The sequence below is a fragment of the Kordia sp. E genome (genome assembly GCF_056033805.1).
Genome location: NZ_JBRASR010000002.1, coordinates 2,018,056 through 2,075,726 on the forward strand (window position 1 = coordinate 2,018,056; position 57,671 = coordinate 2,075,726).

Consider the following 57,671-nt stretch of genomic DNA (forward strand, 5'->3'; position numbering starts at 1 on the left):
GCTACTAGCATTTGGTACTGCTTGTATTGTAAAGCTATATCCGCTATTGTGTATCAATGAGTATGTATATCCATCTTGTGCTTTTAGTTGTGAAGCTAAAAGGAAGATGAAACTCATTATAAATATTCTTATTGTATTTTTCATAAAATTAATTTTCAGGTAATTGTTCTTGTATTTGATACGTACTAAAGTTTAGGAAATTCCCAGGATGCGCAAGTACATTTTGTAAAATGAATGGTGTGTCAGGAGTTGTTCCTGTGTATTGTGTATTTCCATCCATATTAATATCATGTAAATTATATCCAGGCACAACATATGTTGGGAAATTTAAAAAGTTTCCTGGATCATTCAATACTGTTGATAATATACTTGGTGAGTCAGGAGTTGTTCCTGAATACTGAACTATAGTATCACCATTTACATTTCCTGCCCATAATGCCATATCTCCATTTGATAATTGAACTCTCGCATTAGTTCCAAAAGTAGTAGTACCACTGTCTGTAAAATCAACATCTGTAGCAACTACAGATAATGATCTAGTAGTCTGTGTAATAACTCCTAAGTGATTTCGATGTTTTACAGCTACAAAATATGTACCTGTTAATCCTCGTAATATCACATTAGATGTTCCATCCAAACCAACAACTTCTCCATTACGTTGCACTAAAGCTGAAGTACCATCTACAACTAAAGTATTATCAGAACCACTTCTAATTTCAACCCATACCCAATCAACAATATTCTCTCTTGCTAATCCAGTACCAGAAATACCACCGTTATTAAATACGTTAGCGTTAGGTATTATATCTCCCGAATCATAAGGACTTACCGTTGGAAGTAAACTTCCAGAACGTAAATCATCATTCATAATTGCAGGACTTGCTTCATTAATACGTGGACCTTGCAAGAATACACTTGCGTTAATCCTTAAATCAACAACTTGATTAGGATCTAAGAATAAATTTTCTTGATCAACACTAAACCCGTCACCATTTCCGCCTTCGTATAATACGGTTAGTGAAATATTATCTAAAGTCGTCGCTTGTAAAGTTCTACTTGAGAATCCATCACCATTACTACCTTCATACAAAACGGTTAGCGAAATATTTTCAAGGGTCGTAGATTCTAAAGTTCTACTTGAAAACCCATCACCATTACTACCTTCATATAAAACAGCTAGTGAAATATTTTCAAGGGTAGTCGCTTGTAGTGTTCTACTTGCAAATCCATCCCCATTACTACCTTCATATAAAACGGTTAGTGAAATATTTTCTAGAGTAGTAGCTACTAAAGATCTGCTTGCAAATCCATCTCCATTACTACCTTCATATAACACGGCTAGTGAAATATTTTCTAAGGTAGTTGCTGTTAAGGCCCTTCTTGCAAATCCATCGCCATTACTGCCCTCGTATATGACGGATAATGAAAGATTTGTAAGTGTAGTACTTAGCTCAGTTTCTACATCATTACCATCACCATTGCCTCCTTCGTATTGTGCAAATACGTATGTGACTTGGAATAGTATAAAAGATAAGATTAAAAATCTTTTTTTCATCTTTATATATATTAAGGTGCAGTTCTAGCAGCTCTGAATCCAAGGCGATTGTTTCCACTAGCAATTATTGAAGCTCCATCAAATCTATCAGAGACTCTTATAAAGTCAGCTCCATTTAACCAACTTCCTCCACGGAAACTGTATCCATCACCAGTTGTATTGTTTGGCCAATTTGATACTGTACCATTTCCAGTAGTTGAGCTAATAATTCCATTTCCATGTAATCCTGTAAAGTTTCTTCCTTGTGAAGTTCCTACAGTAACACATCTTTCATATAAGTTACCAGAAAGTTCCATGATTCCGTAATAACTTCCTCCTGTTTCTTCTCTGTTATTATTTACGGCACTTGAAGCAAAGATTCCGTTTCTTAATGGTCCATCAATTGACCCATTTGTTAAAGAGTACATTGCATTTCCAGTATTTGTTTCTGGGTTGGTAACACGTTCACTTGAGAATCCTGAATTTACAATAGTATAGTCATTAGAAGCTATATTAGCACTTCCCCAAGCAAATTCACCAGGTTTTGGTAAAATTGGTCCTCTACATGCTTTTTCATATTCTAATTCAGATAAAGGTCGTAAACCTGTCCAATCCATGTATGAGTTCATATCTGCAATATCAAGATAAGCAATGGCTCTATCTGGGGCATTTGTAGTTGCGCTTGCTGTTCCTCCTGTCCATGAAACTGTATTTCTGCTTATGACTGCATCACTGTTTTTGTGAGTAGCATCTGTAACATCTCTATTTGTTTTTTGATTTTCTGTTAAGCTATTAAAGAAAGCTAACCATTGTCCTTCAGTAACTTCATATTTCATTGCGTAAAAGTCATTGAATCCTTTTGGATATGAAGCAGCTAATACACCAGTTTGATCTCCACCGTTAGAGTTTGTTGCTGTATAGTATAAGTTCCCTGAAGTATTTGCAACTGTTAATGCATTTTCAGAAGTAATTCTATAAGAAGAAGCAGTTGAAAAACCACCTGAATGGAATTTATTAGCTTCATCACCTGTAGTTCCACCTACGTAGAAAGATCCTTCTGGTACATATACCATTTCTATGGCAAATACCTGAATGTCTATAATATCATTTGTGTCAGTAGAACCAAAATTCCAACGAATTTGGTTGTTTTGGAAATTTACATTTCCACTTCCGTCTCCACTTCTATAAATAAATGCCCCGATTCCGTCAGAAGTAACATCTATTGTAGCACCTGGAGCAGCAGTTGAGTTTGCTTGACTGATGATTCCGTGTGTCCATGTACCATTGTTTACCCTGTACTTGATAAATACCCAAGCAGCATCATAGTTAGATGGCCCTGAGCTGATTCTCCATGAATTTTCCCAAAAAAGGTCGAACTCTATGTTTACCCAGTTTGAAACTTCATTTAAATTCTCTAGTGAAATGTTGTTCACTTGAATGTTGTTAGCCTTAGTCGAAAAGCTAAAACAAATTAGCATTAGAATTAGTGTAATTTTTTTCATTACTTTGAATTTGATTGTTTAGTTAATTTGATAAATTATATTACTAGTTAATTATGTATTAGCCACACATAAAGTGTTGATTGTTAATGATCAAAATTTGTGTGTAACTTTTTTGATATTCCAAATATACCCGAAGATGAAGTTGATTAGTGCAGTTTTTGTATAAATGGAATCAAATGTTGTATAGATTGTTTTTGGCTGAAAAGGGTGAAAATCCCCTTGTATGTTAACCATTTACAAAACCGAGCCGCATATACACATTTTTGAACCAACGATACTATGCATGTCAGAATTTGACTCGAAAGAATTACCTTTAGGGTTATAAAAGCCAAAATCTTATGTTAAGAGCCATATTAATTGATGACGAACCTAAAGCGCTAGAGAGCCTATCATGGGAACTTGAAAATTTCAGTGATGAAATAGAAGTTCTTGCAACATTTACCGATCCAGAGGAAGCATTATTATATGTGGAAAAAGCTAGTTTTGATTGCATTTTTCTAGATATTGAAATGCCAACAATGGATGGTTTTCAATTTTTAAATAGATTAAAGTCAAAAGATTTTGCAGTAGTAATTACGACAGCTTATAACGAATATGCTATCAAGGCTTTGAAAGAAGAAGCTATTGATTATTTGTTGAAGCCTATAGATATGGATGACTTAAAAATTTCCATTGCTAAAATTAAAAGGTATATTTCAAGAAATGACGTTTCTACAGAAAAGTTTGAACGAATTTTATCTGATTATAATAGTCGATTCAATAAAAAAAGAATTACTATCAATACCGATGGAAAACTTATATTCCTCGATTTAGACGATTTATTATTTGCTGAATCTGATGGAAATTATAGTACGTTGTATCTTACCAATTCAAAAAAAATAGTACTCACAAAGAAACTGAAAGAAGTAAATGCCATGCTGCCAGATGAGCGTTTTTTCAGAATTCATAATTCATTTATTGTCAATCTTGATAAAATAAAAGAATTTATAAAATCTGACGGATATGTAATTTTAGTTTCCAATCATAAAATCCCTATTTCTAGACAACGTAAAGCAGCTTTTCTAGAAAAATTATAAGAAAATTAAGTATATGTGCAATTTACCTAAGAATGCAACGCTGTTCATTCTTGCTTTATTTTTATCTACCATTAGCTTTTCACAAACTACAGATAGTATTTTTGTGGAAGAAGCCAATGCACTCTTAAAAACTAAAACGACTGAATTTTCTATTCTTGACGAAGCGTTAAAAAAATATAAAGGTGACTCTCTTAAGCTTGATTATATCACAACTTTATACAAGAAAAATAACTATGTACATGGTGAAACTTACATGCTAAATGCTATGGGCGTGTATTGTACAAATACATCTCAGTATGATAAAGCAGTTTTGTATCATAAGAAAGCATTAGCTAAAGCGAAAGAATTAAATCATAAAGAATTACACATAAACGCCTTAAACATGTTAGGTGTTGTCTATAGAAGAACAGAAGAAGTTCGGACAGCATTAGATTATCACCAGGAAGCATTAGCATTGGCAGAAACTATTGATGAACGAACAGTATCTGTAAAAAAGAGTATTGCAATTTCCCTAAATAGTATGGGGAATATATATTTGGCACTAGATCAATATGATTTGGCAGTACAACGCTTTAAAAAATCAATGGAAATTGAGAAAAGCGTAGGAAACAAACTCGGACTTGCCATTAATTATCATAACATCGGATATGCCAAAGAAGCAACGAACGACTTAGAAGGAGCTTTGGCTGACTACAGAGAATCGTTGCGATATAATGACGAAATTAACTCTGATTTAGGACGCGTTATTTGTAATTATACTATAGGTAGAGTTTATATTAAACAAGAAAGATTTCAAGAAGCAGTCGAAATTTTGTCCTCGACTTTGGAAATGGGAAAAGGATTGCGAGACAAATTTCATCTTTCAGGCGTATATCTCAATTTAGGTTGGGTACATCTAGAATTAAAAAACTATAAACTTGCCGATAAATACTTAAAAGAAGGATTGGTGCTTTCAAAACAATTCAGTCTTAGAAGTGCAGTAGTTGAAGCATATGGACATTTGTCAAAATTAGCAAAAAGTCAACGGCAATTTGAAAAAGCATTAGAATATCAAAAACAATCATATGAATTGAATGAAGAAATCAGAAATGATAAAAACTTCAAATATGTAAATGACTTGATTGCGAAATATGATGGTGAAAAATACAATCTGCAAATTGAAAATCTTGAAAAAGAAAACGAAAATGTAAAGCTTACGCTGAAAAGAAATAAAAGTATTTGGATAACGAGTAGTATTGTATTAGCCTTCTTGGCAATTATGATTTATATTTTGTACCGACAGCGTTTGTTGAATAATGAAAAAAAGATATTAACGCTAGAGCAAGACATGCTTAGAAGTCAAATGAATCCACACTTTGTGTTTAATTCGTTAAACTCTATCAAGCAATACATTATCAGTAATGAAAAGAAAAATGCGGTACATTATCTGAATAAATTTGCAAAGTTGATTCGTAAAATATTAGATGCTTCACGTGTGAAAGTTGTGCCTTTAGGAGACGAACTAGAAACAATGGATCTCTATATGAGCATTGAAAATATTCGCTTTTCAAACGAAATACACTTTGATATTTTAGTAGACAATGACATCAATCTCGATCAAATAAAAATACCTTCATTAGTATTGCAACCATTTTTAGAAAATGCATTATGGCATGGATTATCGTCTAAAAAAGGAACGAAAAACATCAAACTTTCAGTAGCAAGTGCCGAAGAAGATTTTATTACAATTACGATTTCAGATAATGGAATTGGAAGAGCCGCTGCTCAAAAAATTGCAAACGATAAAATTGTGAAACGAAAATCAATTGGTATTGCATTAACCAAGAATAGATTGAACAACTTTGTAAAAGACTTCAAAAATAACTTTTCGTTTTACTTTGTTGACTTAAAAGACGAAAACGAAAAACCAAGCGGAACAGAAGCTGTACTTCGTATTCCGCTTCGATAAGTCTATATATATTAATTAACTTTCCAAGTTGATGTAATAGAATCTTTTTGAACATTTAACGTGTCTTTTATAACTTCTTGTTCACGTTTTCTATTTGGATATAAATCGCTTTCTGATAACTTTTCAGAATCTTGCCATGTTTCACCCAATTGTTCCAAAATTTGAGTATTCCATTGTGATGGATGTTTTGCATCAATCCAAACAACATCTTTATAAGAAACATCAACCAATGCTAAATCGGGCGTTGAGCCACCATCAAACTGATCACTATTTTCACGTTTTGCAGCAATAGTTGACAACATAAACAAACGTCTTTTTCCAGCAATATCTCTAATAAAAGGTCTAAACTCTACAGGTTTATTAACTGTCCAATCGTATGATTTTTTAGACTCCATCACTTTTGCGGGCATTGCAGAAACACCTGCAAATCCTTCTTTTCGTTTAGCGTGATTATAATAATAAACTTTTTTAGTTCCGTCAGCGGGAATAAAAACACTGATAGATAAACTTGTGCGTTCTGGCCCAATAGGTTCTAAGCCAAACCAATGATACAAACCATCGTATGCGTTATTGACAACACCGTTAAATTTGAAATCGGTTACAAAAGGTTGCTGATTTTGATCTTCTATCAAATCTGGAATCTTAATGGCTGTCTTCTTATTCCAAGGTAATGGATCTGTAAAACCACCTAAAAACATCATTGATTTTGCTTGTAAACGTGATACTTTTTCAGACAATGTATTCTGACGAGTTAAGTATGGATAATTCTGTACTTCATCAGCAGAAATAAATGTTCCTTTTCCAATCAATAAACGTTCAAAGTAGTCACCCATATCATGTTCTCCAGTTTCTACAACCATGACACCACCAAATGTTGGATAAGGGAAAAAGAAACCTTTCCACTTTATTAAACTCACAACCTGAACCCATTTTCCTGCGTCATTTTTCATGTAGTATGCTTCATGCGGTTCATAATTCAATAATTGCCAAGGATTAAAACGCTGTACAACGGCATTATACGTGTTTCTACTAAACGCTAACGATTCGCCAATGGCAAATGTTGCAGAAATTCTATTCTCATTAGAAAAACGAGGAGAAGGCGATGTGCTCGAAACTGAAAATAACTCTTCAATATTATCGCTGGTACGTTGTACAAAATATTCCTGTGAAGGTTGTACAGCCATTGTCCATTGATTACGATCATCAACACGTACTAATTGTGGAGCTGATACTTCTTGCGTTTCCGAAATAGATTCGTATGCCATCGTTTTGATATTATTATATGGCTGAATACGTTCGTTTTGTGTTAACGGTAATTCTGACATCTCTTGAAGATTCATATCTTTAAACACATTGTATGTTTGCATATAATCATACATCTCTACATTCCAAAGTATAACATATATCAATGCAATAGAAGCAAGTGTGAGAATGGCTTTAAACACTTTTTTAAGTGCATTAGATGCTTTACGAAAAGATCGAATTCCGAGATATAAAATTCCAACGAATAACAGTAACACAAAGAAATACTTTCGAATAAAAAGTAACAATGGTTGATAATCGTCTCTCAAAATAAAAAGCGCACAAAAAATGATAAATCCTATAAGTATGAGGATGAATTTTTGTTTTCCGCCACGGTTCCAATATCTTTTTAGCATAACTTTCTATTTTAAATATCCTTTATCTTTTAATCGTTCTCTACCGCTCTTTTTAGGCGTTTCAGGTTCGTTTGACGTTTCTTTTGCTTCTGTTTTTTCTTCTTTAGAAAAACTTGATGCAGCTTCTTGTCCTTTGGTTTTAATATCGTCAATAATATCTTTTCCAGTATCAACTACTTTATCAATAATTTCTTCAGATTTATCTTTTATGTTGATAATCAAACTTGCAATATAAATTCCTGCCATTGTCCCAATTAATGCGGTTACATAAAACGGAATTGTCGGTGTTGCAATTGGAAACAAAAAGAAAAGAAATAAACAAGCTACAATAAAGATGATATTTACATAAACTAAACGCGGAATAAAAGGTTGTTCCACAAAGAAGCCTTTTCTACTAGTAGCCTTCATTTGTAATTCTTCAGAATGTGTAGCTCTATTAATTGTTTTATACAAACCGTTGCTTTTAGATTCTAGCCAATAGATAGAAATTCCAAAAACGAGACTTGATATAAGTATGATAATTTCAAATGTAATCATGTGTTCCAAGTATTTTGTTTAATTAATTTGATGACCCAATCCTGATACGATTTGTCCCAATTTGTATATTCTGAATAGAATGTTTCCTTATCATACCAATACAAAAATAATGGATCTTTGTATGGCGATGTTTTTACAATCAATTTCCAAACAAGTTCTTGTTCTTTCATTGGTAATTCGGGTGTTGGAATTTGTATACAAGCCAACACTTCTGGCGTTAAGCCACCTTCCACATCTAATGCATTTTCTTTTTTAGAATTTTCTTTCAAACGTTCTAAAATCATAAGTTGTTTGCGGACATCAGCCGTAAAACGATTTAAATAACGTTTGTATACATTGCTATTTTCTAAAATTTCATGAAGCGAATGCGCTGCATCTTCTATTTGTTTTGAAAAAATAATTTTTTGTACACGTTCGTAATATCCTGATAATACACTGTGTTCAGGATCGAGCACAATCATTTTTTCTGCAGCCAATGCACTATAAAAACGCCCATCTTTAATATGAAATGCTTGTGTTTTTGAGGATGTTTCTACTTTTTTAGCAACTTTCTTTGATTCAAAAATCAAGATATTTTTTCCACTTCCTTTTCTTCTGAAAACAAATACACCACCAAAAGCTCTTGTGTAAAAAGAATCTGTGGTAAACGACATGCTTTTCATTTCAAGCGTACGCGAACGTAAATCGCCATGTTTTCTGGCGGAAGCCAAAATTTTTAAATGCAGACTTTCGTCTAAAAAATTCTGATCTTCATGAAACGATTCAACTAATTTTAATTGTTTCTGTTGAATGCTGTATAAATCGTCAACAACAGTAAAATCTACAGATATCTGATTGTATTTTAATAAATCTTCTGGTTCGTAAAAAGCATCTATGTATTGATCTAAATCGACACAAATTGCAGCATCACGTGTAATGTCTTTAATTGCATCTTTATGTTCTTTAAACACTAAATTCATAATTTCTCTATCAAAACTATGAAAAGGAGAATATGCTGGTTTTTCGTTTTGCTTTGGCGAAAGAATAATAGCATTCGGATTGGCTTCACCAGAATTTAAATATAGAAAATCATCTTTTTCATCTGCAATTTCAGGACTCCAACCTATGGCGTCAATATGAAAACTGCGCAATTTTGTTGGCGCTGTTCCAATGAAAGAAAGGCATTTATTGTAGCGTTCTACCAAAGCTCCAGTAATGGGAACTAAGGCAGCGCCAAATAATTCAGATCGTTTTAATTTTTCCATTAGTTGAATTAGAAATTTAGTCTAAAAATAAGCTATTCAAATATAATATACTTTATAAGTAGCTAATTTTTGTTTCTTGTTACAGATAAAGGGAAAAGTGAAGATAAATACAGCTTTTTCGATAAAACTCATAAGTGTTTTTATAGTCTGAAATTCAATAATTAAGAGTCGAGATTGTTGAATGTAGAGTAGGTGTGCTTTTTTGAAGCGATTTAGGAAGATATCTTTGATTCATATTAATTTCTAAAATATTTAAAAATGAAAAAAAAGAATTTTAAATCTATTAAGTTGAATAAGTCAACTATAAGTTCTTTCTCTGTTTTTGGAGGAGAAGGAAAAACGGAAATATGTGGATTAGGATCTTTTGTTGTTCCTGTAAATTGTCCGCTTGGACCTCGTGATGATACTTTAGATGTGGGCTGCTCAGCGTGATTCTAGAAAATTATTAAGTTGCCAATTTAAAGATAAGATGTGATTGAATAAAAAAAGCCTTAAAGTTGGTTTAACTAAACTTTAAGGCTTTTAATTAATTTTTTGGCTAGTATAGAAATCTGGCTTCTTTTAATTCAAAGTTTTATAATCGAAATCCAATAATTTCGAGTGCTTCTTTCTAGTGTTTTACTTTCATTTAGTTTACTTTTTTAATACCATAATATGATACATTATAGAGCGTTTTGTAGTCTTGATTTCAATAATCAAAGGTCGTAATTATTGAATATCGAGTAGGTGCTTTTTTTTGGGTTGTATTGGAATATATCTTTGACTCATATTAATTTTAAAATCATTTAATTATGAAAAAAAGAAATCTTAAATCACTAAACCTTAACAAAACGTCTATTTCTACATTAATGTCTTCTGTTGGAGGTCGTTTTACTGTAACTATTGGAACTGGTTGTGTAACTCAACAGTCTGAATCATGCTCTCCAGGTGATTGTTTGAAAGAACCTACGCATACGCAGTTTCTTTGTTAATAGTTGTTTTAATGAACTTTGGTTCAGTTATGGTCGGAAGAAATTCCGACCTGTTTTTTAGTTTTATTTTTTAAAAAAAAGTATTTGAATTTCTTCCTAATTTAGTTACAAATAAAATATGTTATTCTAGATCAGACATTCTACACCTAATTTAGTTTTTACGCTTCCATTTGGTCTTGTAGTACCTGGGTTAGTTGTAACAATAGGTTCACAGTTTAACTGGCAAGTTGCTGATTTGGGCCCTATATCATTAGTACTATCAGTTCCTCCTTTTAAAAAATTTACATTTCTAATTATTGCAATTTTACTCTTCTTCAAATTTAATTTTTTCATATGCTTGAATATTTTATTTAGAAACGAATATATGAGTGAACTTCTTTTGATAAAAAGATTTATAGTCGAAATTGTTAGATTTCGAGTACTATTTTATTCTTTAAATGGCTGTTTCGTTTAGCTTTTTTATGTAGTACGAAGGATATAGTTTGGTACGTCTTTTAAAGTCTTTGGAGAATGATTCTGCGGAGTTATAGCCTAATTCAGCAGCGATTGATTTGATGTTGTATGCTCTAAATTTTTTATCAATTTGAAGTTTTTCCAAAGCATAGTCAATGCGCAAGTCCGTAATGTATTGAATGAACTTTTTTTGTTTGTGAGTTTGAATCACTTTTGATAAATAGGTGCTATTTGTATTCGTTTTGTTAGCTACAAAATTTAAAGAACAATTCTTTTTGAGAAATAATTCGTTCTTTTCAAAAGTATCTAATCCTTGTAAAATTTTTAAAACATTCTCTTTACTAATATTGATTTCTTTAGAAGAAGATTTTTTCTCTTTTTGGGTTTTCAATTCTTTTACAATTAATTGAAATTGTTTGCTGTTTTGAGATTGTTTTCTTTTGTAATAGCCAATAATAAGTATGATGATTAATACTAAGGAAAAAACTATAATACCATAGTTGTATTTTTTTTCTTTAAGATTATTCTGTAAAGAATCAATTCGATCTTTAAAAACTACAACATCATACTTTTCGTATAATTTTTCTGAACTCTCCTGATTTAAATTGTCATTTTCAGTGTCTTTTTGATGGAATAAATTATAATATTTGACGGTGTTCTCTAAATCCTTTTTTTGCTCATATGATTTCGCTAAAAGAATATACAATTCTTGTAAATCAGGAAAATTTGCCTGTGTTTCTTTGCGTAAAGAATCTGTTTTTTTAAAATATGAAATAGCTTTTTCATAATTGCCTTTTACATAATAGTTTTTTCCTCTATACAGATACAAAATTAAAAGTCGATTAGGAAGATTTAGATTATGTATTAAGTCTTCCGCTTTTATTAAATCGATGGCTGATTGCTCAATGTTTCCTTCTTCATGATAAATAATACCTTTGAGCCTTAACGATATGGCAAAAGCTTTATCATCGTTATAATATAAGCTCTTATTTAGCGCAATTGTATTGTAATGATGTGCAGAGTCTAAATATTTTTTTTCACCTTTTTTTTTGTCTATGAACAAATTAGTATAAATATCACTAATTGTCATGAGTGAGTTAACATATGCGCTACTATGTTTCTCTCCATCTTTCTGATTCACTAAATCTTCATAAAATGGAATGTTTTTTTTAATCAAGTTTAATGCATCTGCATTATCACCTATTTGTGTTTTTATCAAAGCAATATCGCTTGCAATGTTTGCTAGAGTAGAAAGGTCTTGTTCTTTTTTTGCAATATCATACACTTTTGTGTAGTATTCAACGGCTTTAGTATATACTCCAAATTCATAGTAAATAGTACCTTTGGTATATAGATAGTTGTAAAGAATTTTTTCATTATTCTCAACTTCTTTTATGGCAATATTTATACAATACAAAGCACTATCTTTTTTACGTAATGTACGATGTATTTCTGCTAATTCATAGTGAATTACGTGTGCAGGAATTTTGTTTGTACTATTTGAAGATGTCTCTAAAAGTGTTAGCAGATATTCTTTGGCAGTTTTAGGATTTGTTTTTTTATAGGTTAAAAAACCATTAAGCAAACTATCAATTGATAGTTCTTTCAGTGTACTTTGAGTTATTTCTTTTTTAACTTGAGCGTTCGCAAAGCTTATGAAAATAATAGATATAAGTGTGAAGAATAGCTTATTCATAATTTCTCTGTGTTGCATACGTTATTTGAAGCATCAGAATAGTGTTATCCAATGCACTCCAGTAATTGCGGAAGCATCTATGAGGCCAATATAACGGCTATCTCTAGAGTTACTTCTATTATCTCCAAGCACAAATATTTTTCCTTCCGGAATGATTAATGGCCCAAAATGATCTTTGTTCCAGTTTTGTTGATATTGTTTTTTAATAAAATCTTCTCCATAACCTTTGTCTTCCATGAATCGATACGTTTCTAATCCATTTGATTTTGCATCAGTATCTTTCATGAAGACTAAGAATTCATCTTTAGTTAGCCTCATTTTATCTAGCGATTCATCTTCTAGCTTTTTTATTTGTGCTTGACTCAAAAGATAGGAATGTTTTAATTCAAGTTGCGTGTCAAAATTTTCTCCATTTACATACAAAACTCCTTTTTTAATTTCAATAGTATCATTTTCAACACCACATAAACGAAAAATATAAATGAAATCTTGATAAGGAAGATCATCATATAAACGATCTCTAAATTTGAATGTAATTAAATCTCCACGTTTAGGTGTTGTTAGATTTGTTGAAAGAATATAACTTCCTGTTTTGAGAGCTGGCTCACTACTAGATGATGAAATTGTACTTAATACAAGAACTCCTGAAAATTTTAAAATATAATATAGTAATCCTATGCTAATAAGTATAAAGTATATTTTACTCGATTTCTTTTTCAAATTAATTATCCTTTTAAGGAATGTACTTCCGTAATTTTTCCTTCTGATATTTTATACATTATAATAAATTCCTTAACAGATTCTCCTTTTGTAAAGGTTACTTTTTTCATAACAATTATAAATCTTTTTCAAAACGATTGCGCGCTTCACTTCCAATTTTCATTTGCATGATTTGTTGTTCTACTTTACGTGAAAAATCTGTATCAGCAATGGTTGCAACATTGTCTAAGTAACGAATAACTTCTTGCTTGCGAATGTCTGCAAAGTTGAGTCCTTTCATGTTTGCTGTCATCAATTCTTTTAGCATTCCAAGTTTTGTATCGTACTCTTTTTGGAAATACAATTCAGGGTTTTCAAACCAATCTTCTGGTAAGTTAAAATCCGTTAAGCGTAATGAAATTGCACTTTGAATGTTTCTGATATCTCTTGATGAGAAAAACGGAAATTCTTTTTGAACCGAACCATATAAGTTTGAATAGAAGGTATGCGAATCTAACGAATCTTGCGCAAGCACTTTATCATAAATAATGGCAATCTTTTCTTCCGTTGGTTTTTCTAATTGACCTAAAATTTCTCCAGCATTTGCTGCTAATCCTTGATCACTTAAGTATTTATAATCAGGATGATCTTTCATAGAAACAAATCCTGGTAATGTCTTTTCAAGTTTCTTCCACCAAATATAATCTTGATCTAAGAAATCGTGTTCTGTACGTGCACCATCAATTTTAAATCGACCTTGAATTCTAGAAATAACTGCTTTGTCTAATTGTTCAGGTAAGTTGGTAAATAATCCAATAGAGCTATTTCCATGATTTACCGCATATGCACCTTCTGTATAGCGTAAAAATACACCGATCACTTCTTTTACACCAGCCGAAACACCTTGCGCTGTTCGTTCTTGTAAATTGTTTTCTGCATCATCAATTGGTGCAAAAATCAAGCGTGTAGGATCTTGCATAGGTTTCATCCATTGTACCATTTTTTCTGCTGATCCACCTTGAAAAGTAGAAACAACAGTATCTGGCATTGGATGAAATAGAAATGGAATGTCTAAATGGTCACAACGTTCTTTCAACATTGTTGCAATAGCTGCAATTAACATACTTTTTCCAGTTCCAGGGATTCCATACCCCATAAATACAGGCATAAAACCACCAAGTTCTTGAAAAGGATTTTTCTTTGTAGCAATGTCATAACTCATCATACGTTCTACCAAACGCTTCGCAAAGTGTTTTGCGTCTTTGTTTCCGACAATTTGTTCAAAACGAATTGGATTGAATTCTACACTTGCGGCACTTCCTGTAAAAGCAGTTTCCCATCCAGCAATAGAAAATTCAGAATCTTCTAATTGGTAAGTTCTATCTGTAATTACTTCTGTATGATCTAATGCGCCTTTACGTTGAATAATTTCATTCAAATATGCTTCAAAATATAACACCGTAAAATCAATCACATCTTGTTCAGAATTGATCAAGTTTGGATGATTCATGTATTTGTCATAATAGAACAACTGACATGAAACTCCTTTCATTGGCGATAATACTGAAACTTCAGGAATTCCTGCAAATTTGTTTTGCATTACTTTGTTGTCTTCCGAAGCTTTCTCTTTCATTTTAGACAGAATAAAATACGATACGCTAAACACCATAAAAGCGGTTGCTGTTTGTTGTTTTGATTCGTATTCTTTGCGTTGTTCTGCGGAAAGTCCAGCTCTTTTTTCATGCAAGATAGACAAGCCTGAAGCATCGTAATAACTATCTCTTATCCACAATCCAATAGCTAATGCTTCTTGCAAATTGAACAATGTTTCATTCAGCGCAAGCGGTAATGCTACCGAATCCGGAAGTAAGCGTTTTTTTAAACTTAAAATTGTTTTTGAGATGGAAATAGTGTTCGCACCAGCATTTCCTGTTGCTTTAGACAAGTATAATAAAATATCTTCTTGTTCTTTATTTCCGTCTCTGTTTCGTGCTTTGTAGCCTTGTTCCCATTGTACGCCTTTGATGAAAGAAGAAGCTTCTTCACGTAAAATGGTTAATTCAGTTTTTTTGATAGGAAACGTCGGTTGTTTCTCCATATATTTTTTTGTTCTTTATTAATTTGTTTTCAACTTCAACTTCATTTACTCTAAAGGCAATTCTTCAACTTCAAAAGGTTCATGATGTAAATGAATTACTGTATCTTGAATTGCACCATATAGTAATTGAATAACTCTGTGCGGTGCTAATATATAATTGTGTTTTACGACAGGACTCCAAACTTGAATAACTTGTTTTTTAAATGATAACAAATCATTACTCACTTTGGATGAGTTTATTGCGTTAATTGTTTCTACTGCTGTGCTCAATGCAAATGAATTAATTGTAACATCTTTTTGAGCAATTGCTTTTAAAAGTGCGTGTGTAGTTTCATGATCATCTTTTGAAAAAATACTGTGTAAAATACCTAAATCAACACGTTTTATTTTTTTCGGGTGTACATATTTCAAGCGTTTATCAATCATGTACGCCATGTTATCTAAGTCTTGAAAACGATCTGCACAATCTTTTATAGTATCATATATTTCTTGTTCCACTTTCGCGTCATGTTTGTAATCAAAATACATGAAACAGATAAAAGGTCTGTTTAGCGTTACATCATAAAAAGCCCAATCGAGCACATAGGTTGCAAATGAACTTTTTGTTTTTTTAATCTTACCAATAACAAACTTTTGGAAAATTTTATCTTCCTGAATCATATTATAATACAATGAAGAAGAAGCTTCAAACAAATCACGTTTATCTACATGTTGTTTGTCAATCATTAACCGATGAATAAATTTTTCCTTAAATACTTTTGCTTCAGGAAGTTTAGCTTTGAATTCGTCTTTTAAGTCTAAATCATTATGAACATATCGAAGCTCTAAGTAGTTCGGAAAACCAGATTCTGTCAAATCTATTTTCATGTGTTCTTCATCAAAACGATATTTTAATTGCATTGCTTTTAGCGAAAATGCCAATCGTTTACAATACTCTTCTAATGATTTTAATTCTTCTTTTGTGCAAATTCGGTAATGATTCCATTCCACTAAATTGATTTCAAATTCATCCAATACATGCTTTACCATTCTATAATAAAGCTCGTATTGTGCATCCGAATCTAAGGTTGCAGAATCTAATGGAGTTGTGATATCGTTTATGGACATTAAAACGGAATTGTTTTAGTAATTAATATTTTTTGGGCATGTCCACCAATGAAAAATTGGCGGTCAGGCTTTCGGCAGTCGCTTTTTTTATAGCTCAATTTTATCATTCCTGCCTTTTGACTGCGTTCAAGAAAACTAATGACAGGAATCTAAAAAAAGAGCTCCGACAAAGCCTCAATCCTTCATGCGGAGCTATTTTATAAATTTATTTTATCCTAACAAGTCATCTGAACCACCATCGTTTACTGGCGCGCCGTTTCCGCCTCCGGTAGAGTCATTTGCTCCGTCATTTCCAGTAGATGGATTGTCATTATTTTTGTAATATTCTTCGAATAATTCTTTCATGTCAATTCCATAACGGTCTGCGAAGTTCTTGCGAATTTCCACATCTTTTTCCCGAATTTCTTGTAACGATTCTGCATAACTTCCGTAAATACCTTTCATTACTTTTTCGTGAACTGGAATGTTTTCCATCATATCTTGACGTGCTCTTGCACTTGCTGTATGCATCGCTGCTAAGGTTTCACCAATTTTTTCATCGGTTTTTATACCTAAATGCTCTAAAATTGCTGCAAATTCCTGATCAGTTCTTGCTTTTAAAGCTACTACATAACCATCATAGTAACGAACACGTTCTTCTGTATCAGATTTCAATTTCGCTCTATGCGTTTGCAAGTTGCTACGTAATGATGTTAATACTTTAATCGTTAAGTTGTGCTTGTGAACGAAACTGTCTTTACTTGCTGCCAATGTAATGTATGCAGTTCGTAAACCTTCAAGTTCTTCTACAGATTGTTCTAGCTTTGTAACTTTAGACAATGCTTCAGAATATTCAGGTGATTGTTTGTCAACAACTTCTTCCAATCCTTGTCGAGCTTGACTCAATAACGATTTTTCAGTTTCGAGTTTTTCTTCAGTCTCTTTCTTTTTCTCTAAAGCTTTCGTATGATTTTTGCTTGCTTCAACAATCGCAACTTGTAGTTTCTCTTCAACTTCTTTGATTTCAACTTCACGATCTTTTAAACGTTTTACAGCTGCCTGACTTTTAAATGAAAGTTCTTTTAAAAGTGTTTCTGTATCTGAACTTTCAATACGCTTTTGAAACATTTCTTTTGCTTTTGAATCTGCAAACTTTCTTGTTTTCTCAGCTTGATCTAAATCAGATTTTGAGCTTTTTATCTTTGATTTTCTTCCCCAAAGATTATTCCACCAAGTATCTGGTTTTTCTAACGCTTCTCTATATTCAACCTTAGCCTTTTCTAAGTCTTGTTGTGCATTATCAATAACACGTTGTTCTTCGTCATTCAACGTAGAAAAACGTTCAAAAATGATTCCGACTTCGTCTTGGTAATCTGTTAAGTCTTTAATGGCATCTAATAAAGAAGTACGATCTTTTTCAGCCATGTCAACCACATTATCTAAGGTTGCATTTAATATTTTTTGACGTACTTCTGGACTGTCTTCTTGCGCTAATTTCGACTTCATTTGGTCGATCGCTTTTCCCCAATCTACTTTATCGTTCGATTTTTGTTCTTGTTGTGATCCTGAAGTTTCCAGTAAATCAAATTCGTCAGCCATATAGTATTTAGTTTATTGTTAATGAATGTTTTTTTAGTCGATTATAAGTTACTTGAATTTGTTCCATTAGTTGACAATGAAAAAAATGTATTTTCAAGTAATTTCTAAAGATAAAGAATTTAGATTATATGTATGAGATTTTCTAAAAATGTTACAGTATCACAACATTTTCATGAAAAAATAGTTGAAATCAAATGCACAACTTTTATTGTATTAATTGTGGTAGAAGGTCTTTTGGAGCTTTCCAACTCATGGTAGTTCCTATATGATATTGAATTGCTTTTATTTGCGCTTGCGTTGGGTTTTCAGGTGTTGATTTTTCTAAATACTTCCAAATTCCATACGCTTCATGAAAGCTAGGATATGTCTGTTCTACTTCTTTAAAAGCATGTGTAGCTTTGCTCAATTCGCCATTGACTAAAAACGTAAATGCTTCATATTCTTTTGCAATCGCTTTGTCATATTTAGATACCTTTTGTTGAATAACGGTTGATGTTGAAAAACTCTCTTTTAAATTCGTGTCATCCGAACCAAATGTGTTTACGGCATTGTTTATTTTTTTTGCTTCTTCAGGAGTTCCAGTAATGGCTTTATTCTTTAGATATTTATCAATAGACTTTTGAATTTTTTTAGCCAACGCGTCATTATCAAGAATTTCATCCAAAATATTACGATAAATAACTGTTCGTTCTACTATTGTATCATTGAATACTTGATTTACGATACTTTGAGAGACTTTTAATTGTTCCATTCGTTTTTCAGATTGTTTTACAACATGTTGAAAATAATATCCCATTCCAGCAAGAATTAAAGGAAATATAAAAAACTGTAACCATAGATTGGAATTACGTTTTTTTTCAAGTTTTGCAACTTTTTCTTTGAGTTCGTCAAATTCTGTGTCGTTCATGATGTGCTATTTAGAATGTAAAATGTATTAAATCATTTATCTTAAATATAAGATAAATAGTACTATTTGGCAACTTACTAGTTTTTTGTATCCTTTTCCTCATTAATACTAACGATCAAAAAATACGTATAATTAAGTATTGTGTTGGGTATGATTTTGATAGATATTTAACCAACCTAAAACACGACTTAATGAAACCATCTAAAACAACTATCGAAATCGGAAATGAATTTAAAGAAGTAGAGATTTACTATGATAAAGAGAAAGAATCACAATTGACGATTGCAATCAATAAAAATCAAGTAACAGTTTCTCAGGAGTAATTGTATGTCATATCCTTAATATTGAGGAAGTAAGAATAATCAATATTGACTATTGTTTCTGTGAGAATTTTAGTTGAAATTTGTAGTAAACTATTAAAAATCAAAATTTATGGAAAAACTAACTACCCAACCTGAAATTGTAAATGAGTTTGAAGAAGCTCAAATGTTTTGTGCTCCTGGTGAGTCTGAGGATACACCACGACCTGGTAACGGTGATGAGCCAGTTGAACCTATAGTACAAAAACCTAAAGATCCGGATGAGGATGAAGAGGTAATAAAACCTGGGACTTTTTAATTTTATACTAAAAAGTTTACATTAATGAAAGGCTTTACTTATCTTTAAAAGAAGAGTTGAGCCTTTTTATATTTTATGTCTCAAACACAAATATCTACATGAAGCCTATATTTTACTTTAGTTTCTTTTTTATTAGTTGTATTACTTTTGTTTCTCACGGTCAAAATGATTCAAAAATTGATAGTATGCAAAAGCTGTTGAAGACGCAAAATGATGCTTCTAAAATAGACACGTTGCATGAATTGGCTTGGAAACTTCAATACAAAAGTGATTCAATTGGAATAAACTATGCGCAGCAAGAACTTTTATTAAGTAGAAAATTAAAAAATTATGAATCTGAAGTTAATGCATTAAATGTATTAGGCAAGATTGCGAAGCATCAACACCATTTAAAAAAAGCAGAAGCGTATTTTTTAGAAGCTATTACAGTTGCAAAAAAACACAATTATAAACATGGAATTGCTAGAGGTTATAATGAACTCGGATTGTTTTACAGAGATCAAGGTAATGATGTCGCTGCAATTGATGCTTTTTTTAGTAGCATTGAATCTTTTGAAGCACAAAATAAACTAAAAGAGTTAGCGATTATAAATACTACTTTAGGAAATCTACATAGAAAATTAGAAGCCTATCCAGCAGCATTAGCGTATTATCTGGAAGGTTTGGAATTAAGAAAAAAACTCAAAGATTCTAAGGGTTTGGCAAGAATATATTTAAAGTTAGCAGCATTAAGTAAAGATAGAGAGAACTATCCAGAAATGTTAGCACATGCTTTAGAAGCAAAACAACTTTTTGAACAATTAGGGCGCCACAAAGATGTTTATAGAAGCAACATTCAAATGGCACTGGCGTACGATTATTTAAATGAAAACGAAAAATCTAAAACTACTTATTTAGAAACGCTAAAATTAGTTCCTACATATGGAATTGAAAATGCTTCCGATTTGTATCACAATTTGGCAATACTCTACAGGAAAACTAATAAGCAAGATTCTGCATTATATTATTATCAAAAAGCACAAAAAATATTTATAGAAAATAATGACAATACAAGACTTTCTATAAACTATAACAACTTGGGGAATTTGTATGCTGATATGGGAGATTTTGATCAATCACTCAATAATTTCAATCAAAGTTTAGCACTTCAGAAAAAAGTGAATGATTCTTCTTTATTACAAAAAACATATTGGTCGCTCGCTGATTATTACAAAAAAACAGGAGATTTTGAAAAAGCATATAAGTATAAAGATTCTAGTGAGAATGTTTGGGAAGATATATACCGAAAGTTAAGAGAAACGAATCGATTCGAATTAAAATATGTAAATCAGAAGCGTGAAATTGAATCTGATAAGAATAAAATAGAAATCGAAAAGCGCGAAACAGAATATTCTCTTTTAAGTACACGAACAAAAACAAAAATGATTACAATAGTTTTACTAGCGATTGTCGTATTATTTTTTGTAGTGATGCGATCGCGAAAGCTAAAACAAGAAAAAAAAATAGCTGAATTAGCATTTGAACAACAAAAAATTACGGCACAATTAGAAAAAGAACAACAAGAGAAAAAACTTAAACAAATGCTTCAAGATCAGGAGCAAAAGGCTATTACTACAATGATAAGTGGGCAAGAAGAAGAACGAGAGCGCATTGCGAAAGATCTACATGATCGTTTGGGAAGTATGCTGTCTGTAGTGAAAATACACTATAAATCTGTTGAAGATGATTTAGAAAAAATTAAAAATGAAACAAAATCACAATACGAAAAAGCAAATCAATTACTTGATGAGGCTTGTGAAACAGTTCGAAAAATAGCACATAATATGCTGTCTGGAACATTGACAAAATTTGGATTATTGCCAGCGTTAAAAGAATTAAAACAAAAGATAGAAGAAACCAAAATACTTCAAATTGAACTAGTTGTACATGGTTTGGATAATCGATTAGACAACACAACAGAGATACAATTATATCGTGTCATTCAAGAATTATTAAACAATATATTGAAACATGCTAGCGCAACCGAAGTAACCATTCAGTTGCTCAAACGAGAAGATGATTTAAATATCATGGTTACGGATAATGGTGTCGGATTTAATATAAATAATGATACGTATGAAGGAATGGGATTAAAGAGCATCAAAGCGCGTGTTTCAGAAATGAACGGACAAGTATTGATAGATTCTAGCAAAGGTAATGGGACAACGATAACAATAGAAATACCTACCATGAAATAAAAAAGTAATATGACACAAAAACAAGAACTAAACATCATTATTGCTGATGACCATCAAATTGTAATTGATGGATTAAAATCATTGTTGGTACAGCAACCGCATATTAAAGTTGTAGGTGAAGCATCCAATGGAAAAGAAGCATTAGGCTTAATCGAAAACGCTAAAGTGGACATTGCGGTATTGGATATTAGTATGCCCGAAATGAACGGAGTTGAAGTAACTAAAATTATTAAGAAAGAATACCCAGAAGTGAAAATTTTAATTTTAACAATGCATGACGGAAGTGAATTTATACATGAACTTGTTGAAATTGGAGCCAATGGTTATATACTAAAAAATAGAGGGACAGAAGAATTTGTTGAAGCATTGGAAACAATTGCTGGTGGAGAAGAATATATCAAAGGACAAGTGTTAAATACGTTATTGAAAGCAGTTAGGAAACCTAGGCAAAAAGTGCAATTCACTAAAAGAGAAAAAGATGTTTTACGATTAATTATAGACGAACATACAACTTCTGAAATATCGGCCAAACTAAACATAGCTAATAGTACAGTAGAAACACATCGTAGAAATTTAATTGAAAAAACAGGGGTGAAAAGTTCATTAGGATTAGTTCGTTATGCCATGGAAAATGGACATATGTAATTTTGGAATGAATGGTTTGAAAATATCCTCAAATTTAAGGAGTTTTTTTCTTCCTCAAAATTGAGGTTTTTTGACATAGTGAAATCCTTGATCTTTGTAAGTGTATGAAAACCAAAAACAACCAATATATGAGAAGAGCTTTACTCGTAGGAATTAATGATTACAAGAAAAACCCACTAAAAGGTTGCGTTCCCGACGCCAAACGTATGAAAGAAGTGATTTCCAAACATGAAAATGGAGATCCAAATTTTGACTGTCATATGTGGGTTTCAAGTCCAAATGTATACAATATTACCATTGCACATTTAAAAAGTAAACTTTACGATTTATTCAATCATGAAGCAGATGTTGCATTATTTTATTTTTCAGGACATGGATCGGCTACGACATTGGGAAGTTATTTGATGACACAAGATGCAGAAAAATTTAATGAAGGTGTGAGTTTGAGTGAAGTTATTGCGATGGCAAACAACTCAAAAGCTACGGAAGTCATTATAATCCTTGATTGTTGTCATAGTGGCGGAATTGGAAATTCAGTTGAGTTTAGTGATCGCAAAGCATTATTGCGCGAAGGAGTTTCCATATTAACAGCTAGTAGAGATACGCAATACGCGATGGAAAGCAAAGGTTTTGGTGTGTTTACTTCTATTATTTATGATGCACTACAAGGCGGCGCCGCAGATATTTTGGGAAAAGTAAATGTGGCAAGAATCTATAATTATACAGAGATCATGTTGAATTCTTGGAAACAGCGTCCAATTTTTAAATCGCATGTGTCTAAAATGATTCCACTTCGAAATTGCGAACCAAAAATTCCTTTTGAAATATTACGGAAGTTAAAAATCTACTTTGATGAAGGCAAAATTGGAATGCAGCTCTCAAGAGAATATATAGCAGGTTCAGGTAGTGAAAACGGTTTGGTTGAAATAATGTCTTATTTGCGAGCTTATCATGCTAATGGCTTATTACTACCTGAAGAAGGAATTGCATCGCTAGATGAATGTGCTGAAAAAGGGAAAGCTTGTGTGTTGACACCTTTAGGAATTTACTATAAAGATTTGGTTATAAAAGGTAGAATATGAAAATCAGGATAGATAACATATTAAATTATGCATCAGCGTTTTTATTTCCAAAAATTATATTCTTGTTTTTGAAATGGACAAGTAAAGAAGGTGGAGGAGCTATTATAACATCAAGATTAAAAGATGTTTCTTTTAATATAGGAATGGAAGAAGGTATTGGCGTTTTTGTAATCTCAGGAGTATTTTTTTATAAACTATCGGAATACTGTGTGGAAAAATACTATGAAAATAGAATTAAACGCGAGCAACTACAAGAACATTTTCTAACGCATCAAATACTAAATCAGATTGATACATATCTAATTTCGAAATCATTAAATAAAATATTAAAAGCTAATTATGTTTTACCAGAATATCAAAAAAAATAACTAACATATGAATCCAGTAACACAACATCGATTAATTCAAGATATATTCTTTTCTCTGCAAACAAGTCACAGCATGAAAGAAATGGTAAGTATCTTAAGTGGATACGGAATTACCAACGAGTCAGTTAATGATTATACACAAGTAGAAATCAAAAAATTATTAGCGACAGCTTCAGACAAAGTATTGTTGTTAATAGCAGATGACTTAAAAATAGACACGTCTAATTATGTCATTCAAGAACGTGTAAAAGGTAAAGGAACTGCAAAGCCAAAAGAGAAATTCTTGGAAAAGGTTTTTGTGAGTCATTCTAGTAAAGACAAAGAAGTAGTGACGAGTTTTGTACAGATATTAGAAGTGATCGGAATTCCTCCAGAAAATATTTTTTGTACTTCCTTGGAAGGTTACGGAACAGGATTAGGAAATAACTTTATAGAAGAAATTGAAGCACGTTTAGATGAAGATGTCTTAGTATTTTTTATGCTTTCCGATAACTTTTACAAATCACCAATGTGTTTAATTGAAATGGGAGCTGCATGGGCAAAAACTAAAAGTCAAATCTCAGTGGCAATTACACCATTTGAATTGGGTAAAATGGAAGGTGTTTTTAAGCATTTTCAAGGGATTCAAATTGACAACGAGTTTCATTATGACATGCTAAAAGAAACGCTAGAAGCAAAATTTAATTTAGAGCCAAAACGACCATTAGTTTGGAGTCCAAAACGAAATATATTTCTAAATATGATAAAACAACAGTTAATAACAAAATAATAGTTTTTAGAAAGAAATTTTCATGATAAAAGGAAACGAAGAATATCCATTATTAATCAGAGGACTTGGTGCATTGGTAGTAGTGTTTTTAGTAATGAATAAAAACTATTTTGTCTATTATAAGCCTAGGGCAACTTTTGGAGTAGTAGCCTTAACTACATTTTTTTTCTATCTAATGCGTAAAAGTGACTTTGTGGTAATTGCTACAGCTTTGTTTTTAATAGGGTTACTAGAAGTTTTAGATAATTCTCTGTGGAAATACCGCCCTTTTTTGTGGATGTTTACAGTTGAAGACTTTTCTGGGACTTACGATGGAAGGCAAATTAGCAAATATAATAAGAGTACAGGGAAAACATCCAATGGGAAAAGAGACACCTATGAAGAACATGAGGAATCTACGAGAATAGTGCTAGTAATAAAACAAAATGGAAGTTCTCTTGCTGTAAGTTCATTTTACTTCGATGCTCAAGGTAAAAAAAGATTAAAACTCGAAAGCACAAAAATAGTTGTGTCAAAAACTGGTGATGATCAGCATTACATACTTACATGTCATCATGGTGAATTAGGCGTTCTAAAAGATGAAGGAAACCATGGGACTACAGTTTTAAAAATGATAAAAAAAGAAAATATTTTTAGTGTTGAAGGCGGATACTATACTAATAGAGATTCCCAAACAAGAGGAGAGTTTGTTGATTTAAAAAGAGTTAGTAGGCTAATGCTACATCCATTCTAAAAATTAACTTGATTAATGAGAAAAAATGATTAAAAATTATTTTACATACTATAAAAATTTTGCAGTTATCTTAATTGTAGGGTTATCACTTCTTGGAATTTACGGACTTCAAGAATTTCAATATCATCCTAGTTACCCTGTATTTGGTCTAGGTGTAATAGGTGTTGCTTTAGAACTAATAGATCGTTATCTCTGGAAATATCCGCCATTCTCATGGATGTTTACTGTTGAAGATTTTTCAGGAACTTACACTGGAGAGCAAATTGGCTATCGTTTACTGCAAGTAGGAAAAAAAGGAAAATACAAAGAAATAGAATCAAAACTACATGTAATAATGATTATTGTGCAAACAGGAAGTAAAATTACGATTCATTCTTTTTATTACAATGCTGCAAAAGAAAAATCTTCAAAATCAAACAGTGAGATTGTCGGAGTCAGAGTCACCAAAGATGGACAGCATTACGAAGTCATCTATAACTATTTTAATGAAGGTAACGAACGCTGGAATGGCTACTATGGGACAACCGTATTGAAATTCATAAAAGGAAGAAAGGTATTCAATATTTCAGGGCATTACTATACAAATAGAAAACCGCAAACACATGGTAAATTTCTCAATCTAATCCAAACAAGTAAAGAAACAATACATCCATTTTAAAATACATAACATGGCAACATTGCATAAAGAGTATATTAAGTTTAAAAAAGAAATACTTCTTAAAGATAAAGACAAGAAAGGTTTAAAAAAAAGCCGTAAAAAATTAAGGCAAACAATTAGAGATTGGTTTTTAGAAAATAAATCAGGCAAATTGCAGCCAAAATTTCATAGTCAAGGTTCGTTTATGATGAATACCATTATAAAGCCAATTCCTATTCCTAGTGAAGAAGAAGATAAGAAGTTGTATAAATACGATTTAGATGATGGAGTTTATTTTATAGAAAAACCGAATGAAGATAATTGTGAAAATATTGCTACATGGCACAATTGGGTTTATGAAGCTGTAAATAATCATACTACGAAAGAAACAAAAAGAAAAAAAACTTGTGTTAGAGTCATATTTGCTGACGGACATCATATTGATTTGCCTATTTATTATCAACAGAAAGAAAATGGAACACCGCAATTAGCGCATCGTTCAAAAGATTGGATCGATAGCGATCCGAAAAAATTCACGGAATGGTTCAATACGAAAGTAAATGAAAAACCACAAATTACGCGTTTAGTGAAATATGCAAAAGCTTGGAAAGATTTTCGTCAAGTAAAGAACACAAATCTAAAATTACCCTCAGGGTTTGCATTGACAATTTTAATTGTAAATAATTACGTGGAAAATGATAATGATGATGATGCTTTTCGCGAAACAATGAGAATCATATATAATAAATTATGCCAAACCAATGGCTTCAAATGCCTGAGACCAACGACACCAAAAAACGAAAATATTTTTAAAGAGTATTCGCAAACTAGAAAATCTAATTTTTTGAACACATTAGAAAACTTACTTATAGATTGTGACCGTGCTAATGAAAAAGATAATTTTAAAACAGCATCTGAATACTTGCGGGATAATCAGTTCGGTGATCGTTTTCCAAAAGCTGAAGATATTAATGAGAATGATAAGAAAAAGGAAATGAGCAAAAGCCTTTATTTAGAAAAAGTGAAACCGAAACCATATGCAGATGAACGACGAAGTAGAAAAAGTATTGCAGAGATATCCAAGCTTAAAATACGATGAGGTTTCAAATACGTTAGAAGGAATATTGTCGCCTTTTTCAAATGATGAATATGAACTCAGGATAGAATTAAAAAATTGGAATCATGAATTTCCGGAAGTTTATGAAATAGCAGAACGTATTCCGAATGATTTAGATCGACATATCTATCCGCAAGGAAATTTTTGTTTTACAACTGAAGCGAAGGAACAAATTTTATTAGCTACATTAGTTCATAAATTAATTGATTTTATTGAATACATTTTGATCCCTTATCTGAAAAACAATTCTTATTATGAAATAGAAGGAAGCTATAAATTTGGAGAATATTCTCATTCAGAAGGAATTCTAGAAGGATATAAAGAAATTTTACAAATAGAAGACAATGACTTGATTTTAAAAATATTATATGCGAAAATTAAAGGAGTAAAACTATCATCAAAAAATCATTGCTATTGTGGGAGTAAAAAAGAATTAGGTAAATGTTCGAGTAGAAAACATCAACAAGCATATAGAAAACTGCAGAATGTTAAATCAGAAACTTTGGAAGTAGATATAAGGATATTGTTATTAAAAGAAATTAGTAAAAAAATGAAGCTCAATGAAATGGTTTTGAAGTAAGTTTTGCATTGATCAAAAAGAAACGATACAGTATATTCGGAATCTTTGGCACTTTTCTTGATACATTTTGGCAACATTAAAACCATTTTTTATGAAGCCAAAAATTACACTATTTCTTTTGTTGTGTGGTTTTGTCTGTGCACTTACCAATGCACAAGGAAAACTCAATAGAGCTAAAGAAGATCTTTCTAGTAAAAATTCCAATTCGAGTAGTTCTTCGAGTTCTAGTAGGAATTCAAATGATGATTATGATGACGAAGATAATTTAGATAATATATTCGTTGAATTAGCCTTCTACATTAGTTATGGTGTATTATTTGGCAACATGGAATCTCGTTACTTTTACAAATATCCATATGCAGAAGGTGCACATGGTGAATATGCGTTTCCAGAAGAAAATGTTCCGTTAAAAAGAAGTCAATTCATGATTTCTAATACGTTCTTCGCAAGTGGAAAGCAATTCTATGGAAATGATTTCAAACTAAATTATCGCTTCTTGCGTTTGCTTGGTGTAGAAGTCAATCATCTGCGGTTTATTGAGCAAGATCCAAAAGTAGAATTAGGCGTAAGCTCTTTTATGATAAATTATTATCGTGTTCGCGAAAAGTACGTTACAGGATATTGGGGAATAGGAATTTCTCATGTTGGAAATGGTGTGTATGAAACAGGATTAGCATATCAAGTAGGTGTTGATGTCTATTTGAAGAAACCATATAGTCTTGGAGTATCTTGGAAGCAAAGTCTTATTAATGATTCCTCTGTAGACGAATTCAAAATATTAGCACGTCGTCATCTAAAACGAGTAGCAATTCATGGAGGTTATCATCACTACAAACTTGGAATTGTAACAATTAATTCCGTCGGTGTAGGTTTGGACTACCGTTTTTAAAACTAAAACATAAAAAAAGCGCATTGAAATTTTCAATGCGCTTTTCTACTTTATATATTTTAAAGTTTATCCTTTAATAACTCCTCTTGAAATTACAATTTTCTGAATCTCAGAAGTTCCTTCGTAAATCTGTGTAATTTTTGCATCACGCATCAAACGCTCTACATGATATTCTTTTACAAAACCATTTCCACCGTGAATCTGAACAGCTTCAACTGTATGTTCCATCGCTACTTTAGAAGCAAATAACTTTGCCATAGCGCTTTCCATATCATAATTCTCTTTAGCATCTTTTTTACAAGCAGCTTGCATTACTAAATGACGAGCAGCTGTAATATCAGTATACATATCAGCTAATTTGAAAGCAATTGCTTGGTGATTGCAAATTTCTGTTCCAAAAGCTTTACGTTCTTTCGAATATTTTAAAGCTAATTCGTATGCTCCAGAAGCAATTCCTAATGCTTGAGCAGCAATTCCAATTCGTCCACCAGATAAAGTTTTCATTGCAAACTTAAACCCAAATCCATCTTCTCCAATACGATTCTCTTTTGGAACTTTTACATCATTAAACTGTAATGTATGTGTGTCGCTTCCGCGAATTCCTAACTTGTCTTCTTTTGGTCCAATATCAAAACCTGGCGTTCCTTTTTCAACAATAAAAGCGTTGATTCCTCTGTGTCCTTTATCTCTATCTGTTTGTGCAATCACTAAATACGTATCTGCACGTCCACCACTAGTAATCCAGTTTTTAGTACCGTTAATTACATAGTGATCACCTTTGTCAATAGCTGTAGTTGTTTGTGAAGTTGCATCACTTCCAGCTTCAGGTTCACTCAAACAAAATGCTCCAACATGTTCTCCTGTCGCTAATTTTGTTAAGTATTTTTGTTTTTGTGCTTCGTTTCCATAAGCCTCTAACCCGTAACATACTAAAGAATTATTTACAGATACAATTACAGAAGCAGAAGCGTCAATCTTAGACAATTCTTCCATGATTAACACATATGAAATAGTGTCCATTCCACTTCCTCCATATTTTGGATCAACCATAATTCCCAAAAAACCTAATTCACCCATTTTGCGAACCAATTCTTGTGGAAACTCTTGTTTATTATCACGTTCTATAACACCTGGAAGTAACTCAGTTTTTGCGAAGTCTCTTGCAGCATCGCGAATCATCATGTGTTCTTCAGTAAGATTAAAATCCATAACTATATATTGTATTAATAAATTTTCAAAAAAGTTGCACAAAGATAATTCTAAAATAGCAGATTTTCAATAATAAGCTTGTATTTCTGAGAATCTTTAATTGTAAATCTTCAAAAAGGCATTTCAATTGTGAATATTATGCTAAATTAAAGATTCAAATGATAAAAAATAGATAATTTTACAGAATGGTTTCATATAAAGTGATTGGTGTTATGTCAGGAACTTCTCTTGACGGAATTGATGTAGCATATATACATTTCGAAAAACGAGATAGTTGGACATTTTCCATCTTAGATGCAGCTACTATTCCATATTCGAAAGAACTAGAAAATGAACTTCGAGAAGCTATTCATTATGAAAATGAAAAACTAGCCAAGTTTGATACTGTGTATACAAAATACTTGGCTTCGGTAATTCTATCTTTTATCAAAAAACACCAAATTACTGAGATTGATGCGGTTTGTTCGCATGGACATACAATTTTACATCAACCCGATAATGGAATTACGTATCAAATTGGAAATCAAGAAATATTAGCTTCACTAATTCAACAAAAAGTAGTCTGTGATTTTAGAGTGCAAGATGTTAAACTCGGTGGGCAAGGCGCGCCATTGGTGCCAATTGGAGATGAATTATTATTTTCTGAATATGATTATTGTTTAAATTTAGGTGGATTTGCAAATGTATCTTTTCATCAAAATGGAAATAGAATTGCATACGACATTTGTCCTGTGAATATTGTCTTAAACAAATATGCAAAGCAATTAGGATTTGAGTATGATGATAAAGGAAATCTTGCAAAATCAGGTGAATATCTGATGAGTTTAGGAAGCGAATTAAATAACTTACCTTTTTACAAACAACAACCGCCAAAATCACTTGGATTGGAATGGGTTCAAGAAGAAATATTTCCTAGGTTGGAAGCTTTTAAACGAAAAGAACACGATATTTTACGCACATTTACGGAACATATTGCACAACAAATTGCAAAAAATTTCCGAATTCGAACCAAAATACTAGTTACAGGTGGTGGCGCATATAACGATTATTTACTATCCAGAATTAAATTTTATAAAGATGTACATCTTGTAAAACCTAGTGCTGAACTCATTGAATATAAGGAAGCCGTTATTTTTGGGTTTCTAGGAATACTGCGTTTACGTGATGAGGTAAATTGTTTAAAAACTGTAACCGGAGCTGCTAAAAATCATTGCTCAGGAAAAGTCTATGATTTTAAAGTAAATTAACCAAAAAGATGACAACAATTTTTATATTTGTCTGTATAGAAACAACATACCAATAAAATCTAATTTTAATTGAAAGAACTACTCAAAATATACGAAAATAAAGCACCTGAAATAGTATTTAACTGGAAAGATCCAGAAACAAATGCGGAAGGATGGACAGTAATTAATTCTCTTCGTGGTGGTGCTGCAGGAGGTGGAACAAGAATGCGAAAAGGATTGGATATGAATGAAGTGCTTTCATTGGCAAAAACAATGGAAGTAAAATTTACAGTATCAGGTCCTGCAATAGGTGGAGCAAAATCAGGTATTAACTTTGATCCACAAGACCCGCGAAAAAATGGAGTGCTAAAACGTTGGTATAAAGCAGTTGCGCCATTATTGAAAAATTATTATGGAACTGGAGGAGATTTAAATGTAGATGAAATCCATGAAGTAATTCCAATTACGGAGGATAGTGGAGTATGGCATCCGCAAGAAGGCGTCTTTAACGGGCACTTTAAACCAACAGAATCTGATAAAATTAATAGAATTGGACAATTACGTTTAGGAGTAATTAAAGTAATTGAAAGCTCAGAGTATTCTCCAGATGTTTCTCGAAAATATACAGTTGCTGATATGATTACAGGATTTGGAGTTGCAGAAGCTGCACGACATTTCTATGATATTTATGGAGGTTCAATTGAAGGAAAACGAGCAATAGTACAAGGTTTTGGAAATGTTGGAGCTGCGGCTGCGTATTATTTAGCACAAATGGGCGCAAAAGTAGTTGGAATCATTGATAGAGCTGGCGGTGTGATAAAAGAAGAAGGATTTTCGTATGAAGAAATCAAAGGATACTTTTTGCAAAAAGACGGAAACACATTGGTGGCAGATAATATGATTTCATTTGAAGAAATGAATGAACGTATTTGGGAATTGCCAACTGAAATATTTGCACCTTGTGCTGCGTCAAGATTAATTACACAAGATCAAATTGATAAAATGATTAATACTGGTTTGGAAGTAATTACGTGTGGAGCTAATGTACCATTTGCAGACAAGGAAATATTTTTTGGACCAATTATGGAACATACAGATCAAAAAGTGAGTTTAATTCCTGACTTTATTTCAAACTGTGGAATGGCAAGAGTATTTGCGTATTTCATGGAACGTAGAGTAGCAATGACTGATGAAGCTATTTTTGAAGATACATCTAAAATTATCAAAAAAGCATTGCAAAACACATTCAAACGAAACGCTTCAAAAGTAGATGTTAGTAAAACAGCTTTTGAAATTGCACTAAAAGAATTAATATAACCATCAACTTATAAAAATTACTAAATGGAATCAGCAATAATAGCCGTATTTGTTATAGGGTATTTAGCCATAACCTTAGAACATAACTTAAAAATTGACAAGCTAATTCCAGCATTAGCCATGATGGCAATATGTTGGGCATTTATCGCTTTCGGAATAGAAGACTTTCAAAGTTGGTTTGATTCAGGAGCACATGCGCTAGTTGATAATTTTGGCAGCATGGCAAAAGGTGATAAGATGCATATCATGGAAGAATCCTTGTTGCATCATCTTGGGAAAACCGCCGAAATACTAGTATTCCTGCTTGGAGCAATGACTATTGTAGAAATCATCGATTACTTCGACGGATTTGCTACCATAAAAAGCTTTATCAAAACAAAAAGTAGAAGTCGTGTACTGTGGATTTTTGCATTTTTAGCGTTTGTATTATCAGCTATTATTGATAATCTAACGGCAACAATTGTATTAATTTCTATTCTGCAAAAAATTATTGGAGATAGAAACATTCGTATCTGGTATGCAGGTTTAATAATCATTGCAGCAAATGCAGGTGGAGCTTGGTCGCCAATTGGAGATGTAACCACAACAATGTTATGGATTGGAGATAAAGTTTCTACTGGGAAATTATTAGCATACTTATTTATTCCATCACTATTATGTATGTTGGTGCCAACGTTTCTTGCGGCAACATTCTTAAAGCCATTCAAGGGAAATCTTCCTGAAGAAGAAAATGCTTCTGATGATAAAAAACCACACCGTTTTGGACCAACAATGTTATACTTAGGGTTGTCAGCAATCGTCTTTGTGCCAGTATTTAAAGTAGTAACGCATTTACCTCCATACGTGGGAATGATGTTATCATTATCTGTAGTAGCCATATTTGCTGAAATATATAGTAATACAAAATTCAGTATGTCTGCTGTTGGTGCAAATGAAGGACATGATTCTGATGCTTTATCAGCACATCACAGTCCTGTGCATCATTCATTATCAAAAATTGAATTACCAAGTATACTATTCTTCTTAGGAATATTAATGGCAGTTGCAGCCTTAGAGTCGTTAGGATTGTTATTTGGGTTTGCTGATTGGTTAAAAACAGCAACGCCACAACTAGGAACAGAAGCTGGAACTGGAGGCGTTTCGGATTTAGTAGTAATGTTACTTGGAGTTGGTTCAGCAGTCATAGATAATGTACCATTAGTAGCAGCAAGTTTAGGAATGTTTACAGAAGCATTAGATGATCCGTTATGGCACTTTATTGCTTTTGCAGCTGGAACAGGAGGAAGTATGTTAATCATTGGTTCGGCAGCAGGAGTTGTTGCAATGGGAATGGAGAAAATTGATTTCTTTTGGTATCTCAAAAAAATATCATGGTTGGCACTTGTAGGATTTGTTGTAGGTTCAGTGGCTTTTATCATTATGAGAAGCATTCTCTAAATATACTTTATTCATAAATCACACGTTATATATTTTAAATCAAAAAACGCATATGTTGCTATTACAAACAACCAAAAAAGCAAAGCAAGCTGCTGAAGCATTAGAAAACTTATTAGAAGATCAAGAAAAAACACTTTCTATCTATGAAATGGTCGTCGATGGAGGAATAGGAAGTATCATAATTATAAGTGTTCTATTCGTATTGTTAGCGGTTGCTTTATACATTTATTTTGAACGCTTATTTGCAATAAAGTCAGCTTCTAAGATTGATAAAAACTTTATGAATCAAATTAGAGATAATGTCTCTAGTGGAAAATTAGATGCAGCAAAAATGCTATGTGCACAAACAGATTCTCCTGTTGCACGTTTAACGGAAAAAGGAATTTCACGAATAGGAAAACCTTTGGAAGATATCAATAAAGCAATTGAAAACGCAGGTACATTAGAAGTATATAAATTGGAGAAAAACGTAAGTATCTTGGCAACAGTAGCTGGAGCTGCACCAATGATTGGTTTCTTAGGAACTGTAATTGGTATGATTTTGGCATTCCATGAAATGGCAACAAGTGGCGGTCAAGCCGAAATGGGCTCGCTTGCAGGCGGTATTTATACGGCAATGACAACAACGGTTGCTGGTTTAATTGTGGGAATTATTGCGTATATTGGATACAATCACTTAGTTGTGAAAACTGATAAAGTAGTGCATCAAATGGAAGCAAATGCAGTAGACTTCTTAGATTTATTAAACGAACCTGTATAATTCATATCAATGAAATTAAAAGGTAGAAATAAAGTAAGTCCAGAATTCAGTATGTCGTCAATGACGGATATTGTATTCTTACTATTGGTGTTTTTTATGTTAACAGCAAATTCACCTAACGCCCTCGATTTACTATTGCCAAAAGCAAAAGGAAAATCAACAAATACGCAAAATGTATCTGTAAGTATCAAGAAAAATTTAGAAGTATATATTGATTCAGATAAAGTAAGAGCTAGTCAGGTAGAAGCAAAGTTGAAAGCAAAATTGCGAGGACAAACGGAGCCAACAATTATACTAAGAGCAGAAGAAGGTGTGCCAATTGAAAAAGCGGTAAACATCATGGATATTGCAAATAGAAATAAATATAAAATTATTTTAGCAGTTCGGCCTCAGTAATGAGTTTGTTGGAAACAAGAAATAAAAAGTTCAACATGCCATTTGTATTCATTGCAGGTGTGTTATTTCTAATAGCATTAACATATTTTGCAAAATATGTAGAAGATTTGTCAGCAGAATCGAAAGTTTCTGAAACTGTAAAAGGTGAAAAATCTGTTTCGATACGATTTGCGAAAAATAAAGAAATATATCTCAATTCATCACTTGTAAAAGTGGAGGAATTAGAAGAAAAATTAAAAATACAATTTGACGGATATGCAAATCCAACAATTCTACTTCAAGTAGAAGACAGCGTTCCTGTAAATGAAACAGTGACGATTATGGAGATTGCAAGCGAAAATAAATATAAAATTATTTTAGGAGTACTACCAAAATAAAAAGTTATGTCAATACTAAATACAGAACACAAACGAAAATCAGCTACAATTACAACTGTGGTAATGATTTTATTGTTAATACTTATGTTTCTTTTTGGGATGCGATATTTAGATCCGCCAGAAGAAAGCGGTATTGCCGTAAACTTTGGTACGACTGCAACTGGAAGTGGAAATGTGCAACCTAAAGAAGCATTAAAACCTGATACTGCTCCAACGCAGCCTGAAGAAGAAGTTGAAGAGCCTCAGGAAACAGAAGCTGTGACGGAAGAACAGCCAGAAACAACTACCGAGGAAGTTGTTGCAGAAGAAGTGGTAACACAAGATTCAGAAGAAGCTATTGCAATCAAAAAAGCAGAAGAAGTAAAGCGTAAAGCAGACGAAGCTGAAAAAGCAGCAAAAGCAGAAGCAGACAGAGTTGCAAAAGAAAAACGCGAAGCAGAAGAAAAGCTTCAAAAAGAACGTGATGCAAAAAAAGCGGCGCTGGATGCAATGATGGATGGCGTGAAAAACTCTGATGGAAAAGCAGATGGAGGCGAAGGAGATGATAATGAAAAAGGTGACAAAGGAAATCCAGATGGAGATCCATATGCAACAAGTTATTACGGACAACCAGGTTCTGGAAACGGAGGAACTGGAGGCTTTGGATTAAATGGTAGAAGCAAAGTAAGCGGTGGAAATGTAGATGAGCAAGACTGTAACGAATCAGGAAGAGTAGTGGTGAAAATCACAGTTGATCGAAGTGGAAAAGTAATTGATGCTGTTGCTGGAGCTAAAGGAACTACAAATAACGCAACATGCTTGCTAAAACCTGCTGAAAAAGCTGCTTATGAATATCGTTGGAATAAAGATGCAAAAGCGCCAGCAACTCAAGTTGGTTTCATCGTTGTAAACTTCAAGCTAGGACAATAATTTCTTGAAAAATAGCATGAATTACGAAGAAGCCTTAGATTGGTTATTTCATCAATTGCCATTCTTTCAGCGTCAAGGCGCGAAAGCATTCAAAAAAGACCTAAGCAATAGTATAAAGCTTTCAAAGCATTTAGATTCACCTGAAAATAAATTCAAAAGTATTCATGTAGCCGGAACCAATGGAAAAGGCTCCACAAGTCATATGATTGCTTCTATCTTACAAGAAGCAGGATACAAAGTTGGTTTATACACATCTCCACATTTAAAAGATTTTAGAGAGCGAATTCGTGTCAACGGAAAAATGACGAGTAAGCAATTTGTCATTCAATTCGTAAAACAAAACAAAGCGTTTTTAGAAACAGAACGACTTTCATTTTTTGAAATGACAGTTGGTATGGCATTTGATTATTTCGCAAAGAAAAAAGTAGACATTGCGGTCATTGAAGTTGGTTTAGGAGGACGATTAGATTCTACAAATATTATTACACCAGAAGTGAGTGTGATTACTAATATTGGATTTGATCATGTTGGTTTTTTAGGAGATACATTGCCTAAAATTGCTTTTGAAAAAGCAGGAATCATCAAAAAAAATATTCCTGTTGTTGTTAGTGAATACAATGAAGAAACGTTTCCTGTATTTACAGAAAGAGCAAACGAAGAGCAATCAGTATTACATCTTGCGGAAAAAACAATTACAGAAAAGTATCAAACCGATTTATTAGGCAATTATCAGCAGAAAAACTACAAAGCAGCTGTGCAAGCTGTACAATTATTAAAAGGCTTTAAAATCGAAGAAAAACACATTAAAAACGGATTGTTAAATGTGGTTAAGAATACAAATCTTCAAGGTAGATGGCAAATTCTAAATAAATCACCAAAAACAATTTGTGATACTGCGCACAACAAAGAAGGTTTAGCGTTAACAATGCGTCAATTGCAAAGTGAAACCTATGACGCATTACATATTGTTTTAGGAGTTGTAAAAGATAAAGATTTGGATGAGGTGTTTCCTTTATTGCCAAAAAATGCCACTTATTATTTCTGTTGCCCAAAAATAATTAGAGGTTTAGATGCTTCAATATTACAAGAAAAAGCAAAGGAACACGACTTAATTGGGAATGTATACAATTCTGTTTCAGAAGCCTACGATAAATCTAAAGTTGTAGCTAGTTCTAGTGATGTAATTTATATCGGAGGTAGTACATTTGTAGTAGCAGAAATAGTTTAAATTTTTTAAGCTTAAATTTTGTCAGATATAAAATCTATTCTATATTTGCATCCGCAATAAGGGCGATTAGCTCAGTTGGTTCAGAGCATCTGCCTTACAAGCAGAGGGTCACTGGTTCGAATCCAGTATCGCCCACTATCTTATTGAAAATGAATTTCGGGTGATTAGCTCAGTTGGTTCAGAGCATCTGCCTTACAAGCAGAGGGTCACTGGTTCGAATCCAGTATTACCCACAAAAAAAGCTTCTCTTAATGAGAAGCTTTTTTTAGTTTATAATAATTCCAATATTCTTTCTAAGGCCATTCCGCGTGAGCCTTTTATCAATAAAGTGCTATTGCTGACTTCGGGAAAATTGTTCTTTAAGGATTCAAAATCTTTGTGAATAATTACATTATTATTCTTGCTTTGTGTTTTGTTAAAATTTCCTCCAACTAAATAAATTGTGTCAATATCTAAGGAAGCTGCATGTTCATTTATAAACTGATGTTCTTCAGCTGCGGTCTTACCTAATTCAAACATGTCACCTAAAAATGCAATTTTTGAAGAGTCTGTTAAGCTAGAGAAGTTGTCTAAGGCAGCTTTCATGCTAGTTGGATTTGCATTGTAGGCGTCTAAAATGATTTTGTTGGAATCTTTAGTAATGATTTGCGATCGGTTGTTAGAAGGAACGTATGACTCAATAGCTTCTTTGATTTGAGTTGTATTCACTTCAAAATAAGTTCCCATAGCAATGGCGGCTGCAATGTTTGAAAAGTTATATGCTCCAATTAACTGACTTTGTATTTCTATATCTTCAACACGTAAATGAACCATAGGATTTGCATCCATAAATTGAATAGCTATATCTGATTCGTCTGTATTTCCAAATGTATAATGATTTGAATCTTGCGTACGTTCAACTTGTTTTGGATCGTTTCCGTTTACAAAAATAAATTTGTCATTCGCTTTCAAGTAATCGTATAATTCACTTTTGCCAATAATAACACCTTCTGTGCTGCCAAAACCTTCTAAATGCGCTTTTCCAAAGTTGGTAATGTATCCGTAATCTGGATTAGCTATAGTGCTCAAAAAAGCAATTTCTTTTTTATGATTAGCGCCCATTTCTACAATTCCAATTTCAGTATCAGAAGTCATTGAAAGTAGCGTTAATGGTACACCAATATGATTGTTTAAATTTCCTTTAGTGGCTGTTGTTTTGAATTTTTTCGATAATATGGCATTGATCAGCTCTTTGGTTGTTGTTTTTCCATTACTTCCTGTTAGTGAAATAATCGGAATATTTAATTGATGTCTGTGGTAATTTGCAAGTTGTTGAAGTGTTTCGAGTACATTCTCAACGAGAATTGTTTTTTCTGAACTCTTGTGTGCTATTTCGTCAATAATAGCATAAGAAGCTCCTTTTTGAAGTGCTTCAGTAGCATATTTATTTCCGTTAAAATTATCTCCTTTTAAAGCAAAAAAGATACAATTTGGAGTAATATTTCTTGAGTCTGTACAAACGACAGAATATTTCTTAAAAATGGTATATAATTCAGCGATCATATGTAATGCATTTATGGTTGAAACGAAAAAAAGCCCTGAATGAAACATCAGGGCTTTTTTCAATTACTATATACTAAGTAATATTATTTTCTAGGTCTTTTGTTTCCTTGTGATTTTGAACCAACTCTAGACATTGCACATCTAAATCCAATGTATGAAGTTGCCATATATTCTGGGAAAGCTCTTCTTTGTGCTGGATCAATCCAGTATGCTCTATCTTTCCATGAACCACCTTTATATACACGAACATTGTCGTCAATTAAAGTTGTTCTATCTTCAGATTTGTCATATTGTCTAAGCATTCCTGTAGAATCAGATCCTACTTGGTGTACTGGAGCATTATACATTTTCTTCTTGCTATTTTCTCCACCGTCTTCATCTTCATTAAATAAATCGTAATATCTTGAAGAAGCAACATCACCATCTCTGTAGTTTCTGTTGTCAGACTTGTCAAAGTTAGTTCTTAAGTAAGTCTCGTTTTCATCAACAGCAACTTGTGTTAGTTGTCCAGGAAGATTTCTAGCCATAATTCTACCATTAGATAAGGTATCATATTTCATGTTGTCAGCTTGAACAATTTCAGCTTTTCCTTCTTCGTTGATTTTGTTTTTCATGTAAACATTACCACGATAGTAGTTAAAGTCACTTGCTTCATCATCAACCATTGGACGATATACATCGGCAACCCATTCTGCAACGTTTCCAGCCATGTCATATAATCCATGATCATTTGGAGGATATGTTTTTACTCTAGCAGTAATATCAGCTCCGTCATCAGACCAACCTGCAATTCCACCGTAATCCCCTTTAGAGTTCTTGAAGTTTGCTAATTGATCTCCACGTCTTTTTCTGTTTCCACTTCTAGTGAATTCACCTTTCCATGGGTATTTTTTTCTACCACGTACGTTGTTGTACTCTCTTAAACCATCTAAACCTTTAGCAGCATATTCCCATTCTGCTTCAGTTGGTAAGCGATATTCTGGTAAAATAACACCAGATGTACGTTTTGCATATACGTTTGTATCTTCGGCTGTAGAATCTTTAGATTTTCTGTTTGATTTTTCAGCAATTCTTCCTTTGTAGTCGTCAATCTTACCTCCGTAGGTCTCAGTAGGATTTGTTAAGTATGCTTCAGTACTGAATGTACTAGTAGCATCTGTACTATCAGTTTTAACACCTTTAGCGATATAACCTTCGCGTTCTAAAACAGCTTCGTTAACTCTGTCTGTTCTCCACTGACAGAACTGAACTGCTTGAATCCAGTTAACACCAACTACAGGATATTCTGCATATCCAGGATGTCTTAAATAGTTTGTAGTCATCGTTTCGTTAAATCCTAAACGATTTCTCCATACTAAAGTATCTGGTAAAACACCAGTATAAATATTTCTATAATTAGGGTCGTCAGGTGAAAATACACTTTTAGTCCAATATAAGTACTCTGTGTACATTAAATTAGTTACCTCAGTTTCATCCATGTAGAAGGACTGAACGTGTTGTTGATTTGGAGTATTATTCCAATCGTGCATTGGGTCATCCTGTGTTTTTCCCATAGTGAAGGTTCCACCTTCAACAAATACTAAACCTGGAGCAGTTTCTTGATCTTTATATTTAGTGTTGGCCGCAAATCCACCGTCTTTACCGTCAATTCGCCAACCTGTGGCTCTTGATGTGTTTTTAGATGATGATCTTTTACAGCTAAAAAATCCTAAAGAAACTACTGCGACAAGTAGCATAATTCTTAATGTTCGCTTTTTCATAGTCAAGACTTGAGTATTGAGAGAAATTTTGGTTTGCAATATAGCAATTAAAGGTAAAATATCAAGGTTTATTTCAAAAATTAATATGATACTTACCTTCAGTACAAATATCAATAGTTTTCATATAACGACTACAGTTGTAATTTATTATTCTTAATTTTGTTTTTTTAAAGAAATACCCAAATCATTTAATAATATTTGATTTATTTTACCGTTTAAGATGCAATGAAAAAAAAACTTACTTTCCTCTTAGGTATCCTTTTTATATCAGTCAATGCTCAAAATAAGCATTTTGATTTGACATGGAGTGACGCCACGACTGAGTTTTCTACAGAAAATATCAATTTACAATTACCGACATTCAACAAAGAATACTTTGTATATAATGGTGACGAAACCATTAGTTTTATAGCGCAATGGGATGATGACCGACTTGTAAATCAGAATTCTGTTCGTTTTGATAATATTACATATGGCGTATTGTCCAACTCGCAATTAGGGAATATTGATAAACGAAAATTACCATCAGCGGTAACGATAAAGCTTTTTAATTCAGGAGCACGTGGAAAAAATAATCACATTCTTGTGGTTTCACCTTTAATAAATGAAAATGGTGTTGTTAAGAAAGTAACAAGTTTTGATATAAGTTATAATTTCAACGCGAGTAGAACTTTTTCTTCTAAAACAGAAGATGTGTCTAGTTCTGTGTTAGCTACTGGGAATTTTTATAAATTCTCTGTGCAAGAGTCTGGAGTGTATAGAATAGATGCTAATTTCTTAAATCAAATAGGATTAAATACAGGGAATATAAATCCAAGGAAATTAAAAATATACGGTAATGGAGGAAGAATGCTTCCTTTATTAAATTCGTTAAATGAACACTATGATGTTGCTGAAAATGCAATTTCGGTAATTGGAGAGGAAGATGGAGCATTCAATGAAGGAGATTATATTTTATTTTATGCCGAAGGAGCAAAGAAATGGAATACTGATAGTCAGACACATATAAATGCATATGCAGACAAAACTTTTTACTACATAACAACAGAAGGAACAGAAGATGGAAAACGAATTACTGAAGCTGTGCAACCTTCTGGAGCGCCAGCTGTGACAATAACTCAATACGATGACTATCAATTTCATGAAGAAGATAATGTAAATATTGTAAAACTAGGAAGAAGATGGTTTGGTGATGTCTTTAATATTGAAACAGAAAAGACGTTCGACTTTAATCTTACAAATCTAGTAACATCCGAACCTGTTACTATTGGAATTAAACCTGCTGCGATTTCAAATAGTATTACATCAATGTCTACTTTAATAAATGGACAGCCAGCAGAAAACGTAAATAATCAATCTACGTTTAATTTCAGTTTTGCAGCAATAAATAACTCTTCATTTGCAACACAACATATTACGCCAGGAGCTTCACAATTACGTCAAGGACTCATAGAGGATAGTGTAAATCTAAGTTCAGAAGACTTAAGTATTACGCTTAACTATTCAAATAACGGTGTTGCTGGATCAGTAGCATATTTAGATTATATTTCAATAGCTTCTACACGAATGTTAATGGGTGTTGGAACACAATTTAACTTCAAATACAATGAAGCAAGAAATATTATAGGAACTGGAGAGTATGTAATTAGCAATGCATCCAGTATACCAGAAGTTTGGGATATTACAGATATTTGGAACGTTACAAAAATTACTAATGACACTGCGGCTGCCAATTTCACGTTCAGCGCAGCAATGGGAGAAATAAGAGAATATATCGCATTAGACAATGCGCAAATTTTATATCCTACGCTTGAACCAAATAGTTTGGTAGTGAATCAAAACTTAAAAGGAACTATATTTTCTAATGGAGATGTTGATTACATTATCGTTTCTCCGCAAAATCTTGTTTCACAAGCAGAGCGTTTAGCTGATTTTCATAGAACAAACTCAGGTTTGCAAGTTCAAGTCGTAACATTACAAACAATTTACAACGAATTCAATACAGGAAATCCAGATATTGGAGCAATTCGAAACTTCATCAAATATGTATATGATAACGCAAGTTCTGACGAAAATAGACTAAAATATGTATGTTTCTTTGGAGATGCTTCCTATGATTACAAAGATAGAATCGAAGAAAATACAAACATAGTTCCTGTATTTCAGGCATATGAAAGTTTCAATCTTACGAGAGGTTTCATGACAGATGATTTCTATGGTATGATGGATGATACAGAAGGAACATTGGCAGTTGCAGATCGTTTAGATATAGCATTAGGTAGAATGTTAATCATGGATCCAAATCAAGCGAAAGCTGTGGTGGACAAAGTATTGACATATTATAGTAAAGAAGCCTACGGACGATGGAGAAATACTGTAACAATTATTTCGGATGATGCGGAAGATAATTCTGATAAAGATTTAGAAGTTGATTTAGATGCGCTTGGAAATACAATTGTAGCCAACAAACCATTTATAAATATCTCTAAAATTCACTCAGATGCATTCGTACAACAAACATCTGCCGGTGGAGAACGCTATCCAGAAGTAAATGCAGCAATCAAAGATAACATTGCATTAGGTTCGTTAGTTGTAAACTACTTTGGACACGGAGGAGAAGATGGATTATCTGGAGAACGAATATTTGAAAAAAATGATTCGCAAGAATTAAGAAATGATTGTAGACTTCCTTTATTTATCACAATTACTTGTGAATATACTCGTTTTGACAATCCATTACGTCAAACAGCAGGAGAATTCATGTTTTGGAATGAAGAAGGTGGCGCAGTATCACTCTTAACAACAACAAGACAAATATTCCAAAATGTTGGTGTAAGTATAAATGAACTATTGGCACGCTATCTATTTTCGTATGGTTCTAACGAATATCAACCAATATCAGAAGCATTACGTCAAACAAAAACGTTAGTAACAACAAGTAACAAAAGAACTGTTTTCTACATCGGAGATCCAGCATTACAATTAGCAATTCCGAAGCCAAGAGTAAATCTAACGGCAATCAACGATGTGCCAATTACACAAGTTACGGATACGTTAAAAGCATTGAGTAAAATAAAAATGGCGGGAAACATTACAGATGAATTTGGAAACATCCTAAGTAATTACAATGGAACGGTATTTTCAACGATCTATGATAAAAAAATTCAACGTCAAACGTTAGCAAATGATTTTCCATTTGTATTAGACTTTGAAACTCTAGGAGAAATTATCTTCAGAGGAAAATCAGGAGTAACAGATGGAGCATTCGAATTTGAATTTGTAGTACCAAGAGATATTTCGATTCCTGTCGGAAATGGTAGAATCAGTTTCTATGCGGAAAAAGGAGATATATTAGAAGATCATACAGGAGTTAACGAAAACTTCAAAGTTGGTGAATTAAATGAAGATGCGCCAGCAGATAATGCTCCGCCAGTTGTAAATCTATTCATGAATGATGAAAGTTTTGTTTCTGGAGGAATTACCAACGAATCACCTTTCCTGTTAGCAAAACTAGAAGATGAAAACGGAATCAACACAGCAAGTGGAATTGGACATGATATTGTTGGAATACTTGATGGTGATGAAGTAAACCCATACATCTTAAATGATTATTACGAAACAGAATTAAATGATTACACACGCGGAATTGTAAAATTCCCATTCCGAGACTTAGCAGAAGGAACACACACACTTACGCTAAAAGCTTGGGATGTATATAACAACTCAACAACAACAGAAATACAATTCACAGTTTTCAACGAAAACAACTCATTAACTATTACCAATGTGTTAAATTATCCGAATCCTTTTGTGAGCTATACTGAATTTTGGTTCAATCACAATAGCTCAAGTGAACTAGATGTAATGGTGCAAGTATTTACCATTTCAGGTAAAGTAGTACGTACACTTGTAGGAAAGGCAAACGCAGGCGCTAGCAGTAAAGACTTCGGTTCGCTGTCGCGAGATATAGTATGGGACGGGAAAGATGATTTTGGAGATAAATTAGCAAAAGGTGTCTACGTATACAAGATTACCGTAAAATCTCCGTTAACTAATCAGAAAGTTGAAAAGTTTGAAAAACTTGTAATACTATAAATAAAAACTATATTTGTCTAAATTTTAACTTAATGAAGAAGATATTTTTATCCTTATTGTGTTTAATTCCTCTTGGAATGTATGCACAAACAACGGTTATCAATCCAAATGATACAAGAGTAATTACTACAGGAGTTCCTTTCTTACTCATCACGCCAGATGCTCGAGCGGCGGGAATGGGAGAACTAGGAGTTGCAACTTCGCCAGATACATACTCGCAACAATGGAATCCAGCAAAATATGCTTTTGCTAAAGAACAAATTGGAATAGGTATCAGTTACACACCATACTTAAGTGACTTAGTAAATGACATATTTCTAGGAAACTTAACGTTCTACAACAGAATAAGTGAAAGAAGTGCTTGGTCAGCAAGTATCAAATACTTTAGTTTAGGTGAAATAGAAATTATCACACAACAACAAGCAGATATTGGAAACTTTACGCCGTTAATTGAAAGTCCAAACGAACTAGCAATTGATGCATCGTATGCATTACGTTTAAGTGATCAATTTGCAATGTCGGTAACTGGTCGTTTCTTGCGTTCAGACTTAAAGTTGCAATCGCAACCAGATACTGAAGCAAACGCAGCAAGTACATTTGCAGTTGATATTGCAGGTTTCTATCAGTCAGAAGAAATTGCATATGATAGCTACAACGGACGTTGGAGAGCAGGATTTAATATCTCTAACTTAGGACCAAAATTAAAATATGACGACTTAGGTCAGGAAAACTTCTTACCAACACAATTAAGACTTGGTGGTGGATTTGACTTTATCTTTGATGAATACAATAAACTATCTGTTAGTGCGGAAGTAACAAAACTATTAGTTCCAACACCTCCAAAACTCGGTTTTGTTGATTTAAATGATGACGGAAACCAAGATTCTGATGATCCTACAACACCAAATATTAATGAAGATGAACCAACAATTATTGTCGGAGGACAAAGTGATGATGTAAGTTTTGTATCAGGTATTTTTCAATCATTTGGAGATGCGCCAGACGGATTCAGTGAAGAATTAAAAGAATTTACATATGCTTTAGGAGCAGAATACTGGTACCAAGATTCATTTGCATTACGTGTTGGATATTTCAACGAAAGTGAAATCAAAGGAGCTAGAAAGTTCTTAACGCTTGGAGCAGGATTCAAATACAGTGCAGTAAAAATTGATGTATCATATTTATTCTCTGCATCAAAAGTTAAAAACCCATTAGAAAATACATTACGTTTCTCATTAACATTTAACTTAGGTGAGGAGTACGACGAATTTTAAAATTCAATAAATGACATATATAAAAAACCTTTCAAGCTAACTTGAAAGGTTTTTTGCTTTTATAAACAAAATTAAGCATTGAGTTCTGAGTGAATTACTCAAAATAATGTTATAGAATAGTAGCAAACTAAAGTTTACTTGCATAACTTGGTATCAACAAAATTCTGTATAGCCACAATTAGTTGAAAGTCCACAGTAAGCTAAACTATAACCACTTGGGTCTGCATCATTGCACTCGTTAAAACGACAACTTCTTCCGCTTATTCCACCATCGATTTGATTCTTTTTAAAATTAGAAACAAATGCTTTTTTAAGTTTTAAACTTTTTAAATTCTTTTTTTTCATAATAAAAATATTGTACCTACTCTTTTTACTATTAGGTTTTTCGGTTTCCACCTTTGTTTGTTAAAATGTTTGGCTATTAACCGCACAAACGATTGAATGCCCAATGACTGCTGCTCGGTACACAAAGTCCTTGACAACAAAATCCGGAAAAACAGACTCCATTATTACATCTTCGAAGTCCTCCTAGTATGCTACTTTGTTCTGCCTTTGTTAAAGCTTTTGCTATCTTTTTTAAATCTTTCATGTTGAATGTGTTTTAAATGATTATTATAAATAATTATAGAGAAATGCGGCATTGTGATTCTGAACAATACAAGCTATATTCATGACATACACCAGTTCCACAAAGGCACTGTTTTAAACCTCCGTTTATACTTTCCTGTTCTTTTTTACTTAATACGTTTCCTAACTTTTTTATATTTTTCATGATTAAAGTGTTGTTACCTACTCTTTTTATTAGTTGGCTTTTCGGTTTCCGCCTTTTTAATTCTATTTTAATTAAAAAAAGAATGTTTTTCCTCTTGAAAACAAAGTATATCGTTTTATCACACTTGCATTTTATAATAGCATTGCTTGAAAATATTTCTTGAAAAGGTTAAGGGACTTTTCGTTCTCTATTCACGAATTAGATCATGAAATATTTTACTCTATTTTCTGATACTAAATAATGACAATATGGGAGAGCAATCAACAAGTGTAATGTTGAATTCCCTGAATTTAACTAAAACTTATTGAGATATAGAATACGATTTAGTATGCGTTTTCTGTTATATTTGTTACAAAACAGTATTCATAATGAGGAGTTTTAAATTTTTCTTTGTTTTTTTAGTAGTGTTTGGATATTCACAAGAAAATGATTCAATACATTCACTTGATTATATTGAATTAGACAAAATTATTTTAACAGATATTTCAGGAAAGCCAGAAAAAAATCGGAAGTATGCAGAAGCTTATTTGCATAAAGCTTTACGAGATCATGATTCGTTATTGATTGGAAAAGGGTATTATCTTTTAGCCCGAACAGAAAAACGATATACTGCAAACGCTCCTTTTAACCGTATTTCTTTTTATGATAGTACAATTCGATATACTAGAGCATTAAAAGATCCTCTATTTCCAGCTGTAGCTTACTTAGAAAAAGGGGCTGTTTTGCATGTGCAAAAAAAATATGCAGTTGCTTTAGATAATTATTTATTGGCAGAAGGTAGATTAGGGAATAAAAAAAGTAGTACTTATTATAATATTAAATTTAATATAGGCTTTATACATAGAATTATTGGAAATTATGAAGAAGCCTTAAAAGCTTTTGATGAATGCTTAAAATATCAAGAAAAAACAAAGCACTTTGATGATGAACGGCGTTATTATAATATGAAGAACCTTATTTCCAAGACCTATCATCATATTGGAAAATATAATGAAGCAACTCGTATTAATCAAGAAGGAATACACTATGCTTTGCAACGAAATTTAATTAATTATTATACTAAATTCCTCAGTAACCAAGGTGTGAATCTTATGTTTCAAGGAAAATATCAAGAAGCTATTGATAGTTTAGAGAAAGCCTTGCCGAATATTCAGGATCGTCATAAAGCCTTAAATCAATTCTATTTAGGGAAGAGTTATTTTGCGATCAATAAAAAAGAGAAAGCATTAAGTTATTTCAAAAAAGTAGATACCGCATTTGCTAACTCTTCAACATTGACGTTACAATCTAGAGAAGTTTATAAGTTCCTAATACAAGATAGTAAGCAAAGACAAGATAAGACCTTAGAGTTATATTATACCAATCAACTCTTAAAATTAGACAGTATACATCATATACAATTTAAAAATTTATACAAAACCATTACAAAAGAATATGATATTCCAAACCTTATAAAAGTCAAGGAACAATTAATTAATGATCTTGATAAAAGTCAAAAAAAAGCAACTAAAAAATTCAACATAACATTTGTCATAAGTGTTGTATTGTCATTATTTTTATTAGTAGGTCTTTTATATAATTACATGCTCAAGAGAGTATATAAAAAACGGTATGATACTATCATTTCCAAAAAAAAAGAAAGTAATGCTTCTATAGAAGTTGTAAAAGATACCAAAACTAAAAATATTGTACCACTCACTATAGGATTAGATGATGATGCTATTCAAACAATTTTGGAAAGGTTAGATGTCTTTGAAGATGAGGAACTTTATTTAACCAATCGAATTTCTTTACAAGATACTGCGAGAATTGTAAAAACGAACTCAAAATACCTGTCTAAGATTATCAATTCATATAAAGGAAAAACATTTATAAACTATATTAATGATTTACGAGTAGACTATTTAATTGATCGCATTCTAAATGATGAGATGTATAAAAAGTACACTATAAAAGCCATTTCTCAAGAAGGTGGTTTTATTAACTCAGGAACTTTTTTTAAAGCGTTCCAAAGAAGAACTGGGCTGAAGCCCTCGTATTTCATAAAGAAAGTAAGAGAAGCACAACAGAACTAATCTTAAATTCATGGAATTTAACTTTTTTCCGATCCAATTTTCATAGTACTCTTCTGTAAATGAATAGTTTTAAACTATAAAATTTAAAAAAATAGAATTTATGAAAAAACAAAAAACAGTATTGTATTTTAAAAAAAATAGCATTGCAGATTTAAGCAAGTTAGCCATACGAGGAGGAGATGATAACAATACACAAGTTCCCAATACTATATGTTATCCTGTAACTGGACCAGCTTCTTATTGTTATGATTGTCGACTTACTGAAATGGATTGTCTTGATGCAGGATTTATCCCTGCATTAGCTAAAAATACAGAAAAGTGTTAACAATCAATATTCATAATTTGATTAATACAATATAACTTCCTTAACATCATTAAGCATTCCCGAATACATTGAGATAAGTTGTATTCGGGAATCTTTGTGAAACTGTAAAAAATAACTTCAAGGTTAGTTGTGACCATATGACCGCAATATAAAAACGGTATTCAAATACTTAATTTATTATCAATGAAATAGTAAGTGTGTTGAAATCAGTGCTTTACCTCGATATTAAAAGCTAAGCTCAAAACCAGTAGTTTTTGAGTTCTTAGTGTAGAGTTCTTAGTTCTAAGAAAATGTAAATAACAAAAAACTAAGTATTGAGAACAAACGAATACACCAATAGAGCACAAGCAAGATTACCCAACACCCAAGAGCGCAACAGTTCAAAACCTAACAACAACTAAGCAAATTACGCTATTCCATAAATAATCACTATATTTCTAGGCTATTTTGATTTGACCAATGACTAATCAAAAAGAAAATAAAAATTTCAAATGCAGGAAATAAAAATTACAACAACACTTACGTGTTATGACCATATAGAGGAACTTCCTCAAAACATTCAAGAATTAATGCAAAGTGCAGTAGAAGCACGAAAAAAAGCATACGCTCCATATTCAAACTTTAGAGTTGGCGCGGCATTATTTTTAGAAAATGGAGAAATAATACAAGGAAACAATCAAGAAAATGCGGCGTATCCATCAGGATTGTGTGCAGAACGTGTAGCAATCTTTCATGCAGGCGCAGCATATCCAGGAGTAAAAGTAAAATACATTGCTATCACAGCAACTTCTGATAATCATATCAACAAAACACCAATTCCTCCATGTGGAGCATGTAGGCAGTCAATTGCTGAATATGAAATGCGTCAAGAAGCTCCAATTGAAATTTACTTTATGGGAGGCGAAGGAAAAATTTTGAAATCGAATTCACTCAAAGATTTATTACCATTAATTTTTGATAAATCGTATCTGTAAAAAAGGAAAAATCCTTAAAAAAAATCATGAAGTAAAAAATAAAATATACTCAAACATGAATTTTATCTTTTCGATAACGTTTTCGAGATAATAATTCATGTTAAAACCGCGATAAATTACCGCTACATTTTTTCACTTCTCATTAAAATAGTATTTTTGTTATCGTTTCAATAAGAAAACAAACAACTAGAAGCTATAAACCTTAAAATGGAATTGTTACTATCTTTAAAGAACAATGCCAACCAATTTGAAATAAATGAAAAAGATCACTAAAGAGATATACCGTAAATGGTATGAGGAGATGTTATTCTGGAGAAAATTTGAAGACAAACTAGCTGCTGTATACATTCAGCAAAAAGTACGTGGATTTCTTCACTTATACAATGGTCAAGAGGCTGTGTTGGCAGGATCATTACATGCAATGGATTTATCAAAAGATAAGATGATTACTGCATACAGAAATCATGTTCAGCCTATCGGAATGGGAGTTGATCCTAAAAAAGTGATGGCTGAATTATACGGAAAAGCAACAGGAACATCACAAGGACTTGGTGGATCAATGCACATATTTGCACCAAAAAATGGTTTTTATGGTGGACATGGAATTGTTGGAGGACAAATTCCATTAGGAGCCGGATTAGCATTTGCTGACAAATACTTCAAAAGAAATGCAGTGACACTATGTTATATGGGAGATGGAGCGGTACGTCAAGGATCGTTACATGAAACATTCAACATGGCAATGAATTGGAAACTTCCAGTAGTATTCATCTGTGAAAACAATGGATATGCAATGGGAACTTCTGTTGAGCGAACTGCAAATCATACAGATATCTGGAAACTTGGTTTAGGATACGAAATGCCTTGTGGACCAGTTGACGGAATGAACCCAGAAAAAGTTGCAGAAGCTGTACATGAAGCTGTTGAAAGAGCAAGACGCGGAGACGGACCAACATTCTTAGAAATGAAAACGTACCGTTACAGAGGTCATTCAATGTCTGATGCACAACACTATAGAACAAAAGATGAAGTAGCAGAATACAAAAAAATAGACCCTATATCACAAGTAAAGGAAACACTATTAGAGAAAAAATACGCTACAGAAGACGAAATTGCAGAAATGGACAAGCGTGTAAAGGACTTGGTGAAAGAATGTGAAAAATTTGCAGAAGAGTCTCCATATCCAGAAAAAAGTTTAATGTACGACGCAGTATACGAACAAGAAGACTATCCATTTTTACCTCATAAATTATAAAACATGGCGGAAATTATAAACATGCCGAGACTAAGTGACACCATGGAAGAAGGTGTTGTAGCAACATGGTTAAAGCAAATAGGTGACAAAATTGAAGAAGGAGATATTCTTGCTGAAATTGAAACTGACAAGGCAACAATGGAGTTTGAATCTTTCAATGAAGGAACGTTATTATATATTGGTGTTCAAGAAGGTGAAACTGCGCCAGTTGATACATTATTAGCAATCATTGGAGAAGAAGGAGAAGATATAGATGCTTTGGTAAAAGGAGCAGGAGCACCAGCTAAAGAAGAAGTGGTAGAAGAAAAAGTTACAGAAGCACCAAAAGCGGCAGCAGCTGAAAAAGTTGAAATGCCAGAAGGAGCTATTGTAGTAACAATGCCACGACTGAGTGATACGATGGAAGAAGGAACTGTGGCAGCTTGGCTAAAACAAGTTGGAGATACAGTTGAAGAAGGAGATATCTTAGCAGAAATTGAAACAGACAAAGCAACGATGGAGTTTGAATCCTTCAATGAAGGAACATTACTTTACATTGGAGTAAAAGAAGGTGAATCTGCACCAGTTGATAGCATTTTAGCAGTAATTGGTAACAAAGGAACTGATGTTGATACTGTATTGAAAGTATTTGGATCGGGAAACGCACCAGTATTAGAAGGAGAAAAAGCAGCAGTAGCAACAAAGGAAGAAACTCCAGTAGAAACACCAAAAGCTTCTGGAAACGCATCTTCAGGTGGTAGAATATTTGCTTCTCCATTAGCTAAAAAAATTGCAGCAGACAAAGGAATTAACTTAGCCGATGTAACTGGCTCTGGAGAAAATGGACGTATCGTTAAACGCGATGTTGAAAACTTCACACCAGCCGCAGCTGCAAAAGTAGTAGTGCCAGCAGCAACAGCTACACCAACTGCAACAAAAGAAACAGCAGTAGTAGCTCCTTTTGTGCCAGCAGGAGAAGAAAGCAGCGAAGAAGTGAAAAACTCGCAAATGCGTAAAACAATTGCACGTCGTTTAGGAGAATCTAAATTTGCAGCGCCACATTATTACCTTACGGTAGAATTAGATATGGACAATGCAATTGCTTCTAGAAAAACAATCAATGCAATTCCAGATATTAAAGTATCATTCAATGACATGATTGTAAAAGCTTGCGCGATGGCATTACGCAAACATCCACGCGTAAATACAACTTGGAGTGATGCAGCAACAATAGTTCATAAGCATATCCATGTTGGTGTCGCAGTTGCAGTAGATGACGGATTATTAGTTCCAGTTTTGAAATTTGCGGATCAAATGAGTTTAACAACCATTGGATCAAACGTACGTGATTTAGCAGGAAAAGCGAGAAGTAAAAAGATTTCACCAGCAGAAATGGACGGAAGTACTTTTACAATATCAAACTTAGGAATGTTTGGAATCTTAGAATTTACATCCATCATTAATCAGCCAAATTCAGCAATCTTATCAGTTGGAACTATTGTTCAAAAACCAGTAGTGAAAAATGGAGAAATTGTTGTCGGGAATACAATGAAAGTTACATTAGCGTGCGATCACAGAACTGTAGATGGCGCAACAGGAGCACAATTCTTACAAACTGTAAAACAGTATGTAGAAAATCCTGTGACAATGTTAGCATAAACATAATACACATATCAAATCCCACGAAAGTGGGATTTTTTGTTTACATCAATTAGCAATCAAAAACTATCAATCATGAAACATTTAAAAAACATACTAGGAATTTGTCTTATATCATTACTGACTTTTTCTTGTGGAACAAAAGAAGTCGTTATCAAAGCACAAGAAGTAGATGATATAGTAACATATTTAGCTTCTGACGAACTAAAAGGAAGAGATACTGGAAGCGAAGGAATTGACAAAGCGGCAACATATATTGAAAACTACTTCAAAGAAAATGGTGTCAAACCTTATTTTGATTCATATCGTGATAGTTTTACGGTAAAAGGAAAAAATGCATTTAATGTAATTGGATACCTAGAAGGAACTGATCCTGCTTTAAAAGATGAATTTGTAATCATTGGTGCACATTACGACCATATCGGAATTATAAAACCAGTTGGAAACGATAGTATTGCTAATGGAGCTAACGACAATGCTGCAGGTGTTGGAACAGTCTTAACAATGGCAAAATACTTCGCAAAAACAAAAAGTAATAAACGAAGTATCTTATTTACATTATTCTCAGCGGAAGAAAGAGGATTGTTAGGTTCAAAACACTTAGCCAAAACTTTAAAAGCTGACAACATAGATTTATATTTAATGTTGAACTATGAAATGGTTGGAGTTCCTTTAGTTGGTAAAGACTATACAGCATATGTAACAGGATTTGATAAAACTAATCTTGCTGAAAAAATGAACGAATACGCAGGAAAAAAAATCGCAGGATTCTTACCAAAAGCTGGAGAATACAGATTATTTATGCGTTCGGATAACTATGCATTCTTCAAAGAATTCAATGTGCCTTGTCAATCATTCTCAACGTTCGATTTTACAAATTTTAATCACTATCACAAAGTAGGAGATGAATCTGATGCAATGGATTTTAATCATATGGCAATGTTTGTAAACACGTTTATTCCTGCAGTAAAAAAAGCAGTAAACGCAAAAACAAAAGAAATTAAAATGAATCCTTCAAAGTAATTATCTAGTTTGAAAATTATTTGATTTGATAATTTAAAAAGGGACTAATAAACTTTAATTATCAGCTAATAAACGTCACTTCGAGTGAAATTCTATAAGAATTTAGTATCGAGAAGTGCTTAAAACTTCAATGCATTATTGTGTATTCTAATTAAAATTATTCAATTAGAACTAGCTTAAAAAAACAAAAATGAAAAACATCATCATTACAGGAACAAGTAGAGGAATAGGTTTTGAATTGGTGCATCTTTTTGCAAAAGAAGGATACAATATATTGGCGCTTTCGCGAAATGAAAAGCCAATTACTAATCTAAACTATGAAAATATCACATCGTTTGCATTTGATCTCAGCAAACCTGAAGATTATGGACGTGTTACAGATTTCGTAAAAGAAAACTGGGAACAAGTTGATGTAGTGATTCACAATGCAGGAGCTTTATTAAATAGACCTTTTGTAGAAACGACGATGGAAGATTTCAAGTGGATTTATGAAGTCAATGTATTTGGTGTAGCAGAATTGAGTCGTGTATTATTACCACATATGGTTTCGGGAAGTCATGTGGTAACGATTAGTTCTATGGGAGGAATTCAAGGTAGTATGAAATTCCCTGGATTAGCTGCATACAGTTCTTCTAAAGGCGCCGTGATTACATTAGTAGAATTATTAGCAGAAGAACACAAAGATGCAGGAATCGCTTTTAATGTACTTGCATTAGGCGCTGTGCAAACCGAAATGTTGGCAGAAGCTTTTCCAGGTTATGAAGCGCCGTTAAGTGCGTTAGAAATGGCAGAATACATTCGTGATTTCTCTTTGACAGGAAATAAATTCTATAACGGAAAAATATTGCAAGTTTCTAGTTCTACACCTTAATCCTTAGATTGCAAACACATTTTTTGACACTTTTTTTACATTTGATTGACATGTTTAATAGGCAACTCGTTCTATATTCGTGGAAATGTAAAAAATAGAATCATGAAGAAAATCAGAAATATTGCATTGCCATTAATAGTAGCAGCAATCATAATTGTGGCTAGTGGTTATACTAAAAATGAAACAAATTCAAAAAGCAATGACGTTGTTGATACAAATAAAATAGTTGATGTTGTAAAAGATAAACAACATCAGACCATGAATCTATTTGTGACACATGGACATTGCAGTACACCATTTGCAGGTGTTATAACTGATTTAAAACTTGATGCTCCTTCGCGTAGTGATCAAGGAAATCCTTTGGAGAATATGAGTCTTTCGTTTGACTTAGATCCTAATACATTTAAAGTATGTAGAGCGGAAGAATTAACCGCAACAGTTACCAAGCCAGGGTTATTTATAGGAGTACGTGATGAAAAAATCACCTTTAGATCTACGAATGTCTATACCATGGGATTAGATTGGTATCAAGTAAATGGTAAAATGTCCATAAAAGGAATAGAAAAGGATGTAAAGTTTTTTGTGACTGGTATCAGAGATCCAAAAGAAGCAATGGCAAGTTCATTAGTATTAAGCGGTCAAATAAATTTATTTGATTGGGGAATTGATTATGACAAAATCGTAAGCGGGAAATCGGATAGTGTTCCAACAAAATTACTATATATAAACATGAAATTTGATGTTCCAAGCTAATCCCATGGTATTTACAGTTTTAGAAAAAGGGCAATAAAATTTAACAAGGAAATATTGTAGGTTTCGAGTTCGATACTCTGTTTTTTGTTGATTGACTATTCTTTTTAATCAATCGTTACTATGATTCTCATCATGAAGAATCTGATCAATCACAATACAAGTCATTAAAATTGCGATCTCATTTTCTTCCTCTTGGATATCAATACTATAACTATCTGTCCAAGCCCAATGTTTTTTGCTAATAGTTGCTACTTGTCTATTATTTCGCATAAATACAAATTCATGACTCCAAAAATCACCTTGAATAGAATAGTCATTTGGTCCAGGCACATCTAGTGTAAATTGTTTCTTAAACCAACTCCATTCTTTAATCACTTCTGCATACAATTCATTATCAATAAAAATTTGATATTTAGGCATGAATGTAAAAAGCTTTTGTTTTATCACAGCGACTTCGTTTCTGTTTTCATCTTGAAATGATAAATTATCTCCCCAAGAAAAGGCTTTTCCTTTTACATAAAAGCATTCGTTGCCTTGTGCGTCAGTGATTGAAAAATTATCACCAAATCCCCAAAATTTCTCTTTAATTCTATATACCATATTGATGTGTTAGTTTTGTTTGAAAGTAGTAATTACAATGTATGAGTAATTAATTTTGTGTAAACGTTACATGAAATTTATAGACTCATGAAAATAATAAATTACTTGAAAACAAAAAACGGAAGCCAATAGACTTCCGTTTTTTTCAATAGTATATGTGATAAAGATTACATCTCATCAATAATTTTTTCAATCAACTCTGTGGTTGACTTATAACTAAGACCTTCTTCTTTTGCTATATCAATTGCCTTTTTAGCAGTTTTTAAAGCTTTGGAGTATTTCCCAGTTTTGTATAACAAAGCAGCGTGTGTATCTACATTGTAATATGTAGCTTCTAGTTCAATAGAACGTTCTACTGCTTTTATTGCTTTCAACAAAACCTTTATATCATTGTGGTTTTTGTATGCATTCCATGCTAAAGAATTTAACTTAGTGGAAGAATCCCAGATTTTATCAATATTCGTTTGACTAAAATCGTTTACATCAAAGTCATCAGAAGATGAATTGTCAGAAGAGTCAGTAGAAACGGTCGTTCCTGAATCTCCACCCATATGTTTCTTAATAAGATTTTCCATCTTAGTTTTACTCATCGCGCCTTCAATCTGTTCTAAGTTTGAACTATTGTAAATAAATAAATATGTAGGCATTGCAGAAATTCCCAAAGCATCGTCTACTTGACTTTTGTCTACATCAACTTTATAAAAATCAACACGATCTTTATACTTTGTAACCAATTGTTTTATAATTGGATCCATACGTTTGCATGGTCCGCACCATGTAGCATAAAAATCCAAAACGATCAATCGATCATTATTAACGAGTAACTTAGATTCTGCGTTATCGTCTGTTAACTCAGTTTGCGCAAAGGAGGGAAGTGCAATACAAAGCATTAGTAATAGCAATACTTTTTTCATAATAGTAGAATTTAATTCGATTTTAAAAATAAACAAAAAAAACCATGTCATAAAATAATCAGGAAGTATTTTGAAGTAAAATACCTATTCATAGGTAAATAGCTTTTAATAGACATAATCAAAAAGGATGCCTATTTTAGTTGCTATTCTTTTTTACCTCTAATTTAGATTGATCTTACATTTCTTTTACATATTAGTGCGAACCAAATATTTGTAGTAATTTATCCATTCATAAAACAAGTATTTTTACGTATGTAG

General features: G+C 32.6%; 53 protein-coding genes and 2 tRNA genes (1 of these 55 running past the window's edge). 36 read left to right on the forward strand and 19 right to left on the reverse strand.

Features of this window, described 5'->3' with window-relative positions; genetic code table 11:
* The 3 genes in view from ACUUYC_RS12115 to ACUUYC_RS12125 are tightly spaced (at most 11 nt apart) and all read right to left on the reverse strand, a layout consistent with a single transcriptional unit that may run on beyond the window.
* On the reverse strand, positions 1–144 hold the start of the coding sequence (locus tag ACUUYC_RS12115) for a T9SS type A sorting domain-containing protein (RefSeq protein ID WP_474266131.1). The gene continues 681 nt to the left of window position 1, outside the view; 144 of the gene's 825 nt are visible here — the first part of the coding sequence; it begins with the start codon at positions 142–144; its stop codon lies off the left edge, out of view.
* Between the two features lie 4 nt (positions 145–148).
* Positions 149–1,555, reverse strand: a complete 1,407-nt coding sequence (locus ACUUYC_RS12120) for a hypothetical protein (protein ID WP_474266133.1) — start codon at positions 1,553–1,555, stop codon at positions 149–151.
* An 11-nt stretch (positions 1,556–1,566) separates the two neighbouring features.
* Entirely contained in the window at positions 1,567–3,036 is a 1,470-nt protein-coding gene (locus ACUUYC_RS12125; protein WP_474266134.1) for an SUMF1/EgtB/PvdO family nonheme iron enzyme, read from the reverse strand.
* Positions 3,037–3,374: 338 nt separating this feature from the next.
* Between ACUUYC_RS12125 and ACUUYC_RS12130 the strand changes: the two genes are divergently transcribed.
* Complete coding sequence (locus ACUUYC_RS12130; RefSeq protein ID WP_474266135.1) at positions 3,375–4,112, forward strand: LytR/AlgR family response regulator transcription factor; 738 nt, start codon at positions 3,375–3,377, stop codon at positions 4,110–4,112.
* Between the two features lie 13 nt (positions 4,113–4,125).
* The gene (locus tag ACUUYC_RS12135; protein WP_474266136.1) at positions 4,126–6,060 is read left to right on the forward strand and encodes a tetratricopeptide repeat-containing sensor histidine kinase; all 1,935 of its coding nucleotides are present in this window, start codon (positions 4,126–4,128) and stop codon (positions 6,058–6,060) included.
* An 11-nt stretch (positions 6,061–6,071) separates the two neighbouring features.
* Here ACUUYC_RS12135 and ACUUYC_RS12140 read toward each other — a convergent pair whose 3' ends face one another.
* From ACUUYC_RS12140 to ACUUYC_RS12150, 3 genes are read right to left on the reverse strand one after another with little or no spacing between them, the layout of a single operon-like run.
* Positions 6,072–7,718 (reverse strand): hypothetical protein, encoded by a 1,647-nt coding sequence (locus tag ACUUYC_RS12140; protein ID WP_474266138.1) that lies wholly within the window; start codon positions 7,716–7,718, stop codon positions 6,072–6,074.
* A gap of 6 nt (positions 7,719–7,724) precedes the next feature.
* A complete protein-coding gene (locus ACUUYC_RS12145) occupies positions 7,725–8,255 on the reverse strand; it encodes a hypothetical protein (protein ID WP_474266139.1) in 531 nt (176 codons plus the stop codon).
* Positions 8,252–9,499, reverse strand: a complete 1,248-nt coding sequence (locus tag ACUUYC_RS12150; RefSeq protein ID WP_474266140.1) for a DUF6638 family protein — start codon at positions 9,497–9,499, stop codon at positions 8,252–8,254. The genes ACUUYC_RS12145 and ACUUYC_RS12150 overlap by 4 nt, the downstream gene beginning before the upstream one ends.
* Positions 9,500–9,757: 258 nt before the next feature.
* On the opposite strand from ACUUYC_RS12150, the gene ACUUYC_RS12155 reads away from it, so the two are divergent.
* Both ACUUYC_RS12155 and ACUUYC_RS12160 read left to right on the forward strand, forming a co-directional pair.
* Positions 9,758–9,931 (forward strand): hypothetical protein, encoded by a 174-nt coding sequence (locus ACUUYC_RS12155; protein ID WP_474266141.1) that lies wholly within the window; start codon positions 9,758–9,760, stop codon positions 9,929–9,931.
* 359 nt (positions 9,932–10,290) lie between these two features.
* Positions 10,291–10,470 (forward strand): hypothetical protein, encoded by a 180-nt coding sequence (locus ACUUYC_RS12160; protein ID WP_474266142.1) that lies wholly within the window; start codon positions 10,291–10,293, stop codon positions 10,468–10,470.
* A 126-nt stretch (positions 10,471–10,596) separates the two neighbouring features.
* Here ACUUYC_RS12160 and ACUUYC_RS12165 read toward each other — a convergent pair whose 3' ends face one another.
* The 7 genes from ACUUYC_RS12165 to ACUUYC_RS12195 all read right to left on the reverse strand — a co-directional run bounded on the left by ACUUYC_RS12165 (position 10,597) and on the right by ACUUYC_RS12195 (position 19,008).
* Positions 10,597–10,788: a hypothetical protein gene (locus ACUUYC_RS12165; protein WP_474266143.1), complete on the reverse strand. Its 192-nt coding sequence runs from the start codon at positions 10,786–10,788 to the stop codon at positions 10,597–10,599.
* Between the two features lie 115 nt (positions 10,789–10,903).
* Positions 10,904–12,619, reverse strand: a complete 1,716-nt coding sequence (locus ACUUYC_RS12170; protein WP_474266144.1) for a helix-turn-helix domain-containing protein — start codon at positions 12,617–12,619, stop codon at positions 10,904–10,906.
* A 33-nt stretch (positions 12,620–12,652) separates the two neighbouring features.
* Positions 12,653–13,339, reverse strand: coding sequence for a signal peptidase I (gene lepB, locus ACUUYC_RS12175; protein ID WP_474266145.1), 687 nt, complete (start codon positions 13,337–13,339; stop codon positions 12,653–12,655).
* A gap of 115 nt (positions 13,340–13,454) precedes the next feature.
* The gene (locus tag ACUUYC_RS12180) at positions 13,455–15,416 is read right to left on the reverse strand and encodes an AAA family ATPase (protein ID WP_474266146.1); all 1,962 of its coding nucleotides are present in this window, start codon (positions 15,414–15,416) and stop codon (positions 13,455–13,457) included.
* 45 nt (positions 15,417–15,461) lie between these two features.
* Positions 15,462–16,523, reverse strand: coding sequence for a hypothetical protein (locus ACUUYC_RS12185; RefSeq protein ID WP_474266147.1), 1,062 nt, complete (start codon positions 16,521–16,523; stop codon positions 15,462–15,464).
* A 210-nt stretch (positions 16,524–16,733) separates the two neighbouring features.
* Entirely contained in the window at positions 16,734–18,101 is a 1,368-nt protein-coding gene (locus ACUUYC_RS12190; RefSeq protein ID WP_474266148.1) for a microtubule-binding protein, read from the reverse strand.
* A gap of 205 nt (positions 18,102–18,306) precedes the next feature.
* Positions 18,307–19,008 carry a hypothetical protein gene (locus ACUUYC_RS12195; protein ID WP_474266149.1) on the reverse strand — a complete coding sequence of 234 codons (702 nt, stop codon included), beginning with the start codon at positions 19,006–19,008 and terminating at the stop codon, positions 18,307–18,309.
* Between the two features lie 191 nt (positions 19,009–19,199).
* Between ACUUYC_RS12195 and ACUUYC_RS12200 the strand changes: the two genes are divergently transcribed.
* The 12 genes from ACUUYC_RS12200 to ACUUYC_RS12255 all read left to right on the forward strand — a co-directional run bounded on the left by ACUUYC_RS12200 (position 19,200) and on the right by ACUUYC_RS12255 (position 28,683).
* Entirely contained in the window at positions 19,200–19,331 is a 132-nt protein-coding gene (locus ACUUYC_RS12200) for a hypothetical protein (RefSeq protein ID WP_474266150.1), read from the forward strand.
* 109 nt (positions 19,332–19,440) lie between these two features.
* Positions 19,441–19,626 (forward strand): hypothetical protein, encoded by a 186-nt coding sequence (locus ACUUYC_RS12205; RefSeq protein ID WP_474266151.1) that lies wholly within the window; start codon positions 19,441–19,443, stop codon positions 19,624–19,626.
* A 98-nt stretch (positions 19,627–19,724) separates the two neighbouring features.
* Positions 19,725–21,863 (forward strand): tetratricopeptide repeat-containing sensor histidine kinase, encoded by a 2,139-nt coding sequence (locus tag ACUUYC_RS12210; protein ID WP_474266152.1) that lies wholly within the window; start codon positions 19,725–19,727, stop codon positions 21,861–21,863.
* 9 nt (positions 21,864–21,872) lie between these two features.
* The gene (locus ACUUYC_RS12215) at positions 21,873–22,508 is read left to right on the forward strand and encodes a response regulator (protein ID WP_474266153.1); all 636 of its coding nucleotides are present in this window, start codon (positions 21,873–21,875) and stop codon (positions 22,506–22,508) included.
* Positions 22,509–22,636: 128 nt separating this feature from the next.
* On the forward strand, positions 22,637–23,590 hold the full coding sequence (locus ACUUYC_RS12220; protein ID WP_474266154.1) for a caspase family protein: 954 nt from the start codon (positions 22,637–22,639) through the stop codon (positions 23,588–23,590).
* Positions 23,587–23,958 (forward strand): hypothetical protein, encoded by a 372-nt coding sequence (locus ACUUYC_RS12225; RefSeq protein WP_474266155.1) that lies wholly within the window; start codon positions 23,587–23,589, stop codon positions 23,956–23,958. The genes ACUUYC_RS12220 and ACUUYC_RS12225 overlap by 4 nt, the downstream gene beginning before the upstream one ends.
* Before the next feature lie 7 nt (positions 23,959–23,965).
* A complete protein-coding gene (locus ACUUYC_RS12230) occupies positions 23,966–24,727 on the forward strand; it encodes a toll/interleukin-1 receptor domain-containing protein (RefSeq protein WP_474266156.1) in 762 nt (253 codons plus the stop codon).
* A gap of 22 nt (positions 24,728–24,749) precedes the next feature.
* Complete coding sequence (locus ACUUYC_RS12235) at positions 24,750–25,460, forward strand: hypothetical protein (RefSeq protein WP_474266157.1); 711 nt, start codon at positions 24,750–24,752, stop codon at positions 25,458–25,460.
* Between the two features lie 25 nt (positions 25,461–25,485).
* Positions 25,486–26,118 carry a Cap15 family cyclic dinucleotide receptor domain-containing protein gene (locus ACUUYC_RS12240; protein WP_474266158.1) on the forward strand — a complete coding sequence of 211 codons (633 nt, stop codon included), beginning with the start codon at positions 25,486–25,488 and terminating at the stop codon, positions 26,116–26,118.
* Positions 26,119–26,128: 10 nt separating this feature from the next.
* The gene (locus ACUUYC_RS12245) at positions 26,129–27,196 is read left to right on the forward strand and encodes a cyclic GMP-AMP synthase DncV-like nucleotidyltransferase (RefSeq protein WP_474266159.1); all 1,068 of its coding nucleotides are present in this window, start codon (positions 26,129–26,131) and stop codon (positions 27,194–27,196) included.
* The gene (locus ACUUYC_RS12250; protein ID WP_474266160.1) at positions 27,141–27,794 is read left to right on the forward strand and encodes a hypothetical protein; all 654 of its coding nucleotides are present in this window, start codon (positions 27,141–27,143) and stop codon (positions 27,792–27,794) included. The genes ACUUYC_RS12245 and ACUUYC_RS12250 overlap by 56 nt, the downstream gene beginning before the upstream one ends.
* 91 nt (positions 27,795–27,885) lie before the next feature.
* Positions 27,886–28,683, forward strand: coding sequence for a hypothetical protein (locus ACUUYC_RS12255; protein ID WP_474266161.1), 798 nt, complete (start codon positions 27,886–27,888; stop codon positions 28,681–28,683).
* Between the two features lie 66 nt (positions 28,684–28,749).
* Here ACUUYC_RS12255 and ACUUYC_RS12260 read toward each other — a convergent pair whose 3' ends face one another.
* Complete coding sequence (locus tag ACUUYC_RS12260; protein ID WP_474266162.1) at positions 28,750–29,892, reverse strand: acyl-CoA dehydrogenase; 1,143 nt, start codon at positions 29,890–29,892, stop codon at positions 28,750–28,752.
* A gap of 185 nt (positions 29,893–30,077) precedes the next feature.
* On the opposite strand from ACUUYC_RS12260, the gene ACUUYC_RS12265 reads away from it, so the two are divergent.
* The 10 genes from ACUUYC_RS12265 (at position 30,078) to ACUUYC_RS12310 (ending at position 37,775) form a co-directional block, all read left to right on the forward strand.
* The gene (locus ACUUYC_RS12265; RefSeq protein ID WP_474266163.1) at positions 30,078–31,139 is read left to right on the forward strand and encodes an anhydro-N-acetylmuramic acid kinase; all 1,062 of its coding nucleotides are present in this window, start codon (positions 30,078–30,080) and stop codon (positions 31,137–31,139) included.
* A 69-nt stretch (positions 31,140–31,208) separates the two neighbouring features.
* The gene (locus ACUUYC_RS12270) at positions 31,209–32,435 is read left to right on the forward strand and encodes a Glu/Leu/Phe/Val dehydrogenase dimerization domain-containing protein (protein ID WP_474266164.1); all 1,227 of its coding nucleotides are present in this window, start codon (positions 31,209–31,211) and stop codon (positions 32,433–32,435) included.
* 24 nt (positions 32,436–32,459) lie between these two features.
* Entirely contained in the window at positions 32,460–33,872 is a 1,413-nt protein-coding gene (nhaD, locus tag ACUUYC_RS12275) for a sodium:proton antiporter NhaD (protein WP_474266165.1), read from the forward strand.
* 52 nt (positions 33,873–33,924) lie between these two features.
* On the forward strand, positions 33,925–34,632 hold the full coding sequence (locus ACUUYC_RS12280; RefSeq protein WP_474266166.1) for a MotA/TolQ/ExbB proton channel family protein: 708 nt from the start codon (positions 33,925–33,927) through the stop codon (positions 34,630–34,632).
* Positions 34,633–34,641: 9 nt separating this feature from the next.
* On the forward strand, positions 34,642–35,028 hold the full coding sequence (locus tag ACUUYC_RS12285) for an ExbD/TolR family protein (protein WP_474266167.1): 387 nt from the start codon (positions 34,642–34,644) through the stop codon (positions 35,026–35,028).
* A gap of 35 nt (positions 35,029–35,063) precedes the next feature.
* Positions 35,064–35,405, forward strand: coding sequence for an ExbD/TolR family protein (locus tag ACUUYC_RS12290; protein WP_474266168.1), 342 nt, complete (start codon positions 35,064–35,066; stop codon positions 35,403–35,405).
* A 6-nt stretch (positions 35,406–35,411) separates the two neighbouring features.
* Positions 35,412–36,314, forward strand: coding sequence for an energy transducer TonB family protein (locus ACUUYC_RS12295; protein WP_474266169.1), 903 nt, complete (start codon positions 35,412–35,414; stop codon positions 36,312–36,314).
* A 16-nt stretch (positions 36,315–36,330) separates the two neighbouring features.
* Complete coding sequence (locus ACUUYC_RS12300) at positions 36,331–37,542, forward strand: bifunctional folylpolyglutamate synthase/dihydrofolate synthase (protein WP_474266170.1); 1,212 nt, start codon at positions 36,331–36,333, stop codon at positions 37,540–37,542.
* 60 nt (positions 37,543–37,602) lie between these two features.
* Positions 37,603–37,677, forward strand: a tRNA-Val gene (locus tag ACUUYC_RS12305).
* Positions 37,678–37,700: 23 nt separating this feature from the next.
* Positions 37,701–37,775: transfer RNA gene (locus ACUUYC_RS12310), tRNA-Val, on the forward strand.
* Positions 37,776–37,812: 37 nt separating this feature from the next.
* On the opposite strand, the gene ACUUYC_RS12315 is transcribed toward ACUUYC_RS12310, so the two are convergent.
* Together ACUUYC_RS12315 and gldJ are read right to left on the reverse strand one after the other, a co-directional pair.
* Entirely contained in the window at positions 37,813–39,084 is a 1,272-nt protein-coding gene (locus tag ACUUYC_RS12315; protein WP_474266171.1) for a UDP-N-acetylmuramoyl-tripeptide--D-alanyl-D-alanine ligase, read from the reverse strand.
* 83 nt (positions 39,085–39,167) lie between these two features.
* On the reverse strand, positions 39,168–40,844 hold the full coding sequence (gene gldJ / locus ACUUYC_RS12320; protein ID WP_474266172.1) for a gliding motility lipoprotein GldJ: 1,677 nt from the start codon (positions 40,842–40,844) through the stop codon (positions 39,168–39,170).
* Positions 40,845–41,069: 225 nt separating this feature from the next.
* Here gldJ and porU point away from each other — a divergent pair, with 225 nt between their 5' ends.
* Positions 41,070–44,939, forward strand: a complete 3,870-nt coding sequence (gene porU / locus ACUUYC_RS12325) for a type IX secretion system sortase PorU (RefSeq protein ID WP_474266174.1) — start codon at positions 41,070–41,072, stop codon at positions 44,937–44,939.
* A 32-nt stretch (positions 44,940–44,971) separates the two neighbouring features.
* Positions 44,972–46,213: a type IX secretion system outer membrane channel protein PorV gene (gene porV, locus ACUUYC_RS12330; RefSeq protein ID WP_474266175.1), complete on the forward strand. Its 1,242-nt coding sequence runs from the start codon at positions 44,972–44,974 to the stop codon at positions 46,211–46,213.
* A gap of 153 nt (positions 46,214–46,366) precedes the next feature.
* Here porV and ACUUYC_RS12335 read toward each other — a convergent pair whose 3' ends face one another.
* Entirely contained in the window at positions 46,367–46,558 is a 192-nt protein-coding gene (locus ACUUYC_RS12335) for a hypothetical protein (RefSeq protein WP_474266176.1), read from the reverse strand.
* A 795-nt stretch (positions 46,559–47,353) separates the two neighbouring features.
* On the opposite strand from ACUUYC_RS12335, the gene ACUUYC_RS12340 reads away from it, so the two are divergent.
* The 8 genes from ACUUYC_RS12340 to ACUUYC_RS12375 all read left to right on the forward strand — a co-directional run bounded on the left by ACUUYC_RS12340 (position 47,354) and on the right by ACUUYC_RS12375 (position 55,899).
* Positions 47,354–49,060, forward strand: a complete 1,707-nt coding sequence (locus ACUUYC_RS12340) for a helix-turn-helix domain-containing protein (protein ID WP_474266177.1) — start codon at positions 47,354–47,356, stop codon at positions 49,058–49,060.
* 100 nt (positions 49,061–49,160) lie between these two features.
* Positions 49,161–49,385, forward strand: coding sequence for a hypothetical protein (locus ACUUYC_RS12345; RefSeq protein WP_474266178.1), 225 nt, complete (start codon positions 49,161–49,163; stop codon positions 49,383–49,385).
* A gap of 491 nt (positions 49,386–49,876) precedes the next feature.
* Positions 49,877–50,359, forward strand: coding sequence for a cytidine deaminase (cdd, locus tag ACUUYC_RS12350; RefSeq protein ID WP_474266179.1), 483 nt, complete (start codon positions 49,877–49,879; stop codon positions 50,357–50,359).
* Positions 50,360–50,615: 256 nt separating this feature from the next.
* Positions 50,616–51,614 carry a pyruvate dehydrogenase (acetyl-transferring) E1 component subunit alpha gene (gene pdhA, locus ACUUYC_RS12355; protein WP_474266180.1) on the forward strand — a complete coding sequence of 333 codons (999 nt, stop codon included), beginning with the start codon at positions 50,616–50,618 and terminating at the stop codon, positions 51,612–51,614.
* Positions 51,615–51,617: 3 nt separating this feature from the next.
* A complete protein-coding gene (locus ACUUYC_RS12360) occupies positions 51,618–53,252 on the forward strand; it encodes a 2-oxo acid dehydrogenase subunit E2 (RefSeq protein WP_474266181.1) in 1,635 nt (544 codons plus the stop codon).
* Positions 53,253–53,327: 75 nt separating this feature from the next.
* Positions 53,328–54,275, forward strand: coding sequence for a M28 family metallopeptidase (locus tag ACUUYC_RS12365; protein ID WP_474266182.1), 948 nt, complete (start codon positions 53,328–53,330; stop codon positions 54,273–54,275).
* Between the two features lie 190 nt (positions 54,276–54,465).
* Positions 54,466–55,146: an SDR family NAD(P)-dependent oxidoreductase gene (locus tag ACUUYC_RS12370; RefSeq protein WP_474266183.1), complete on the forward strand. Its 681-nt coding sequence runs from the start codon at positions 54,466–54,468 to the stop codon at positions 55,144–55,146.
* Positions 55,147–55,248: 102 nt separating this feature from the next.
* Positions 55,249–55,899 carry a YceI family protein gene (locus ACUUYC_RS12375; protein WP_474266185.1) on the forward strand — a complete coding sequence of 217 codons (651 nt, stop codon included), beginning with the start codon at positions 55,249–55,251 and terminating at the stop codon, positions 55,897–55,899.
* Between the two features lie 108 nt (positions 55,900–56,007).
* On the opposite strand, the gene ACUUYC_RS12380 is transcribed toward ACUUYC_RS12375, so the two are convergent.
* Positions 56,008–56,499: an LURP-one-related/scramblase family protein gene (locus tag ACUUYC_RS12380; protein ID WP_474266186.1), complete on the reverse strand. Its 492-nt coding sequence runs from the start codon at positions 56,497–56,499 to the stop codon at positions 56,008–56,010.
* Positions 56,500–56,666: 167 nt separating this feature from the next.
* Positions 56,667–57,413: a thioredoxin family protein gene (locus tag ACUUYC_RS12385; RefSeq protein ID WP_474266187.1), complete on the reverse strand. Its 747-nt coding sequence runs from the start codon at positions 57,411–57,413 to the stop codon at positions 56,667–56,669.
* Between the last annotated feature and the right edge of the window lie 258 nt (positions 57,414–57,671).

Excerpts from the sequence above, each read along its gene's own strand:
- ACUUYC_RS12120 (WP_474266133.1), bottom strand. The coding sequence starts at position 1,555 with ATGAAAAAAAGATTTTTAATCTTATCTTTTATACTATTCCAAGTCACA.
- ACUUYC_RS12125 (WP_474266134.1), bottom strand. The coding sequence starts at position 3,036 with ATGAAAAAAATTACACTAATTCTAATGCTAATTTGTTTTAGCTTTTCG.
- ACUUYC_RS12130 (WP_474266135.1), top strand. The coding sequence starts at position 3,375 with ATGTTAAGAGCCATATTAATTGATGACGAACCTAAAGCGCTAGAGAGC.
- ACUUYC_RS12135 (WP_474266136.1), top strand. The coding sequence starts at position 4,126 with ATGTGCAATTTACCTAAGAATGCAACGCTGTTCATTCTTGCTTTATTT.
- ACUUYC_RS12140 (WP_474266138.1), bottom strand. The coding sequence starts at position 7,718 with ATGCTAAAAAGATATTGGAACCGTGGCGGAAAACAAAAATTCATCCTC.
- ACUUYC_RS12145 (WP_474266139.1), bottom strand. The coding sequence starts at position 8,255 with ATGATTACATTTGAAATTATCATACTTATATCAAGTCTCGTTTTTGGA.
- ACUUYC_RS12150 (WP_474266140.1), bottom strand. The coding sequence starts at position 9,499 with ATGGAAAAATTAAAACGATCTGAATTATTTGGCGCTGCCTTAGTTCCC.
- ACUUYC_RS12155 (WP_474266141.1), top strand. The coding sequence starts at position 9,758 with ATGAAAAAAAAGAATTTTAAATCTATTAAGTTGAATAAGTCAACTATA.
- ACUUYC_RS12160 (WP_474266142.1), top strand. The coding sequence starts at position 10,291 with ATGAAAAAAAGAAATCTTAAATCACTAAACCTTAACAAAACGTCTATT.
- ACUUYC_RS12170 (WP_474266144.1), bottom strand. The coding sequence starts at position 12,619 with ATGAATAAGCTATTCTTCACACTTATATCTATTATTTTCATAAGCTTT.
- ACUUYC_RS12180 (WP_474266146.1), bottom strand. The coding sequence starts at position 15,416 with ATGGAGAAACAACCGACGTTTCCTATCAAAAAAACTGAATTAACCATT.
- ACUUYC_RS12185 (WP_474266147.1), bottom strand. The coding sequence starts at position 16,523 with ATGTCCATAAACGATATCACAACTCCATTAGATTCTGCAACCTTAGAT.
- ACUUYC_RS12190 (WP_474266148.1), bottom strand. The coding sequence starts at position 18,101 with ATGGCTGACGAATTTGATTTACTGGAAACTTCAGGATCACAACAAGAA.
- ACUUYC_RS12195 (WP_474266149.1), bottom strand. The coding sequence starts at position 19,008 with ATGAACGACACAGAATTTGACGAACTCAAAGAAAAAGTTGCAAAACTT.
- ACUUYC_RS12200 (WP_474266150.1), top strand. The coding sequence starts at position 19,200 with ATGAAACCATCTAAAACAACTATCGAAATCGGAAATGAATTTAAAGAA.
- ACUUYC_RS12205 (WP_474266151.1), top strand. The coding sequence starts at position 19,441 with ATGGAAAAACTAACTACCCAACCTGAAATTGTAAATGAGTTTGAAGAA.
- ACUUYC_RS12210 (WP_474266152.1), top strand. The coding sequence starts at position 19,725 with ATGAAGCCTATATTTTACTTTAGTTTCTTTTTTATTAGTTGTATTACT.
- ACUUYC_RS12215 (WP_474266153.1), top strand. The coding sequence starts at position 21,873 with ATGACACAAAAACAAGAACTAAACATCATTATTGCTGATGACCATCAA.
- ACUUYC_RS12220 (WP_474266154.1), top strand. The coding sequence starts at position 22,637 with ATGAGAAGAGCTTTACTCGTAGGAATTAATGATTACAAGAAAAACCCA.
- ACUUYC_RS12225 (WP_474266155.1), top strand. The coding sequence starts at position 23,587 with ATGAAAATCAGGATAGATAACATATTAAATTATGCATCAGCGTTTTTA.
- ACUUYC_RS12230 (WP_474266156.1), top strand. The coding sequence starts at position 23,966 with ATGAATCCAGTAACACAACATCGATTAATTCAAGATATATTCTTTTCT.
- ACUUYC_RS12235 (WP_474266157.1), top strand. The coding sequence starts at position 24,750 with ATGATAAAAGGAAACGAAGAATATCCATTATTAATCAGAGGACTTGGT.
- ACUUYC_RS12240 (WP_474266158.1), top strand. The coding sequence starts at position 25,486 with ATGATTAAAAATTATTTTACATACTATAAAAATTTTGCAGTTATCTTA.
- ACUUYC_RS12245 (WP_474266159.1), top strand. The coding sequence starts at position 26,129 with ATGGCAACATTGCATAAAGAGTATATTAAGTTTAAAAAAGAAATACTT.
- ACUUYC_RS12250 (WP_474266160.1), top strand. The coding sequence starts at position 27,141 with ATGAACGACGAAGTAGAAAAAGTATTGCAGAGATATCCAAGCTTAAAA.
- ACUUYC_RS12255 (WP_474266161.1), top strand. The coding sequence starts at position 27,886 with ATGAAGCCAAAAATTACACTATTTCTTTTGTTGTGTGGTTTTGTCTGT.
- ACUUYC_RS12260 (WP_474266162.1), bottom strand. The coding sequence starts at position 29,892 with ATGGATTTTAATCTTACTGAAGAACACATGATGATTCGCGATGCTGCA.
- ACUUYC_RS12265 (WP_474266163.1), top strand. The coding sequence starts at position 30,078 with ATGGTTTCATATAAAGTGATTGGTGTTATGTCAGGAACTTCTCTTGAC.
- nhaD (WP_474266165.1), top strand. The coding sequence starts at position 32,460 with ATGGAATCAGCAATAATAGCCGTATTTGTTATAGGGTATTTAGCCATA.
- ACUUYC_RS12280 (WP_474266166.1), top strand. The coding sequence starts at position 33,925 with ATGTTGCTATTACAAACAACCAAAAAAGCAAAGCAAGCTGCTGAAGCA.
- ACUUYC_RS12285 (WP_474266167.1), top strand. The coding sequence starts at position 34,642 with ATGAAATTAAAAGGTAGAAATAAAGTAAGTCCAGAATTCAGTATGTCG.
- ACUUYC_RS12290 (WP_474266168.1), top strand. The coding sequence starts at position 35,064 with ATGCCATTTGTATTCATTGCAGGTGTGTTATTTCTAATAGCATTAACA.
- ACUUYC_RS12295 (WP_474266169.1), top strand. The coding sequence starts at position 35,412 with ATGTCAATACTAAATACAGAACACAAACGAAAATCAGCTACAATTACA.
- ACUUYC_RS12300 (WP_474266170.1), top strand. The coding sequence starts at position 36,331 with ATGAATTACGAAGAAGCCTTAGATTGGTTATTTCATCAATTGCCATTC.
- ACUUYC_RS12315 (WP_474266171.1), bottom strand. The coding sequence starts at position 39,084 with ATGATCGCTGAATTATATACCATTTTTAAGAAATATTCTGTCGTTTGT.
- gldJ (WP_474266172.1), bottom strand. The coding sequence starts at position 40,844 with ATGAAAAAGCGAACATTAAGAATTATGCTACTTGTCGCAGTAGTTTCT.
- porU (WP_474266174.1), top strand. The coding sequence starts at position 41,070 with ATGAAAAAAAAACTTACTTTCCTCTTAGGTATCCTTTTTATATCAGTC.
- porV (WP_474266175.1), top strand. The coding sequence starts at position 44,972 with ATGAAGAAGATATTTTTATCCTTATTGTGTTTAATTCCTCTTGGAATG.
- ACUUYC_RS12335 (WP_474266176.1), bottom strand. The coding sequence starts at position 46,558 with ATGAAAAAAAAGAATTTAAAAAGTTTAAAACTTAAAAAAGCATTTGTT.
- ACUUYC_RS12340 (WP_474266177.1), top strand. The coding sequence starts at position 47,354 with ATGAGGAGTTTTAAATTTTTCTTTGTTTTTTTAGTAGTGTTTGGATAT.
- ACUUYC_RS12345 (WP_474266178.1), top strand. The coding sequence starts at position 49,161 with ATGAAAAAACAAAAAACAGTATTGTATTTTAAAAAAAATAGCATTGCA.
- cdd (WP_474266179.1), top strand. The coding sequence starts at position 49,877 with ATGCAGGAAATAAAAATTACAACAACACTTACGTGTTATGACCATATA.
- pdhA (WP_474266180.1), top strand. The coding sequence starts at position 50,616 with ATGAAAAAGATCACTAAAGAGATATACCGTAAATGGTATGAGGAGATG.
- ACUUYC_RS12360 (WP_474266181.1), top strand. The coding sequence starts at position 51,618 with ATGGCGGAAATTATAAACATGCCGAGACTAAGTGACACCATGGAAGAA.
- ACUUYC_RS12365 (WP_474266182.1), top strand. The coding sequence starts at position 53,328 with ATGAAACATTTAAAAAACATACTAGGAATTTGTCTTATATCATTACTG.
- ACUUYC_RS12370 (WP_474266183.1), top strand. The coding sequence starts at position 54,466 with ATGAAAAACATCATCATTACAGGAACAAGTAGAGGAATAGGTTTTGAA.
- ACUUYC_RS12375 (WP_474266185.1), top strand. The coding sequence starts at position 55,249 with ATGAAGAAAATCAGAAATATTGCATTGCCATTAATAGTAGCAGCAATC.
- ACUUYC_RS12380 (WP_474266186.1), bottom strand. The coding sequence starts at position 56,499 with ATGGTATATAGAATTAAAGAGAAATTTTGGGGATTTGGTGATAATTTT.
- ACUUYC_RS12385 (WP_474266187.1), bottom strand. The coding sequence starts at position 57,413 with ATGAAAAAAGTATTGCTATTACTAATGCTTTGTATTGCACTTCCCTCC.